We start from the raw sequence: 57671 nt of genomic DNA on the forward strand, positions 1-57671 counted from the left end.
ATGCCCGCGGCCGTGCCCGCGCTGGTGAGGACGTCCCCGTCGTCCACGAACAGCTCGCGCGGGTCGACGTGCACCGACGGGTAGCGCTTGGCCAGCGTCGGCGCGTACATCCAGTGGGTGGTGGCCGGCCGGCCGTCCAGCAGCCCGGCGGCGGCCAGCACGAAGGCGCCGGTGCACAGCCCGACGATACGGGCGCCCTCCTCGTGCGCCCGGCGCAGCGCGTCGAGCGCCTCCTCGGGCGGCGGCGAGGTGATCGAACGCCAGGCCGGGACGACCACGGTGCCCGCCCGTGAGATCGCCTCCAGCCCGTTCGGCGCGGTCAGTTCCAGGCCCCCCGTGGTCCGCAGTGGACCTTCTTCCCCGGCGCTCACCAGCAGCCGGTAGCGCGGCACTCCGGCGTCCTGGCGGTCGATCCCGAACACCGAAAGTGGTATGGAACTCTCGAAGATGGGGCCGCCGCTGAACAGCAGCACCGCAACGATCTCCTTGCGGCGTCGCCCGGAAAGTTTCCGGGCCGCGGCTTCCGGCGCGGCAGCGGAGTCGTGGCTCATACTGCTAAGCCCCCCTCAGTGGTCGCGGCTCCTCGGTTGTGTCGCTCCTGCACGTTTCCCCTTGGTCCTGCACGAGTCCCCCGCCGTAAGACAGTCAAGATCGAATCTACTGCGTCCCGTGCTGCCGGCGTGGCCGGTTCGGCAACCGGCACATTGTCGACTTGGCAACTTGGCGTGAAGCATTCGATCACGAAGCGTTGCACTCGTGGGCCCTACAGGGAAGTGCGCCTCGTCGCAGTGGCCAATCCACGTAGGGTGCGCGCGCCCCACGAGCCCCTTTCAGCGCAGGTCGAACGGGGGGTCCAGGGGTGTTCGAGCAACAGATGCACAGGAACCAGAAGTTGGCTGAAAAGATGCGGGGGCGTGCGCGGAAACCGGTCAGTCGACCGGCGTGTTCCGCCCCGAGTGCCGACCGCCCCTGCGCGCCCCCGAGCCGACCCGGCCGACCCGGGCGCGCCGGCCTCGTCGTGGCGCTCCCTCGCGGACCGGCGTGCGCGCCGCGCCCCGCTCCGACTGGCGCAGCAGGACCCGGCAGACTCCGGTCACGGCCGCCAGTCCCAGGGCCGTGCCGGCCGCCCCGCCGAGCGAGGTGCCGTACGCGACGAGGACCACGGGTACGAGGACACAACTGAAGGCCGCCCAGCGGATGAGGTCGCCCGCCGTGTCGGTGGCGGGGCGCTCGGTGGGGCGCGGGGATCCGGGGGTGGACCGGGAGGCCGTCTGGTGTCCGGGCACTGCGTGCTCCTGTGGGGATGACTTACCCGGGTTCAACGCGTGTTCGACCGCTCGGTCACTGCCGGAACGCGGATCCTTCACCGCCGGGATATGGATCCGGGGCCGGAGTGGCCCGTACTCTGGGTAAACCCTGTGGCGGACGCCTGGGTGAACCCTGTGCGAACCGCCTGTACGGGGCAGCAACCATTGCGTTACGGGCGTCCGCTCGTGCATGCTCCCTGGAACCCCGCGCAGCCGGTGCGGGGCCTGGGATAAGGAGGCGTGCCGCCGTACCCTTGGGGGTATGGGGTTGGGAAGATGATTCCCGGACACAGCTCCGCAGCACACTGTCGTCCCACACCCACGAGGACCCGAACGCCGAGACACCCATGGCCGGTCACGAATTCTTCGAACCCGCGGACCGCAAGAGGCGGCCGGTAGCCGATCCGACGGCCGCCGACCCCCTGGCGGCGGAAGAAGCACGCCCCACCTGCGATCCCGCCTTCAAGCACGGCGTCGTCGTCGGCTTCGACGGCTCGACGTCCAGCGAGCGCGCCCTCGCCTACGCGATCGGCATGGCCCACCGCTCCGGCTCGGGCCTGATCATCGTGCACGTCGCCAACCGGCTGCCCACCACCGTGTGGGCCGGCTGTGAGCCACCGGTCTTCGTCGACGTCCCCGACCACCGCACCGAGGTCCTCGGCCTCGAACTCGCCTGCGCGGAGTACCTGGCCGAGGTCCCCTGGATCCTCGTCGAGCGCGGCGGCGACATCTGCCACGAACTCGAAGAGGTGGGGCGGGAGTACGAGGCGGACGCGATCGTCGTCGGCTCCACCCACGGGATCGTGGGGCGCATCTTCGGCTCGGTCGCGGGCCGGCTCGCGAAGCGTGCGCAGCGGCCGGTCATCGTCATTCCGTAACTCGCTGTCATTCCGTAACTCGCTGTTGCCCCAGGGGAGATGTGCTCGCGGGGCGGTCAACTCTCTTTCGGCTGCAGGTAAATCTACTGGCGCGTAGAGGTGTTTGTGCCCTTGTGAAGGGCATATACCGGTCGCTACTGCTCCAGGCGTGCTGCCGGTCGGGGTGTGACGGCCACCGGCTCGCTGCGCGGGCTGGGGGGTTGGGCGGCTCCCCGGCGACAGGGACGGACCCTCACGTGTGGGTGGCATACGTGGGGGCCCGTCCTGTTTTTGTTGCCTGTGCGGGTGCGTGGGGGCTGGTCGCGCAGTTCCCCGCGCCCCTAAAAGACCTACTCCACCGTCACCGACTTCGCCAGGTTCCTCGGCTTGTCGATGTCGCGGCCCAGGGTCAGGGCCGTGTGGTAGGCGAGGAGTTGGAGCGGGATGCCCATGAGGATCGGGTCGAGTTCGTCCTCGTTCTTCGGGACGACGATCGTCTGGTCGGCCTTCTCCTGGTCCTGGTGGGCCACCGCGAGGATCCGGCCGCTGCGGGCCTTGATCTCCTCCAGGGCCGCGCGGTTCTTCTCCAGCAGGTCGTCGTCGGGGACGATCGCGACCGTCGGCAGGGCGGGCTCGATGAGCGCCAGCGGGCCGTGCTTGAGCTCGGAGGCGGGGTAGGCCTCGGCGTGGATGTACGAGACCTCCTTGAGCTTCAGCGAGGCCTCGCGGGCCACCGGGTAGCCCCGGACGCGGCCGATGAAGAGCATCGAGCGGGCCTCGGCGTACTCCTGGGCCAGCTTCTTGATCTCCTCCTCCTGCTCCAGCATCTCGGAGATCTGGGCGGGCAGCTTGCGCAGGCCCTCGATGATCCGCTTGCCGTCGCGGACCGAGAGGTCGCGGGTGCGGCCGAGGTGCAGGGCCAGCAGCGCGAAGGCCACCGTGGTGTTGGTGAAGCACTTGGTGGACACGACGCAGACCTCGGGGCCCGCGTGGACGTAGATGCCGCCGTCGGCCTCGCGGGCGATCGCGGAGCCGACGACGTTCACCACGCCGAGGACCCGCGCACCCTTGCGCTTCAGCTCCTGGACCGCCGCCAGGACGTCGTAGGTCTCGCCGGACTGGGAGACCGCCACGTACAGCGTGTCGGGGTCGACGACCGCGTTGCGGTAGCGGAACTCGGACGCCGGCTCGGCGTCGGCGGGGATACGGGCCAGCTCCTCGATCATCTGGGCGCCGATCATGCCCGCGTGGTACGAGGTGCCGCAGCCGAGGATCTTCACACGGCGGATCTTGCGGGCCGCGCGGGCGTCCAGGTTCAGGCCGCCCAGGTGCACGGTCGAGAACCGGTCGTCGATGCGGCCGCGCAGCACACGGTCCACGGCGTCGGCCTGCTCGTGGATCTCCTTGTGCATGTACGTGTCGTGGCCGCCCATGTCGTACGACGCGGCCTCCCACTCCACGGTGGTGGGCTCCGCGGTGGTGCGGGTGCCCTCCGTCGTGTACGTGCGGAAGTCGTCGGCCTTCAGCGTGGCCATCTCGCCGTCGTCGAGGGTCACTATCTGCCGCGTGTGGGCGACCAGCGCGGCGATGTCCGAGGCGACGAACATCTCCTTCTCGCCGATGCCGAGAACGACCGGGGAACCGTTGCGGGCCACCACGATCCGGTCCGGGAAGTCGGCGTGCATGACCGCGATGCCGTACGTGCCCTCGATGATCCTGAGCGCCTGGCGGACCTTCTCCTCCAGCTTCTCGGCCTGGGAGCGGGCGATCAGATGGGTGAGGACCTCGGTGTCGGTCTCGGAGAGGAACTCGACGCCGTCGGCCTCCAGCTTGCGGCGCAGGTCGGAGGCGTTGTCGATGATGCCGTTGTGCACGACGGCGACCTTGTTGTCGGCCGACATGTGCGGGTGCGCGTTGGTGTCGGACGGGGCGCCGTGGGTGGCCCAGCGGGTGTGGGCGATACCGGTGGTGCCCTTGAAGCGCGCGGGGACCTTGGCCTCCAGGTCACGGACCCGGCCCTTGGCCTTGACCATCTTCAGGCCCGCCGTCTTCGGCGACGTCACGACGATGCCCGCCGAGTCGTAGCCGCGGTACTCCAGCCGCTGCAGGCCTTCCAGCAGCAGCGGGGCCACATCGCGCCTGCCGATGTATCCGACGATTCCGCACATACAGTTCTCCCCTTTTCTCCCCGTTTGTGGTCGGTCGGCCGATGGTGGCCGGTCGGTCGTCCCGACGACCGGCGACCCGGCGACCTCAGCCGTAGACGATGCGGCGCAGTTGTCTGAGCGTGAGCTCGGGCGGTGCCACCGCGCGGTACTTCAGATCCGCCTCGATCCGTTCGAAGATCGCCGAGTTCACCAGGCCCTGGGCCTGGAGCTCCCGGTGGCGGCGACGGACGTAGTCCTCGATCGTCTCGTCGAAGTACGCCAGCACGTCCTGGATCACGCGCAGCGCCTCGCCCCGGCTGAGGGGCGAGGACCGCGTCAGATGATCAACAAGTTCGTCGTGCACCCGGTAGATCCTGGGGTACCGGCGACCGTTTCGCAAGAATCCTGCCCGATTCCGGGCAAGCGCCTGTTGAAATTCCTTGGGTGAACATTGAATCTCTCATGAGTGCCTGTTCGTGCGGCGTCCATCCCACGTCCCGCGATCCGTTGCCTGAGGGGACGATTTTCAGGCCTCATGGACATTCCTCGCATGGGAGTACCCGAGCGGCTCGCCGAGCGCATGAGCATGGCCGAGCAGCACGAATACCTGCGCGCCAGATTCTCCCGGCGCACGATGATCAGAGGCGGCGCCGTCACGCTGGGCGCCGTCGCGGGTGGCGCGTTCGTGCCGGGTGCCACCGCCCAGGCCGCCGTGCCCACCCAGACCGTGGCGAGCACCGAGACCGTCGACGGTTCGCTCGTCGCCCCCTTCGGCCGCCACCTCGCCTTCGGCAACGACCCGAGCACCGAGATCACCGTCTCGTGGCAGGTCCCCGTCGCGGTGAAGAAGCCCTTCATCCGCGTCGGCGCCCAGCCCTGGGACCTCTCCCGCAAGATCGAAGCCGAGGTCCGCACCCTCTACACGCCGGCCGGTGTCGGCGCGAGCGGCGACCGCACGCAGTACTACCTGCACGCCAAGCTCACCCACCTGCGCCCCGGGAAGACGTACTACTACGGCGTCGGCCACGCCGGCTTCGACCCGGCCGAGCCGCACCTCCTCGGCACCCTCGGCACCTTCACCACCGCCCCCGCCCACAAGACGCCGTTCACCTTCACCGCCTTCGGCGACCAGGGCGTCAGCTACCACGGCCTCGCCAACGACAGCCTGATTCTCGGCCAGAACCCGAGCTTCCACCTGCACGCCGGCGACATCGCGTACGCCGACCCGTCCGGCGCGGGCAAGACCGCCGACACCGGCTTCGACTCCCGCGTGTGGGACCAGTTCCTCGCCCAGACCGAGTCGGTCGCCAAGTCCGTCCCGTGGATGGTCAGTTACGGCAACCACGACATGGAGGCCTGGTACTCGCCCAACGGGTACGGCGGCGAGGAGGCGCGCTTCACCCTCCCCGACAACGGCCCGGACAAGGCGCACCTGCCGGGCGTCTACTCCTTCGTCTACGGCAACACGGCGGTCATCTCACTGGACCCCAACGACGTCTCCTTCGAGATCCCCGCCAACCTCGGCATCTCCGGCGGCACCCAGACCACGTGGTTCGAGGCGCAGCTGAAGAAGTACCGGGCCTCCAAGGACGTCGACTTCATCGTCGTGTTCTTCCACCACTGCGCCTACTGCACCTCCACCGCGCACGCCTCGGAGGGGGGTGTGCGCCAGGAGTGGGTGCCGCTGTTCGAGAAGTACACCGTCGACCTCGTCATCAACGGCCACAACCACCAGTACGAGCGCACGGACGTCATCAAGGGCAACGAGGTCGCCAAGAAGCTGCCGATCGGCGGAACGGCGTACCCCGAGACCGAGGGCGTCGTCTACGTGACCGCGGGCGCGGCGGGCCGCAGCCTGTACGCGTTCACCGCGCCGGACTCCTACGAGGGTCACGAGCACGAGGTGGACTCCGTGGCCTCGTTCATCAACCTCAAGGACGGCAAGCAGAACGAGACGGTCGAATGGTCGCGCGTGCGCTACCTGAACTACTCGTTCCTGCGCGTGGACGTCACCCCCGCGCCGAGGGGCCGCTACACCACCCTGAAGGTCCAGGGCATCGCCGAGACCGGTGACCGGATCGACCACTTCACGGTGGCGCGCAGGGCCAAGTAAGGGCGCCGCGACACCGTTCGCGCGCCCGGAAGGCGGGGCGCGCACCCGGCAACCCCCGGCAGGCGGTCCTCGGGATGTGACACATCCGCCAGATGTGTCACATCCGCTTGAGGACCGCCTGTTTGGCCATCGTGAACTCCTCGTCCGTGAGGACGCCGGAGCTGTGCAGCTCGCCGAGTTCGCGCAGCCGGCGCAGCAGGGCGTCGTGGTCGTCCTCGCGGGCGGCAGGGATCTCCGGCTCGGGGGACGACGCTGTGAGCTGCCTCGGCGGCTCGTCCTCGGGCGGGGCCGACGGGTGCGGGAGCCGCGCCTGCACGGCCGCCGCGACCAGCGCCATCAGCGGGTCCTTCTTGAAGCCCCACAGCTCCACCGAGTTGGGGTCGTACTTGGGCGGGGCCTTGGTGGGCGCGTTGTTCACGGTGAAGCGGAGGAAGCCGTTCTCCAGGCCCACCGCCGGGTGCCACTCCACGGACCGGATGTCGGCCAGCGCGAGCGTGCGGGAGCCCGCCGCGGCCTTCGCGTCCTCCGTCTTCCAGTTCCACTCCAGGCGCACCTGCTCGCCGTCGAAGTTCGCGGTGCCGTCCCCGGCCGACACGGACAGCGGGACCGCCGGGCCGGGCAGCAGATAGTCCTCGACGGCGTTCGTCGGGACCTGGTCCAGGAGCAGGGCGCTGCGGACCTCGTCCACGAAGTACTCCGCGACGCCGTAGCGGTCCGACTCGACGGTGAGCTGGTACGGGTCGTGGGAGTCGGTGAGCCGGCCCCCGGTCGCCTGCAGGAGGGGATCCGAACCGTCGCGCAGCCTCAGGCGCAGCCGTCCGGACTTCTTGCCCTGTTCCAGCGAGATTCCCGCCAACGCGGCCAGTGGGACGGTCAGTTCACCCAGAGTCTTGCGCAGGAGGCTCACGTTCTTGTCGCGCCCGGGTGTCAGCCTCAAGGTGTCGCCGTAGAAGGCCCAGGTGCCGTCGCGCTGGATGATTTCCGCCATGAAATGGATTGTTCCACCGTCCGCGCGGGGAGGTTGGTCCATACCATTTGGGTGACAGGTGGGCTGACGGAAGGGAACTCAGGTGAGACACCACCGCAGGACGACTCGCCTTCTCGGATCGCTTCTGCTCGTGACGGCGACCGGGGTCACCGCCGTCGGGGCGGCACCGGCCGGGCAGACGCCCGCACCGCTCGGTCGCGTGATCCCGGCCCCGGCGTCCGTGACGGCGGGCGGCGAGCCGTACCGGATCACGAACAGCACCCGCATCCACGTGGACGACTCGCGAGAGGCCCGCAGGATCGGCACGTACCTCGCGGACGTCCTGCGGCCCTCGACCGGCTACCGGATACCGGTGACGGACCGTCAAGGGCCGGGCATCCGCCTCAAGCTGGGCTCCAAGGACGCCTCCCTCGGCGACGAGGGCTACCGCCTCGACAGCGGCCGGCACGGGGTCACGATCACCGCCCGCAAGCCCGCCGGGCTCTTCCACGGCGTGCAGACCCTGCGCCAGCTCCTCCCGGCGGCCGTCGAGAAGAACACCGTGCAGTCCGGCCCCTGGCTGGTCGCGGGCGGCACCATCAAGGACACCCCGCGCTACGGCTGGCGCGGCGCGATGCTGGACGTCTCCCGGCACTTCTTCAGCGTGGACCAGGTCAAGCGCTACATCGACCAACTCGCGCTCTACAAGGTCAACAAGCTGCACCTGCACCTCTCCGACGACCAGGGCTGGCGCATCGCGATCGACTCCTGGCCCCGGCTCACCACGTACGGCGGTTCCACCCAGGTCGGCGGCGGCCCCGGCGGCCACTACACGAAGGCCGACTACAAGGAGATCCTCCGGTACGCCTCCTCCCGCTACCTGGAGGTCGTCCCCGAGATCGACATGCCCGGCCACACCAACGCGGCCCTCGCCTCCTACGCCGACCTCAACTGCGACGGCGTCGCGCCCCCGCTCTACACCGGCACCGACGTCGGCTTCAGCTCGCTGTGCGTGAACAAGGACGTCACGTACGACTTCGTGGACGACGTGATCCGCGAGCTGGCCGCGATCACGCCCGGCCGCTACCTCCACATCGGCGGCGACGAGGCGCACTCCACCAGTCACGAGGACTACGTGAAGTTCATGGACCGGGTGCAGCCGGTCGTCGCCAAGTACGGCAAGACGGTGATCGGCTGGCACCAGCTGACCGGCGCGACCCCGGCGAAGGGCGCGCTCGCGCAGTACTGGGGCCTGGACAGCACGAGCGCGGCGGAGAAGGAGCAGGTCGCGGCTGCCGCGCGGAACGGCACCGGGCTGATCCTGTCGCCCGCCGACCGGATCTACCTCGACATGAAGTACACCAAGGACACCCCGCTGGGCCTGGACTGGGCGGGTCTGGTGGAGGTGAAGCGGTCCTACGACTGGGACCCGGCCACCTACCTTCCCGGAGCCCCGAGTTCGGCCGTCAAGGGCGTCGAGGCACCCCTGTGGACCGAGACCATCGTGACCTCGGAGAACATCGACTACATGGCCTTCCCGCGCCTCCCGGGCGCCGCCGAACTCGGCTGGTCGCCGGCGTCCACGCACGACTGGGACGCGTACAAGGTGCGGCTGGCGGCGCAGGCCCCGCGATGGGACGCGCTGGGGATCGGGTACTACCGGTCGCCGCAGGTTCCCTGGCCGGCCGAGTGACTTCGTGACGTCAGCATGATGACGGGCACCTCGGAGGACCGTACTCCGAGGTGCCCGTCTGTCAGGGAGGGGCTGCTGCCGTTGGCGCTACAGCCCCGCGATCGGGTTCTTCAGGTTGCCGACGAGCTGGAGGGCGCCCGCCGGGTCGGCGAGGTCGACCATCTGCTCGTTGTTGCGCAGCTGGAGCCGGTTGAGGCAGGACAGGGCGAACTCGGGGGCGAACATGTCGTACTGCCGGAACTTGTCGGCCAGTTCGGGCGTCGCCGCCTGGTACTCGCGGACGACGTCGGCCACCGTGCGCCAGAAGTCGTCCTCCGTCAGGACGCCCTCGTCCGCCAGGTTCGCGGCGAGGAAGCGGAAGAAGCAGTCGAAGACGTCCGTGAAGATCGACAGGAGCTTCTTGTCCTCCGGGACCTCCACGCGCAGCCGCTCGACCGTCGGCGGCAGCACCGCCTCCGGGTCCATCACCGCGATCTCCTCGGCGATGTCCTTGTAGATCGCGCGCTGCACGACGCCGTCCTTCAGCACGAGGATGACGTTCTCACCGTGCGGCATGAAGACCAGGTCGTACGCGTAGAAGCTGTGCAGCAGCGGCGTGAAGTACGCCCGCAGGTAGTGCCGCAGCCACTGGACCGGGGTGAGGCCCGAGCGCTCGATCAGCGCCGCCGCGAAGCCCCTGCCCTCGTGGTCCACGTGGACGAGTGAGGCCATCGTCGCGAGCGACTCGCCCTCCTGGAGGGAGGACACCGGGCTCTCGCGCCACAGGGCGGCCAGCATCTTGCGGTACGGCGAGTAGCGGTCCGTGGCGGCCTCGTACTCCAGGTGCCGGTAGCCCACGGCCGCGCGCTCACGGATGATCGACAGGCCCGTCGACTTCAGCACCGGGTCGCCCTCGATGAGCTGGGCCAGCCAGTCGTTGATCGCCGGGGTCGCCTCCATGTACGCGGCCGAAAGGCCGCGCATGAAGCCCATGTTGAGGACGGACAGGGCCGTCTTCACGTAGTGCTTCTCGGGCTGCGACCGGTTGAAGAACGTCCGGATCGACTGCTGGGCGAGGTACTCGTCGTCGCCCTCGCCGAGGCAGACCAGGTGCTTCCTCGCGACCTCGGCGGCGAAGGTGACCGTGAGCTTGTTCCACCACTGCCAGGGGTGGACCGGGATGAAGAGGTAGTCGGCCGGGTCGAGGTCCTGGGCGGTGAGGACCTCATGGAAGCGCTCGACTGTCGCCTCGCCCAACTCGTCCCGCAGGAAGGCCTCGTACTCGATGCCCACGCCCGCCGTGAACGCCGCCCGCGAGCGGTGCGCGGCCAGCCAGACCAGCCGTACGGGGCTGGCGGTCTCGGGGGCGTACGAGAGGTACTCGTGGACGCCGAAGCCGAGCCGGCCGTTGTTGGCGACGAAGCAGGGGTGGCCCTCGGTCATGCCGGTCTCGATGGCCTGGAAGCCGGAGCCGACCAGCTCGGCGACGGGGATCTGCGGCTTGGTGAGCTTGTAGCAGGTCCCGGAGAGGGTGGAGGAGATCTCCTCCAGGTAGACGGGCAGGATCTCGTCGCTCAGGCCGAGGGTCTTCTTCAGCTCGATGAAGAAGTCCAGGGCGGCGAGCGGGAGTTCGCGGCCGTCACGGTGGCGGGTGATCGACTCGGCGTCCACCTGCCAGTGGTCGAGGGCGCGGACCCGCGCCGTGAAGGTGTACCGGGTGAGTCCGTCGTCGCTGCGGACGACGTACTGGTCCCCGTCCTTCTCCGGCGTGAGGATCCGCTCGTGGGCGAACTCCGCGAGTGCCTTGCGGACGAGGAGACGGTTGGCCGTCGCCCAGCGGTGGGGGGACAGGTGCGCCACGGCATCGGACAGGGTCATACGGCTACTCCTCGGGCGGCCAGGCTGTGCCTGTTGAAGAAGCGCTCGCGCGTGCAGAAGCTCAGCAGCGCGCGCTTCTCCGGCTTGTCGATCTCACGTACGGGCACGAAGCCGACCGCTTCGTTCAGCGCGTGCACCGCCTTGTTGGTCACGTCCGGCTCCACCACCACCCGCCGGGTGCGCGGGTCGGCGAACAGCTCCTCCATCACCGCGGTGATGACGGCCCGGGTGAAGCCGTGGACCGGCCGGTCGGTGGGGGCGACCAGGAAGTGCATGCCGACGTCACCGGGCTCGGGTTCGTACAGTCCGACCAGCTCGATGTACCGCGGGTCGTACTTCTCCATCAGGAACGCGGGCTCCTCGTCGTGGAACCCCAGGTAGGCGTGGTGGTGCTCGCTGGCCGCGATGCCCATGTACTCGCGCTCGACGTCCTGCAGTCTCGCGTCCTGCATCATCCAGAACGCGGCCTTGGGGTGGGTGACCCAGCCGTGCAGCAGTTCGGCGTCCTGGAGGGGGTCCAGGGGCCGGATCGTGAACGTGCCGACCGTGGAGGTGGTGCTCATACGGCGAACTCCTGGAACGCGATGGTCTTCTCGACGGGGTAGTACTCGGTGCCGAGCAGCTCGCGGATGATGGACGAGTTCCGGTACGCGCCCATGCCCAGGTCCGGGGACGTGATGCTGTGCGTGTGCACGCCCGCGTTCTGCAGGAAGACCCCGCGGCCCGTGGTGTCGATGGCGTAGTTGCGGCCCACGTCGAAGCGGCCGTGGCCGTCGAAGCGGAGGCGGTCGCGGACCGGTTCGAGGAAGGCCGGCGGCCGGTAGTGGTAGCCGGTGGCGAGGACGAGGCCCTCGGTCCGGATCTCGAAGTCCTTGTCCTGCTCGTCCTGGTGGAAGCCGAGGGTGTAGAGCCCGTCCTCGTAACGCGCGGTGTTGAGCGAGGAGTTGGTGAGGAGGCGGGTGGGGACCGGGCGTCCGCCGCCGGTGACGTTCTTCTGGTACAGCAGGTCGAAGATCGAGTCGATCAGCTCCGAGTTGATGCCCTTGAACAGGCCCTTCTGCTGCTTCTCCAGCCGGTAGCGGGTCTCCTCGGGCAGCGCGCGGAAGTAGTCGATGTAGTCCGGGGACGTCATCTCCAGCGTCAGCTTGGTGTATTCGAGAGGGAAGAAGCGCGGGGAGCGCGTCACCCAGTTGAGCTGGTAGTCGTGGACGTCGATCTCGGCGAGGAGCTCGTGGTAGATCTCCGCGGCGCTCTGGCCGCTGCCGACGATGGTGATGGACTCCTTCGCCTGCAGCTCAGCCTTGCGGTGCATGTAGTGCGCGTTGTGGAAGAAGTCGCCGTCCAGGCCGTGGCAGGCCTCGGGAATGTACGGCACGGTGCCGGTGCCGAGGACGAGGTGGCGGGCTCTGTAGGTGTCGCCGGCCTCGGTGCGTACGACGTACAGCTCGGCCTCGTCGTCGTACGTCACCTCGGTGACCGTCGTGGAGAAGCGGACGTTGCTCAGTTTGGTCGCGGCCCAGCGGCAGTAGTCGTCGTACTCGACCCGCAGGGGGTAGAAGTTCTCGCGGATGTAGAACGAGTACAGACGCCCGGACTCCTTGAGGTAGTTGAGGAAGGAGTACGGGGACGTCGGGTCGGCCAGGGTCACCAGGTCCGACATGAACGGGGTCTGGAGGTGGGCGCCGTCGAGGAACATGCCCGAGTGCCACTCGAAGTGAGGCTTCGACTCCAGGAACACGCCGTCGAGTTCGGCGATGGGCTCGGTGAGGCAGGCCAGGCCGAGGTTGAAGGGCCCGAGCCCGACGCCCACGAAGTCATGGGTGGTGTTCGTGGGTTCAGGAAGCGCGGTCAAGGGACTCTCCCAGGTACTGCTCGGCGTGGCCGGCGATCAGGTCGAGGACGGCGGCGATGTCGTCGGCCGTGGTCTCGGGGTTGAGCAGGGTGAACTTCAGGTAGTGGCGCCCGCCGACCTTGGTGCCCGCGACGACCGCGTCACCGGAGGCGAACAGGGCCTTGCGGGCGTACAGGTTGGCCCGGTCGATCTCGGCCGGGTCGGTGACGGCCTCGGGTATGTAGCGGAAGACGAGGGTGGACAGGCTCGGCTCGACCACGACGTCGTAGCGCGGGTCGGCGGCGAGCAGCCTCCAGCCCTCCTCCGCCAGGTCGCAGACCTCGTCGAAGAGCCGGCCGATGCCGTCGGCGCCCATCACGCGCAGCGTCATCCACAGTTTGAGGGCGTCGAAGCGGCGGGTGGTCTGCAGGGACTTGTCGACCTGGTTGGGGATGCGCTCGGTCACCATGCGGCGGGGGTTGAGGTACTCCGCGTGGTAGGTGGCGTGGCGCAGCGTCGCCGCGTCCCGGACCAGCACGGCCGACGAACTCACCGGCTGGAAGAAGGACTTGTGGTAGTCGACGGTGACGGAGTCGGCGCGCTCGATGCCGTCCAGCAGCGCGCGGCGCCTGAGCGAGGCGAGCAGCCCGCAGCCGTACGCCGCGTCGACGTGCATCCACGTCCCGAACTGCGCGCACAGCTCGGCGATCTCGGGCAGCGGGTCGATGGAGCCGAAGTCGGTGGTGCCGGCGGTGGCGACGACGGCCATGGGGATCAGACCGTCCCGCTTGCAGCGCTCCAGCTCGTGCGCGAGGGCGACGGTCTGCATGCGCTTGTCGTGGTCGACGGGGATGGAGACGACGGAATCGGCGCCCAGGCCGAGGAGCTTGGCCGACTTCTTGACGCTGAAGTGGCTGACCTCGGAGGCGAAGACGCGCAGTTTGGCGAACGAGTCGGCCTTGGCCTCCTCACGGGCCAGCAGCAACGCCTGGAGGTTGGACTGGGTGCCCCCGGACGTGAACACACCGTCGGCGGCCGGGCCGAGGCCGATGCGCTCGGTGGTCCAGTCGATGAGCTTGCGCTCGATGAGGGTGCCGCCGGCCGACTGGTCCCAGGTGTCCAGCGAGGAGTTGACGGCGGACAGGACGGCCTCGCCGAGCACGGCCGGGATGACGACCGGGCAGTTGAGGTGGGCGAGGTAGCGCGGGTGGTGGAAGTAGATCGCGTCGCGGAGGTAGACCTCCTCCAGCTCGTCCAGCACCGCTGTGGTGTCGTGCAGCGGCCGGTCGAGGTCGATCTGCTCGATGCGGGGGGCGAGGGCGTCGACGCTGACGCCCGTGAACGGACGGTCGGTGGTGGCGAGTTTGGCCGCCACCCGCTCGATTCCTTCGGTCACGGAGCGGCGGTACCGCTCCGCGGTCGTGTCATTGAGCAGGTGCGAGCGCATGGTGGGCGTTCCTCCGAGCGGGGACAGTCCGTGCGGACGGGGGGTGAGGGGAGAAGGTGGGGAGTGGAGCGAGCGGTGGGGTGCGTGCGCGCCTTAGAGGCTACTTAGGTAAGCCTAACCTAATTAACGCGACCGAAACCCGGCCCCACCCGTGACTGCCGTCACTCTCCTCGCTCGCGCAACTGCTCCTCCGTCAGCCCCTCACGCCAGTAACCGACAAAGGTCACGCACCTCTTGTCGATCCCGCGTTCGCGCACGAGATGACGGCGCAGTTCCTTCACGCGGCCGGACTCGCCCGCGATCCAGGCGTACGGCCGCTCGGCGGACGGGAGTTGGGCGTCGCGGATCGCGTCCAGGGCCGTGGGGGACCCCTCGGAGCGCACGAGCCAGGTGATCTCGGCGTCGGCCTCGGTCCGCAGGTCCTGGATGTCCCCGGCGTGGTGGACCTCCAGCCAGACCCGGGCGCGGGTGCCCGCGGGCAGCGACTCCAGGATCGCGGAGGCGGCGGGGAGAGCCGTCTCGTCGCCCCAGACCACCACCAGGTCGGCGCCCTCGGGCGGACGGAAACGGATCGCCCGGTTGTCGGCGATCGCCGGACCGAGCAGCAGCACCCGGTCACCGGGCTCCGTAAGGGACGCCCACTGAGAGGCGGGCCCCGCGGGCATGGCGGCGCCCGGCTCCACGCCGTGCAGCACGAAGTCGATGTCCACCTCGACGGTGTTCCCGTGGATGTCCCGGCGCAGTGCGCGGAGCGTGTAGGAGCGCATCACCGCCCGTACGTCGTCCGGCAGTTCACGCCAGCCCTGCCACCATCCGTCGCCCAGCTCGATCGGCACGACGGGCTCGGGCTGCCCCGGATGCGGCAGGAACAGCGACAGGGACTGGTCCCTGCCGTCGGAGTGGAACTCCCGCAGATCGTCACCGGCGAACGTGACCCGGACGAGAGAGGTCCCGAGCCGCCGCGTCCGCACGACGTGGAGGGAGAAGAAACGGAAGGGGGCGGCTACAGCGGTGGTCACATGTGCTCCTGATGGAAGGTCAGGGCGCGTATACGTGTAAGGGCGCGCCCGAGCATTTAGGGGCGCGGGGAACTGCGCGACAAGCCACAACGAACCCGCAGCTCCCCACCGGCGGTCAGGAAACCTTCTTCGCCTTCTCGATCGCTTCGGCAAGGTTCTCGAGCAGCGGCACGCACTTGTCATAAGAAAGAATCGGCTCCGGGTCACGCGCGATGACCTGCCCCGCCTTCACCGCCGGCAACTTCTTCCACGTGGCCTCGGTGATGTCCGCGGGCTGGATCGCCGAGGACCGGTTGTCCATCATGATGATGTCGGCGCCGTACTTGTCGACGTTCTCCCAGCTCAGGTTCTCGAACCAGCCGCCGCTCGCCTTCAGGGCCGAGGCGGGGGGCTCGACGAAGTTCACGCCGAGGGCCTTGAAGTACTCAAGGTCGATGGAGAGGTTCGAGCCGGAGACGTAAAAGATGTCCTGGGCGGCCGAACCGGCCAGCACCTTGATGTCGGGCTTGGCCTTGGCGGCGGCGCGCAGCCGGGCGGCGGCGTCCTCGAAGCGCTTCTTGGCGGAGGTGACCTTCTCGGCCTTCACGTCGGCGCCGAGGGACTCGGCGAGCTCCAGCATGCGCTGCAGCGGCTCGGTCAGCTGGCGGTCGTACACGGAGATGGCGACGCTCGGGGCGCCGACGGCGAGGATCTTCTTCCTGGACTCCTCGGGCACGTACCAGAGGGTGCCCGCGTCGTCGAACATCGTGGTGAGGAGCGCGTCGGGTGCGAGGGCCGCGTACTTCTCGATGTTGAACTGGCCCCACTCGTTGCCGAGGATGGTCACCTTGCTGATGTCGAGGTCCCCGGCCTGGACGTCGGCCTTGCCGTCCTTGGTCTTCGTCGGGCCGAAGACGCCCTTGACCTCGATCCCGTAGTCGTGGAGCGCGGCGGCGACACCGATGAACGCGACGATGTTCGTGGGGATCTTGTCCGCCTTCGCCGTGTCGCCGCGGTCGTCCTTGAACGACCAGGGACCGGACTTCGCCGCGGCCGTCTCCTCGCTCGAACCACTGCTCTTGGCGTCCTCGTCTCCGCAGGCGGCGAGCACGGCACCGAGACCGAGGGCACCTCCGGCGGCGAGGATGCCGCGGCGAGTCAGGTGGGTGGCACGGGCGTTGGACATGTGTGGCTGCTTTCGAACAGGGCTGGACCGCCCGTGGACAAGTTCGAAGGTAGGTTAGCCTAACCTGACCACATGTCCAGAGGGTCGTTCCGAGTGCTGGGACACCGGTAACGGCGTGTGCCCGTTTCTGTGAAGCGCCTGTGTATCGAAGGCGTGCACTGATGGGTGGCTACCCATCAGGCGCCCGGACAGTCACTTGTCTTGCGAATATGAAGGCCCGTCCGGCTCGTGGCCGAGGGGGCGGCGAGCCCCAACTCCTCTGCTCTCGACAGATGTTGGAGCAGGCCGCCATGCCTCCTGTCATGACCGGTCCTGGCCATTTCCCGGACGGCGGGGGTCGGTTTTCGGAGGGCGGGCGGGCGATTCCCGGAAAGGCGGGATCAGCCCGCCAGCCCCAGCTCCCTCGCGATCAGCATGCGCTGCACCTCGCTCGTGCCCTCGCCGATCTCCAGGATCTTGGAGTCGCGCCACATGCGGGCGACCGGGTACTCGTTCATGAAGCCGTAGCCGCCGTGGATCTGGGTGGCGTCGCGGGCGTTGTCCACGGCGACCGTCGACGAGTAGAGCTTGGCCAGGGCCGCCTCCTTCTTGAAGGGCTCGCCCGCGACGAGGCGGGAGGCGGCGTCGCGCCAGGCGAGGCGGGCCGTGTGGGCCTTCATCTCCATGTCGGCGATCTTGAACTGGATGGCCTGGTTGGCGCCGATCGGACGGCCGAAGGCGTGCCGTTCCTTCGCGTACTTCACCGACTCGTCCACGCAGCCCTGCGCCAGCCCCGTCGCCAGCGCCGAGATCGCGATGCGGCCCTCGTCGAGGATGCGCAGGAACTGGGCGTAGCCCCGGCCGAGTTCGCCGATCAGGTTCTCCGCCGGGACGCGTACGTCCGCGAAGGACAGCTCGCGGGTGTCCGAGGCGTTCCAGCCGACCTTCGAGTACGGTGCCGCGACCGTGAAGCCCGGTGTGCCCGACGGGACGATGATCGAGGAGATCAGGGGCTTGCCGTCCGGCGTGCGGCCCGTCACCGCCGTCACCGTCACCAGGCCCGTGATGTCCGTGCCCGAGTTGGTGATGAAGCACTTCGTGCCGTTGATCACCCACTCGTTCGTCGACTCGTCCAGGCGGGCTGTCGTGCGAGTGGCGCCCGCGTCGCTGCCGCCGTCCGGTTCCGTGAGGCCGAAGGCGCCCAGGACCTCGCCCGAGCACAGGCGGGGGAGCCACCGCTGTTTCTGATCCTCCGTGCCGAAGAGGTGGATCGGCATGGCGCCCAGGGACACGCCCGCTTCCAGCGTGATCGCCACCGACGAGTCCACCCGCGCCAGTTCCTCCAGCGCGATGCCCAGCGCCAGGTAGTCGCCGCCCATGCCGCCGTACTCCTCAGGGAACGGCAGCCCGAACAGCCCCATGCGGCCCATCTCGCGCACGATCTCGTACGGGAACTCGTGGCGCTCGTAGAAGTCGCCGATCTTGGGGGCCACTACGTCATGCGCGAACTCCTCGACCGTACGGCGGAGTTCTTCCAGTTCGGGTGAGAGTCGGTGGTCCATCGCGGGTCACTGCTCCTTGTGGGAGAGGGCTCGTACGGTGCGGGACGGGCTGGGTCGGCCCAGGTGGCCGGCCATCCACACGCTGGTGGCGGTGAGACGGCCGAGGTCGACCCCGGTGTCGATGCCGAGGCCCCGGAGCATCCACACGAGGTCTTCGGTGGCGAGGTTTCCGGTGGCGGACTTGGCGTACGGGCAGCCGCCCAGGCCGCCCGCCGAGGCGTCGACGGTGGTCACGCCGTGCTGGAGGGCGGCGAGGGTGTTGGCGAGCGCCTGGCCGTACGTGTCGTGGAAGTGAACGCCGAGGGCGGTCACGGGGACGCGGGCTTCGGTGAGAGCGGTGAGCAGCGCCTGGACGTGGCCCGGGGTCGCCACCCCGATCGTGTCGCCCAGGCTCAGTTCGTCGCAGCCCATGTCGACGAGTGCCTTGCACACGCGTACGACCTGGGGGATCGGGACCGGGCCCTCCCACGGATCGCCGAAGCACATCGACAGATAGCCGCGCACATGGACGTCCGCGGCCTTCGCCCGCGCCACCACCGGCTCGAACATGGCCAGCGCCTCGTCCACCGTGCGGTTCAGGTTGGCCTTCGCGAACGACTCCGTGGCGCTGGCGAAGACGGCCACGCGGCGCGCGCCCAGGGCGAGGGCGCGGTCCAGGCCGCGTTCGTTCGGGACGAGGACCGGGAGCGCCACCGGAAGGTCGCTCACCAGCGGGAACAGCTCCTCCGCGTCCGCCAGTTGGGGCACCCACCTGGGGTGGACGAAGCTGGTCGCCTCGATGGTCGTCAGGCCCGCGTCGGCGAGGCGGCGGACGAACTCCGCCTTGATCTCCGTCGGGACCGTGGACTTCTCGTTCTGCAGGCCGTCCCGCGCGCCCACCTCGTGGATGCGGACGCGGGCGGGCAGACCCGCGGCCGGTACGGCCATGGGGAGTTGCTCGGCGATCATTCCGTCACCTCCTCGTGGGGCTCGATCACGGCCAGCACCTGGTCCATGGCGACCGTCGTGCCCGGCGCGACGTCCAGTTCGGTGACCGTGCCGGCGTGTGGGGCGGAGATGACGTGCTCCATCTTCATCGCCTCGACGACCAGCAGGCTCTGCCCCGCGGTCACCGCGTCGCCGACGGCCACCTTCACGACCGTCACCGTGCCGGGCATGGGGGCGGTGAGGGAGTCGACGCCGCTCGCCCCGGCTCCGGTCAGCGAGGCGGCCACCGGGTCGTGGTCCCGTACGTGCCACGCGTCGCCGTCGCGGCCCAGCCATGTGCCTGCCGGCAGCGCGGAGAAAGTGTGGGTGACGCCGCCGAGTGAGAAGGTGAACCGGCCGTCCCGCGCCGTGCCCGTTGGCAGGCCCCCGGGCCCCAGCCGGAGCGGCTCGTCACCATCGAGCAGGAGTTCGGCCCCGCCGTCCCTCGTGCTGCGCACGCGGACGGTCACCGGCTCGTACCCGGGCACCTGCATGTGGTGGACCGTCCAGGCGGATTCGCCGCCGAGTCGCCATCCGCCCGGCACCGAGAACGGATCGACCCACTGGTCGGACCGAGGCCTGAGGGCGGCCTGCCGCAGCAGTGCCGCAGCCGCGTACACCTCGGTCGGCACCTCCGCCGCGACGAGATCCTCGACATCCCGCTCCACCAGACCCGTGTCCAACTCGCCCGCCACGACCGCCGGGTGGGCCAGCAGCCGCCGCAGGAACCCCGCGTTGGTCTGTACGCCCAGCGTCACCGTCTCCGCGAGCGCGGCCCGCAGCTTGCGGATCGCCGTGTCCCGGTCGGGCCCGTACGCGATCACCTTGGACAGCATCGGGTCGTACAGGCTCCCGACCTCGGTGCCCTCGCTGAGTCCGGAGTCGGTGCGCACGCCGGAGCCGGACGGCTCCCGCAGCATCAGCACCGTGCCGCCCGACGGCAGGAACCCGCGGGACGGGTCCTCGGCGCAGACACGGGCCTCGATCGCGTGCCCGGTGAGGGCGATGTTCTCCTGGCCGAAGGCGAGCTTCTCACCGGCCGCCACCCGCAGCTGCCACTCCACCAGGTCCAGGCCGGTCACCAGCTCGGTCACCGGGTGCTCGACCTGGAGGCGCGTGTTCATCTCCATGAAGTAGTACGAGGACGGATCGCCCCCGGGCACGATGAACTCCACCGTGCCCGCGCCCCGGTATCCGCACGAGCGCGCGGCCTGCACGGCGGCCTCGCCCATCGCGGCCCGGGTCTCCTCGTCGAGGAGCACGCTGGGCGCCTCCTCGATGATCTTCTGGTGCCGGCGCTGCAGGGAGCACTCGCGCTCGCCCAGGTGCACCACGTTCCCGTGGCCGTCGGCCAGGACCTGGATCTCGATGTGCCGTGGCCGGTCCACCCACCGCTCGACGAGGAGCGTGTCGTCGCCGAAGGAGGCGCGGGCCTCACGGCGGGCGGCGGCGATCTCGTCCTCCAGCGCGGTCAGGTCCCGTACCAGCCGCATGCCCTTGCCACCACCGCCCGCCGAGGGCTTGAGCAGCACGGGCGCGCCCAGGTCGCGGGCCGCCTCGGCCAGTTCGGGATCACGCCCGCCGGGGACGACCGGGACTCCGGCCGCCCGCACCGTCTCCTTGGCGCGGATCTTGTCGCCCATCAACGCGATGGCGTCCGCCGGGGGCCCGATGAACACCAGGCCCGCCTCGGCGCACGCGCGCGCGAAGCCGGCGTTCTCGGCGAGGAAGCCGTACCCGGGGTGGACCGCCTGGGCGCCCGTGCGGGCCGCGGCCTCCAGGAGCCGCTCGACGGAGAGATAGCTCTTGGCCGCGGGCGCCGGGCCGATCCGTACCGCCGTGTCGGCCTCCCGGACGTGCCGGGCGTCCGCGTCGGCGTCGGAGAAGACGGCCACCGAGCGCACGCCCATCGACCGCAGCGTCCGGATGACGCGGACGGCGATCTCGCCCCGGTTGGCCACAAGCACTGTGTCGAACATCGTCGTCAGGTCCCTCACATCCGGAAGACGCCGAACTGGGGCTCACCCAGCGGGGCGTTGGCGCACGCGGTCAGGGCGAGGCCCAGCACCTGCCGGGTCTCCAGCGGGTCGATCACGCCGTCGTCCCAGAGGCGGGCCGTCGCGTAGTAGGCGTTGCCCTGGCGCTCGTACTGCGCGCGGATCGGGGCCTTGAAGACATCCTCGTCCTCCGCCGGCCAGTCCTCCCCGCGCGCCTCCAACTGGTCCCGCTTGACGGTCGCGAGGACCGAGGCCGCCTGCTCGCCGCCCATCACCGAGATCTTGGCGCCGGGCCACATCCACAGGAAGCGGGGCGAGTACGCCCGGCCGCACATCGAGTAGTTGCCCGCGCCGTACGAGCCGCCGACCACCACCGTGAGCTTCGGCACGCGCGTGCAGGCCACCGCCGTCACCATCTTGGCGCCGTGCTTGGCGATGCCACCCGCCTCGTAGTCCCTGCCGACCATGAAGCCCGAGATGTTCTGCAGGAACACCAGCGGGATGCCGCGCTGGTCGCACAGCTCGATGAAGTGGGCGCCCTTCTGGGCCGACTCGGAGAACAGGATGCCGTTGTTGGCGACGATGCCGACGGGGTGGCCATGGATACGCGCGAAGCCGGTGACCAGGGTCTGCCCGAACTCCGCCTTGAACTCGGCGAACCGCGAGCCGTCCACCACGCGCGCGATGACCTCGCGGACGTCGTACGGGGTGCGGGAGTCGACCGGCACCGCGCCGTACAGCCCGAACGGGTCGACCTTCGGCTCGACGGCCGGCTCGACCTGCCAGGGCAGGGGGCCGCGCGCGGGGAGGGTGGAGACGATGGTGCGCACGATCCGCAGCGCGTGCGCGTCGTCCTCCGCGAGGTGGTCCGTGACACCCGACACGCGTGCGTGGACCTCGCCGCCGCCCAGCTCCTCGGCCGTCACGACCTCGCCGGTCGCGGCCTTCACCAGGGGCGGGCCGCCGAGGAAGATCGTGCCCTGGCCGCGCACGATCACGGCCTCGTCGCTCATCGCGGGCACGTACGCGCCGCCGGCGGTGCAGGACCCGAGGACGGCGGCGATCTGCGGGATCCCGGCGCCCGACATCCGCGCCTGGTTGTAGAAGATGCGCCCGAAGTGCTCGCGGTCGGGGAACACCTCGTCCTGCATGGGGAGGAAGGCGCCGCCGGAGTCGACGAGGTAGACGCAGGGGAGGCGGTTGTCGAGGGCGACCTCTTGCGCCCGCAGGTGCTTCTTCACCGTCATCGGGTAGTACGTGCCGCCCTTGACGGTGGCGTCGTTCGCCACGATCACGCACTCGCGTCCGCTGACGCGCCCGATCCCGGCGATGACGCCTGCGGCCGGGGCCTGCTCGTCGTACATCCCGTCGGCCGCCAGCGGGGCCAGCTCCAGGAAGGGGGAGCCGGGGTCGAGGAGCGTGTCGACGCGGTCGCGGGGCAGCAGCTTGCCGCGCGCGGTGTGGCGCGCCCGTGCCTTCTCGCCTCCGCCGAGGCGGGCGGCGGCCAGCTTGGCCCGCAGCTCCTCGCCCAGTGCGCGATGTGCGGCCTCGTTGGCCCGAAAGGCCTCCGACGCGGGGTCCGCCGCCGTCGTCAGCTCCGGTGCCTGGTCCATCGTGCGGTCCCCTCACCTTGTTAATGAGCGTTAACGCATTTCCTCCAGGTTAACGAGCGCTAACCTCCCTGTCTAGAATTGCTCCCATGGCAACGAGAACCGACGCCCCCACCCGCCGTGAGCAGATCCTCAAGGAGGCGGCCCGGCTCTTCGCGGAGCGCGGGTTCCACGGTGTCGGGGTCGACGAGATAGGGGCGGCCGTCGGGATCAGCGGCCCCGGTCTGTACCGGCACTTCCCGGGCAAGGACGCGATGCTCGCCGAGCTGCTGGTGGGGATCAGCGGGCAGTTGCTGACCGGGGCGAAGCGGAGGGTGGCCGAGGCGGCGGGGAGTTCGGGCGACGGGGGTGCGGAGGCGGTCCTCGACTCGCTCATCGAGGGGCACATCGACTTCGCGCTCGACGACCGTCCCCTCATCACCCTGCACGATCGTGAGCTGGACCGCCTCCGGGACAGTGACCGCAAGCTCGTGCGGCAGCTTCAGCGGCAGTACGTGGAGCTGTGGGTGGAGGTGGTGCGGGAGGTCTATCCGGGGCTGGCCGAGCCCGCCGCGCGCTCCGCGGTGCACTCGGTGTTCGGGCTGCTGAACTCCACACCGCATCTTGGGCGGCCGGGGGCGCTGCCCGGGCGGGAGGTCACGGCGGCGTTGTTGCATCGGATGGCGCGGGGGGCGTTCTTGGCGGCGGGTTCGCCGGCGGCGGGCTGAGCCGGGTGGGGTGGGTTGTCGGGTGCGGGTTGGGTGTGGCTGGTCGCTCCCCCACTCTCGGCTTCGCTCGAGCGGGGGGACCCCCATCGCGGCGGAGCCGCATATCGACACAGCCCCGCGCCCCTGGAAGATGCGGCGGCGGGGGCGGAACAAGGCCGGGTCTGCCCCCACCGTGACGAGCGTTACTGCAGGTGTGCTCTGGACGGGTGTTCGTACTCGCCGGTACCGTTGCTGCCTGAGCAAGCGCTTAGGCAAGTCCAAACGTACGCAGGTGGAGGTGGCGGCGGTGCGCCGTACGGTGTTCAACGAGGACCACGAGGCGTTCCGGGAGACCCTCCGGGCCTTCATCGAGGCCGAGGTCGTCCCGGTCTACGACGAGTGGCTCGCCGCCGGCCAGGCGCCGCGCGACTTCTACTACAAGCTCGCCGACCTCGGCGTCTTCGGTATCCGCGTCGACGAGGAGTACGGCGGCGCAGGCATCGACTCCTACAAGTTCGAGGCCATCCTCTACGAGGAGACCGCCCGCGCGGGCGTCACCTTCGGGGGCTCCGGGGTGCACGTCCTGCTCGGCCTGCCGTACATCAAGCTGCTCGCCACCGACGAGCAGAAGAAGCGCTTCCTGCCGAAGTTCGTCGCCGGTGAGGAGATGTGGGCGATCGCGATGACCGAGCCGGGCACCGGCTCCGACCTCGCGGGCATGAGGACCACCGCCAAGCTCTCCGAGGACGGCACGCACTACGTCCTCAACGGCGCCAAGACCTTCATCACCGGTGGCGTGCACGCCGACCGCATGATCGTCTGCGCCCGCACCTCCGCGCCCACCGCCGAGGACCGCCGTCACGGCATCTCCCTCTTCGTCGTGGACACCAAGGCCGAGGGCTACTCCGTCGGCCGCAAGCTCGACAAGCTCGGCCTGAAGACCTCCGACACCGCCGAGCTGGCGTTCGTCGACGTCAAGGTGCCCGTCGAGGACCTCCTCGGTGAGGAGAACAAGGGCTTCTACTACCTCGGCCACAACCTGGCCTCCGAGCGCTGGGGCATCGCCTACGGCGCCTACGCCCAGGCCAAGGCCGCCGTCCGGTTCGCCAAGCAGTACGTCCAGGACCGTGTCGTCTTCGGCCAGCCCGTCGCCGCCTTCCAGAACACCAAGTTCGAGCTGGCCGCCTGCCAGGCCGAGGTGGACGCCGCCGAGGCCGTCGCCGACCGCGCCACGGAGGCCCTCGACGCCGGTGAGCTGACCCCCGCCGAGGCCGCGAGCGCCAAGCTGTTCTGCACCGAGGTCGCGCACCGCGTGATCGACCGCTGCCTCCAGCTGCACGGCGGCTACGGCTTCATGAACGAGTACCCGATCGCCCGCCTGTACGCGGACAACCGCGTCAACCGCATCTATGGCGGCACCAGCGAGATCATGAAGTCGATCATCGCGAAGGACATGGGTCTCTAGGTCGCCAGGTACGCGGCCGCCACGTCGTGTGATCTTCAACCGATCTCTACTCGTGGGTAACAATCGGCGGCCCCCTGTAACAAGGGGCTGGCAGACTCACGGCATGAGTCAGGCACCACTGCAGTCTCTCCTCGATCTGCTCGACCTCGAGCAGATCGAGGAGAACATCTTCCGCGGCCAGTCCCGGGCCGGAGTCGTCCCCCGCGTCTTCGGCGGACAGGTCGCGGCCCAGGCGCTCGTCGCCGCCGGGCGGACGGTCCCCGAGGACCGCCTCGCCCACTCCCTCCACGCGTACTTCCTGCGCGTCGGGGACGCGGGCGCGCCCATCGTCTACACCGTCGACCCCATGAACGACGGCCGCTCCTTCACCACGCGCCGTGTCGTCGCGGTCCAGCACGGGCAGCCCATCTTCGCCCTGTCGGCATCCTTCCAGCGGTACGAGGAGGGGCTCGACCACCAGGCACCCATGCCGCCCGCGCCCGACCCGGCGACCCTGCCCACCGCCGAGGAGCGGCTGCCCAGCTACGGCCTTGACCCCGACATCGTCGAGAAGTTCCTGGAGGCGAGGGCCGCCGTCGATCTGCGCTACGTCGACGACCCGCCCTACGGCCGCTACGGGCAGCCTCGCGAACCGCACTCCCAGGTGTGGTTCCGCGCCAACGGCAAGCTCGACGACGACCCCCTCCTGCACGTCGTCCTCGCCACGTACGTCTCCGACATGACGCTCCTGGACTCCATCCTGCTCGCGCACGGGCGCGGCGGCTGGGCCGTGGGGGACGTCGTCGGGGCCTCGCTCGACCACGCGATGTGGTTCCACCGCCCGTTCCGGGCCGACGAGTGGCTGCTGTACGACCAGGAGTCGCCGTCCTCGTCCGGTGGACGCGGGCTCGGCCAGGGCCGTATCTACACGCGGGACGGGCAGCTGGCGATCTCGGTGATCCAGGAGGGGGTCGTACGGGTACCGCGGACAACCCCCGGGAGTGTTACTTCGCGGTGAGGCCCGCCTGGTCCAGCAGGTACGCCGTCATCGGGTCGTAGTGGCGCGGGCTCACCACGTGGTCGTCCAGGGGGACCACGACCTGCACGGTGCCCTCGGACTCGGCGAGGAACAGCGCCGGGTCGTTGCAGTCCGCGTAGCCGACGGAGTCGACGCCGTGCTGTCCCGCGTAACCGGCCCAGCCGTGGTCGGCGACCACCAGGTCGGGCAGCGGGCGGCCCTCGCGCTCCAGGCCGGTGAGGATGGCCTTCATCGGCTCACCGGAGTGGGTGTGCCACAGGGTGGCGCCGTGTTCGAGGACGGCCACGTCGGCGAACTGCACGACGTACCCCTCCTCCGTCTGCAGCCCCTCCGGGATCACCACGATCTCGCAGCCCGCGGCGCGCAGCGCGGCGGCCGTCGCGCGGTGCACGTCCAGCAGGCCGCCCGGGTGGCCGGTGGCGAACAGCACCCGCTGCTCGCCTTCCGCGGCCTTGCGCAGCCGCGCCGCCATGCGCTCCAGGGCGGCCACCGTCAGCTCGGGATCGATGGTGTCCTGCCCGTAGCGGTGCTCCGCGTCGTCGTTCACGCCCACGCGCTCCGCCATCACCGCGAGGACGTCCTGCTCGTCGGTCCATCGGTCGCCGAGTTCCAGGCCCAGCCAGTAGTGGCGGTCGGCGTTGGCCAGCTTGCGGTAGTGGGAGAGGTTGTTCTCGCGCGGCGTGGCGACGTCGCCCGCGATACGCGTCCGGACAAGGTGGTCGACGAGCGCGGCGCGGCTGGGAGTCCCGGGTATCGGCATGCCTCCCATTGTGAGGCAGACGACTGACCCGGGCCCCGACGTCCCGAACGCTGGGACGTGGGTCACTCGATGCTCACTCGTTGTTCAGTACGGCGGCGGTCGGCGGCGGTCCGGACAGCCCCGGCCAGGTCACCGCTGCCGTTCGGGCCGGGCACTCGTCCGCACGTCAGCCGTGCTGCGCGCCGCGGCTGTTTTCCTCCGTCGCCACCAGGTGGTGAGGCAGGCGACGAGCCCGATCACCGGGAGCAGAACGGCCGCCCCCCTGACGGTGCCCTCCGCGCCTACGAGCAGCATGTTGAACAGCGCCATGCCGATCGACGGATCTTCCCCCACCTCTCAACCCCCGGGATCCCTCGTACCCACCAGCTCTGCCGTTGCCCGTCCCCCGTGAGCACGGACGTCACGATCACCGTGCGTGGTTCCGCCCGGGAAGGATCAGCAAGAGGTACGGAGCGCGAACCACAACTCCATGCGTACGTCCGGGTCGTCGAGGTCCGTGCCCAGCAACGTCGCGCACCGGGCGATGCGTTGACGGACGGTGTTGCGGTGCACCGACAGAGCCACCGCCGTACGGTCCCAACTGCCGTGCAGGGAGAGCCAGGTTCGCAGGGTGTCCGTGAGCGCGGGAGTGCCCGCGACGGGCGCGAGGAGGACGCGGGCGTGGGAGGCCGCGTCCTCCTGCGGGACCAGTTCGGCCAGGCCGGGGCGTGCGGCGTGACGCGCCAGGGCCGTGCGGGTGGCCCGGGCGCGGGCCAGGGCGCGGGCGGCCTGGAGGTCGGCGGACGCCCACGCGTGCGGATCGGCGGGTGCGCTGACCCCGCAGGTCCAGCCCGGCTGAGGGGGCACTTCGCGGTCAGCCGGCACGAGGACCCGTACGACGTCGCCGCCCGCGTCCACCAGCGCGGAGCCCAGCGCCGCCCCGAGCGCGGACGCGGCCGCGGCGTCCGGCGCGGTGCCGTCTTTGGCGGGGTGGGCGTGGACGACGACCCAGGGCCCTTCACCGACGAGTGGTGCGACGTCCTCGGGGGACGCCCCCAGCAGCAACCGCACCAGCGCGGCCGACCGCGCGGCGCCCGACCCGCTCCGGTGCTCCCCGGTGAGCAGGGAGAGCAGCACGGCGGCGACGGAGGCGATGGTGTGGTCTCCGGGGTCGCGGCGCGGGGTGGCCACGCCCAGGACGAAGCCCTGACCGCCGCCGAGGGCGTAGGCCGCGAGGTGGGTGCCGTGGGCGGTGTCCGTGGCGGAGGAGGGCGTCGGACCGAGGGTGTCACCGGGTCGTACCACTGCCGACAGCTCGGCCAGCCGGTCCACGACGGCACCCTCGGCACCTCGGCCCGCAGCCGTCGGCTCCGTCCCCTCCGGCCCGTACAGCACCGCCCAGCCGCCCACCCGCTGGGCCAGTTGCCGCAGGACCGCCGGTACCGGGTCCGGGCGGGACGCCGCCGCGGCCAGGCTCTGCTGGGCCTCCGTCACCCGGCGCAGCTCCGCGTGGCGGGCCTGGGCCATCAGCTGCCAGACGGCACGGGCGACCGCCGAGAACGTGGTCCGGGGCGGGACTTCGACGAGCGGCAGCTCGTACGCGTCGCAGGCCGCGACCAGGGCGCGCGGCACCGTGTCGTGCACGGGGGCGAGGCCGAAGCCCAGCGCGGCACCGCCCGCCTCCACGATCCGGGACACGTAGTCGTCGAAATAGGTGCCCGAGCCCGCCGCCTCCGGAATGTGCACCCCGGCCGTCAGCAGCAGCTCCCCGCCCAGCAGATACGGGTACGGGTCAGCCATCTCCGAGGTGTGCGCCCAGTGGATCACCGTGTCGGGGGCCACCGGGCCTGCGATCCGGCGCAGAGCGAGGTCCTCGCGGGCCAGGAGCGCCGAGAGAGGGACGGGTGGGGTGGGAGGTACCGGTGGGGCCGGTGTGGCTGACGGGTCCGGCATGGTGGATGTTTCCTCCATTGAACCTGGGCGCGATGGATGAAACGTACACTTCAGCGCTGCTTTCCAGCCACCTAGGGTCAACCCACGGAACCGGCGTTGCGACCGCGAGAAGGCGCGAGCAGGCGCGAGAAGGGTGGACCCCTATGGCCGTCGACTACACAGTGATCGTCGTCTATCTGGCCGGCATGCTGGCGATGGGCTGGTGGGGCATGCGCCGCGCCCGGTCCAAGAGCGAGTTCCTCGTCGCAGGGCGCCGCCTCGGGCCCGCCATGTACTCGGGCACGATGGCCGCCATCGTCCTCGGCGGCGCCTCCACCATCGGCGGGGTCGGGCTCGGCTACCAGTACGGGCTGTCCGGCGCGTGGATGGTGTTCACCATCGGGCTCGGGCTCCTCGCCCTGTCCGTGTTCTTCTCCGCCCGCATCGCCCGCCTCAAGGTCTACACCGTCTCCGAGATGCTCGACCTGCGCTACGGCGGCGGCCGCGCCGGTGTGGTCTCCGGCGTGGTCATGTGGGCGTACACGCTCATGCTCGCGGTCACCTCGACCATCGCGTACGCCACGATCTTCGACGTCCTGTTCGACATGAACCGCACGCTCGCGATCGTCCTGGGCGGCTCGATCGTCGTCGCGTACTCGACGCTCGGCGGCATGTGGTCGATCACCCTCACCGACATGGTGCAGTTCGTCGTGAAGACCATCGGCGTGCTGCTTCTGCTGCTGCCCATCGCGGTCGTCAAGGCGGGCGGGTTCGGTGCGATGAGGGCCGAACTGCCGACGTCGTACTTCGACCCGCTGGGCATCGGCGGCGAGACGATCTTCACCTACGTGCTGATCTACACCTTCGGCATGCTCATCGGTCAGGACATCTGGCAGCGCGTGTTCACCGCCCGCGGTGACAGGACCGCCAGGTGGGGCGGCACGGTCGCGGGCACGTACTGCCTCGCGTACGCCCTCGCCGGAGCCGTCATCGGTACGGCGGCCAAGGTGCTGTACCCGAAACTGGGCAGCGCGGACGACGCCTTCGCGACCATCGTCAAGGACGAACTCCCCGTCGGCGTGCGCGGACTGGTGCTCGCCGCCGCCCTCGCCGCCGTGATGTCGACCTCCTCGGGCGCCCTCATCGCCTGCGCGACCGTCGCCAACAACGACATCTGGTCCCGGCTGCGCGGGCTCACGAAGGCGTCTTCCGCGGGGCGCGACGAGGACGCGCACGACGAGGTCAGGGGCAACCGCGCCTTCATCCTCGTCATGGGGATCGCCGTGATCTGTACGGCCGTCGCGCTGAACAACGTCGTCGAGGCGCTGACCGTGGCCTACAACCTCCTCGTCGGCGGGCTCCTCGTCCCCATCCTCGGCGGCCTGGTGTGGAAGCGCGGCACGGTCCACGGCGCCCTCGCCTCCGTCGCGGTCGGCGGCCTCGCGGTGATCACGCTGATGGCGACGTACGGGATCCTCGCCAACGAGCCCGTCTACTACGGGCTGTTGTTGTCGCTGGCCGCGTACCTGATCGTCTCGGTCGCCACCCCGGCCACCGACGAGGCCGTGCTCGCCGCGTGGCGCGAACGGCTCGCCGGACGGGCGCCCGAACCCGTGTCCGAGCCGGTCCCGGCACACCAGTAAAGTCATATCCAGTAGTACAAGCAGTACAAGCAGTACAAGTAGTGCATACGTGATGAAGCGTATGCAGGAAGGTAGTTCCGCATGAGCAGCACCGAGACGCCCCGGGGCCCCGTCGACTCGTCCCGCGTCCCGCGGTACGCCGGGCCCGCGACCTTCGCCCGGCTGCCCCGGCTCGACGAGGTCGGCGGACGCGCCGACATCGCCGTCGTGGGTGTGCCGTTCGACTCGGGCGTCTCGTACCGGCCGGGCGCCCGCTTCGGCGGCAACGCGATCCGCGAGGCGTCCCGGCTCCTGCGCCCCTACAACCCCGCGCAGGACGCGTCCCCGTTCGCGCTGGCGCAGATCGCGGACGGCGGGGACATCGCCGTCAACCCGTTCGACATCAACGAGGCCGTGGAGACGATCGAGGCGGCGGCCGACGAACTGCTGGGCACGGGCGCGCGCCTCATGACCCTGGGCGGCGACCACACCATCGCGCTGCCGCTGCTGCGCTCGGTCGCCAAGAAGCACGGCCCCGTGGCGCTGCTCCACTTCGACGCCCACCTCGACACCTGGGACACCTACTTCGGCGCCGAGTACACGCACGGAACCCCGTTCCGGCGCGCGGTGGAGGAGGGCATCCTCGACACGGAGGCGCTCTCGCACGTCGGCACGCGCGGGCCGCTGTACGGCAAGCAGGACCTGGACGACGACGCCAAGATGGGCTTCGGCATCGTGACGTCGGCGGACGTGATGCGACGGGGCGTGGACGAGGTCGCCGACCAGCTCCGCCAGCGGATCGGCGACCGCCCGCTCTACATATCCATCGACATCGACTGCCTCGACCCGGCCCACGCGCCCGGCACCGGCACGCCCGAGGCCGGCGGCATGACCTCCCGCGAGCTCCTGGAGATCCTGCGCGGCCTGGCCTCCTGCAACCTGGTCTCCGCCGACGTCGTCGAGGTGGCGCCCGCGTACGATCACGCCGAGATCACGTCGGTGGCCGCGTCCCACACGGCGTACGAACTGACCACGATCATGTCCCGTCAGATTGCCGAGGCTCGCTCGAAGTGACCCACGACCACGACCTGGTGCTCCGCCCCACCGCCGCCCAGACGGAGGCCGCACTGAACCCTCCACCCGGCCGCAATGGCGGAGACCTGGTCGTGGAGACGCTGACCGGGCTCGGCGCGACGACCGTCTTCGGCCTGCCCGGCCAGCACGCGCTGGGCATGTTCGACGCGCTGCGCCGCTCGGACCTCCGGTACATCGGCCTGCGGGTGGAGAACAACGCCGGCTTCGCCGCCGACGCGTACGGCCGGATCACCGGCGAGGCGGCCCCGCTGCTGCTGTCGACGGGCCCGGGCGCGCTGACGTCGCTCGCCGCGCTCCAGGAGGCGGCCTCGGCCTCCGCCCCCGTGCTCGCGATCAGCAGCCAGATCCCGACGGCCGGTCTGGGCGGCGGACGCCACGGCTACCTGCACGAACTCCCCGACCAGTCGGCGTCGTTCCGGGGCGTGGTCAAGTCGGTCCACACCGTCCGCACCCAGTCCCAGATCCCCTCCGCGATCGCGGCGGCCTGGAAGTCGGCGCTCACGGCCCCGCACGGCCCGGTGTGGGTGGAGATCCCGCAGGACGTCCTGCTCGCCGAGACACCGCTCCCGGTGGTGACGGGCGTGGACGCGACCCCGGAGGACCTGCCCCCGCGCCCCGAACTGACGGCGGTGGCGGCGGACCTGCTGTCGCGTGCCGCCCGCCCGGCGATCATCGCGGGCGGGGGAGTCGTACGGTCGGACGCGTCGGGCAAGCTGAGGCAGCTGGCCGAGAAGGTGAACGCCCCCGTGGTCACCACCTTCGGCGGCAAGGGCGCCTTCCCCTGGACGCACCCCCTCTCCCTCCAGTCCTGGCTGGAGGACCGGCACACCACGGACTTCCTGGAGGACGCGGACGTCCTGCTCGTGGTCGGCTCGGGTCTCGGCGAACTGTCCTCCAACTACCACACGTTCAAGCCGCGCGGCCGTGTCGTCCAGATCGAGGCCGACCTGGGCAAGCTGGAGTCCAACCACCCGGCGCTCGGCATCCACGCGGACGCGCGCCTCGCCCTGCAGGCGCTGCTGGAGACGGTGGAGCCGCGCGAGGACACCACGGCGCCGGAACGGGTGCGGGCGGTTCTCGACCGGGTGCGCGCACGCATCGAAGCGCAGCAACTCACCCTGGAACAGGACCTGTTGGCGTCTGTCCGCCGGGCCCTCCCGTCCCGCGCGCCCTCCTTCTGGGACATGACGATCCTGTCGTACTGGGCGTGGTCGGCCTTCGACGCCAAGGGCCCCAACACCCTGCACTCCGCCCAGGGCGCCGGCGGCCTCGGCTACGCCTTCCCGGCGGCCCTCGGCGCGGCGGCGGCCGACCAGACCCACCCCGTCCTCGCGGTGTCCGGCGACGGCGGCGCCCTGTACTCGATCGCCGAACTCGCCACGGCACGGCAGTACGACCTGAACGTCACCTGGCTGATCGTCGACGACGGCGGCTACGGCATCCTGCGTGAGTACATGACGGACGCCTTCGGCGAGGCGACGGGTACGGAACTGGCCCGCCCGGACTTCGTGGCGCTGGCGCAGTCGTTCGGGGTGCAGGGCGTCAGGACGACCCCCGAGAACCTGGAACAGGACCTGGCGAAGGCTCTCGCCACGCCAGGCCCGTCCGTGGTCGTCCTCCCCGCGCTGCTGCGCATGTTCGCGCCGACGCACCTGGAGGGCGGCGCGGCCGGCGTCAGCTGACGTCCGACGGGTCCAGGCGGTAGAGCGACGACTGGTTCGACTGGGACGAGGAGGATGAGGAGGATGAGGAGTCCGCCGTCGTGCTCTCGCCGTACTCGCTCGCCTTCACCGCCGTGCCGTGCTTCTGCACCCAGGCCGTGACCTCGGAGCTGAGGTTGTCGCCGCCGCCGGGGCCGCCGCCCATGCCCCCGCCGAGCTGGATGTAGTGGAGCTCGCCCTTCTTGACGAGTTCCTTGAGCTTGGCGAGGGTCATGGCCTTGTCGGAGCCGGTCCAGCCCCACATGGAGATGACGGGTTGGCCGCTGCTCACGATGAGTTGCGCGGCGCCCTGGGAGTTGGAGACGGCGAGGAGCCACGTGGCGCCGTCGCGGTGCTTCTCGAGGTAGGCGATCAGTTCGGTGCTCGCGCCGCCGCCGGGGCCGCCGAAGCCTCCGCCGCCCATGCCGCCGCGCTGACCGTTCGCCTGGCCACCCGTTTGTCCGTCCGTTTGTCCGTCCGTTGGTCCGCCAGGCTGCTCGCCGGTGCCGTTCGGGGGTGTGCCCGTGCCGCCGTTGCCCTGCTGGCCGCCGGGGAAGGAGCCGTTCGTGCCGCCCTCCGGGGCACCGCTGGGCGCGCCGTTCGGGGGTGTGCCCTGCTGGCCGCCGCCCTGTTGCTGCCCGCCGCCCTGCTGCCCGTTGCCCTGGGCGTTCTGGCCGCTCGGGCCACCCTGGCCGCCGCCCGGGAGGCCGCCGCCCGTGCGACCGCCGCCCCCGCCGCCGGGCCCGCCCATGCCTGAGCCCGTGGACGGCCCGGCCGTCGGGTTCGTACCGCCCATGCCTCCGGCCGAGCCCGAGGGCACCGAGGCCGCGTACGCCGCCGGTCCCGCGACCGACGCGACGACCGCCGCCGTCACCGAGGCCGCCAGCAGTCGCACCCGGCGACCGGAGCGGAAGAGAAGCAGGCCCGCGATCGCCAGTGCCATGACCAGCGCGATCGCCGGCCACAGCCAGGTGTTCCAGCCGGAGGCCCGCCGCAGCAGGACGATCGCCCAGACACCGGTCACCGCGAACGCGACCGGCAGCACCCACACCCACCGCCTGTCCGCGCGGAACGCGCGCAGCAGCATCGCCCCGCCCCCGCCGCACAGCGCCGCGATGCCGGGCGCCAGCGCGGTCGTGTAGTACGGGTGCATCGTGCCCTCGGCGAGGCTGAACGTGAGGTAGTGCAGGGCCGTCCAGCCTCCCCACATCACCAGCGCGGCGCGCGTGATGTCCGTACGCGGGGCGCGGCCGCACAGCACCAGGCCGCCGGTCAGGGCGATCGCCGAGAAGGGCAGCAGCCAGGAGATCTGGCCGCCCAGGATGTCGTTGAACATCCGGCCGATGCCGGCGGTCCCGGAGAAGCCTCCGCCTCCGCCCCCACCGCCTCCGCCGTTGCCCTCACCGCCGAGAACGCGACCCAGGCCGTTGTAGCCCATGATCAGGTTCCAGGCCGTACCGTCCGTCGAGCCGCCGATGTACGGGCGGTCCGAGGCGGGCACGAGGGACACCGCCGCCGCCCACCAGAAGCTGGACACCGCCAGCGCCACGCCCGCGAGCAGCAGGTTCACGATCCGCTTCACCAGGCCCAGGTTCGCCGCGTACAGGTACACGGCGAAGACGGCCGGCAGCGCGATGTAGCCCTGGAGCATCTTCGTGTTGAAGGCGAGTCCGAAGCACACCGCCGAGCCGAGCAGCGGCAGCAGCCGGCCGTCCCGCGTCGCGCGCAGGGCGAGGGCCGCGCCCGCCACCATCAGGAAGACGAGCAGCGTGTCGGGGTTGTTGTCGCGGTTGATGGCGACCGTGATCGGGGTCAGCGCGAGGACGAGGGCGGCGACGGCCGCCGCGCCGTGGCCCCACACCCGCTTCACGGACGAGTGCAGGATCCAGAGGGTCGCGAGCGCGGACGCGATCAGCGGCGCCATCATCTGCCAGGTGCCGTAGCCGAAGACCCGGCAGGACAGACCCATGACCATCAGGACGAAGGGCGGCTTGTCGACGGTGAGGAAGTTGCCCGCGTCCAGTGACCCGAAGAACCACGCCTTCCAGCTCTGCGTGCCGCTCAGCACGGCGGCACTGTAGAAGCTGTTGAGGCCGCCCGAGGAGAGGTTCCAGGAGTACAGCGCCGCCGCCAGGATCATGATCGCGGCCAGGGCGGGGAGCGACCAGCGCGGTGCCGTCGCCGGCGGTGCCGTGGTGGGCGGGTGCGCGGGCGGTTGCGGTGCCGGTGCCGGTGGGCCGGGAGGCATGGACGCGCGGGCGTGTGGGTCAGTGGCAGATGTCACCAGGGCACCATGCGGCGGCGGGTTGGGCGCGCACTGTGGCGGTCCTGGCAGGCGGCTGTGAATTCACACAGGGACGGGTAACGGGCCGTACAACCCTTCCCCAAGGGGTGCGTGCTTTCCCATGGGTGTGGGAGGTGTACGGCCCGTACCGTCACTCTGTTCCGCCGGTCAGCGCAGGCTGGACCCGAACAGCGCGTCCGTGGCGGGCGCGGACAGGTCGTCGGGGCCGAAGGCGATGGCGGACGTCGTGGTCAGACCGGTGGACGTGCCGCGCAGCGACCAGACGGCGCCGTTGTCGCTGTTCTCGGCGGTGGACGCGACGGCGATGTCGCGGTGGCCGTCGCCGTTGACGTCGAGGAGCGCGGTGGTGATGCCGAACTTGTCACCCGTCTCCGCGACTCCGGGCACCCCGGCGGTGTTCTGGTTGAACACCTGGCTGCCGGTGCCGGTGAAGCCGGAGGCGCTGCCGTGCAGCAGGGCGAACGAACCGGCGTCGGTGAGACCGCTGAAGTCCTCACCGGGGATGCCGAGCGCGATGTCGGCGTAGCCGTCGCCGTTCACGTCGTCCACGGAGACCGCCGCGCCGAGGCCGTCGCCCTCCTCCTCCGCGCCGTAGAAGCCCGGCAGGCTCTGGTCGAAGGACTTGGTGTTGGACAGACCGGAGGCCGAGCCGTAGGCCACGCGGACCTTGCCGCTCCAGCTGTCGCCGCCGACCACGACGTCGTCGTAGCCGTCGCCGTTCACGTCACCCACGTCGGTGCCCGGAATCCCGCTGTCCGCGGTGTCGCCGGGGGCCCGCTCGGTGGTGAAGCCGGACGCGCCGCCGTACAGCAGCCGGTTGCCCCAGGTGCCGTCGCCGGTGTAGGTCCACTGGACGATGTCGTCCTTGCCGTCGCCGTTGATGTCGCCGACGTGACCGTTGCGGACGGGCCCGGTGATCGAGTCGCCGTCCTCCTCGCACCCGCTGCCCGTGGCGCAGGAGGCGTCGTCCTCGTCCCAGCCCCACCACTCGGACTTGTCGAGGATGTTGAGCACCGAGGCGGGCGTGCCGCTCCGGGAGATCGGGCCCTTCCACAGGGCGGCCGGGGCGCCGGCGGGCTCGTCGCCGCCGACGGACTGGGCGGAGAACAGCGCGAGGTCGGTCTTGCCGTCCCCGTCGAAGTCACCGGCCTGCGGGGCGGCGCCGTACCCGGCGACGTTCGTGCCGCCGGTGAGCCCGGAGGCGGAGCCCCACATCACGACGGAGCCCGCGGTGCCGCCCGCGATCACGAGGTCGCCGTAGCCGTCGCCGTCGAGGTCACCCTTGGTGAAGGTCAGCCCGAAGCGCTGGTTGGCGGTGGCGGAGCCGGGTATCCCGCTGGTCGACCGGCTCACGATCTTCTTGTTCGACGTGGACAGCCCGCTCGCCGAGCCGTACGTGATGGCCACATAGCCGGCTTTCGCCTTGTCGGACACCGTGGCGTTCGGCGCCCCGATGACGAGGTCGGCGTAGCCGTCGCCGTTGAAGTCGTCCTGGACCTCCACCGACGGGGCGGGGGCGGCCATGGCCGGGGCTCCGGTGAGGGCCCAGGCGCTGAGCCCTCCGGCGACCAGCACCGCGGCGGCCAACGGCGAGCCCAGCCGTGCGGTACGGATCCTGCGTCCTGCTCGGGACATACAACTGCCTTTCGAGTCGGTCGTGTTCACCGCGGCACGCGCCGCGCGCCGCGCCCCCACACAGTTGGACTCGGAAGGTGACTCTCCGGTTGTACTCCTGGATGTCATGGTTCTGTAACCGACCGTACGCCTTGCCGCCGCACTAACGGACAGTCACCGGCCGGGGGGGGGAGGGGGGGAGGGGGGACTCAGTGCCCCGGCGAAGGCCACGCTCCGCCGGGGCGCTGGCGGCCGAAGTCCCGTGAGGCAGACGGGAGTTCGACCCGCTACGCCACGCTCACCAGATCGACTCGACCCACTCCGGGTGGTCGATGAACGGGTTGCGGTTGCCCTGGTACGAGTCGTAGATGACCTCGTTGCGGCGCTCCTCGAAGGAGTCCGGCGGGTCCTCGTCGTTCCACTGCTTCAGCACGGAGAGGCGGCCCATGTAGGGGACGCTGCCGTTGGTGACGGCGTCGTTGGGTTCGAGGTCGGGCCAGCTGTCGTCGCCCTCGTAGCGGACGGCCATGTAGAGGATCATGCGGGCCACGTCGCCCTTGACGGCGTCGCGCGGCTCGAAGGAGTTGGAGTCGGTGAGGCTGCCGCCGCTGTTGGTGAAGCTGCTGCCGCCGTTGTCGAAGTCCTTGTTGCCGCGGATGGAGTTGACCTGGACGTCCTCGGGGCGCAGGTGGTGCAGGTCGGTGCCGGGTCCCGCGGAGGTGCCGAAGTCGCCGTGGGACTGCGCCCACACGTGCTCGCGGTTCCAGTTGCCGGTGTTGCCGCCGTTCAGCGACTTGCTGCGGGAGATGCCCGAGTAGAGCAGCTTCACGTTGTTGCTGTTGTTCGGGTCCTGGTCGGTGACCTTCAGCGCGTTCCAGACGGCCGAGTACGAGATCGTCGTCTGGTCGCTGATGATCGTGTGCAGGGAGTCCTTCAGGGCCGTACCGGTCTTGCCGATCGCGTCCGCGTAGTACGTGTCGTCGTACGCGGTCGTCGTCGCGGCGGCGGGAGAGGCGGTGGCCGTCGGCAGGGCGAGTCCGGCGAGCAGGGCCGAGGCCGTCAGCGCCAGGAATCTCCGTCGGCGTGTGTGCGTGGCGGGCATAGGGGGTGTCCGTTCTACGCGGGTTGAATGAGCGGCCAACGGACAGGAGGGTGACATGGACATGCAGTCAAAGAGGTGAACGGCGTGGGTCGGTTGTGTGTCGGGATCCGGTGGATCGGACGCACGGTGGGAGATCTGAACTTGTCGCCATGTGGGGCGAGTTGGGCGCACGGAGAGGAGTCCTGTGCCGCCTGGGAGTCTCGGTCGGTCATCTCGGTTGGTCATCGCGTGCTTCGGCCGGCGGTTCAGTCCAGGTCGGACATGTCGAGTACGAAGCGGTAGCGGACCTCGTTGCGCCGGAGGCGGTCGAGGGCCTCGTTCACGCGCGCCGAGGGGAGCACCTCGATGTCGGCGGTGATGCCGTGTTCGGCGCAGAAGTCGAGCATGGCGGCGGTCGCGAGCCGGCCGCCGCTGCCCGCGGAGCTGAGTTTCTTGCGTCCAACGAGCAGGTCGGTGGTCTCCACGGTGACGGGTCCGAGGTGGCCGAGGTGGCTGAGCGTTCCGTCCATGGCGACCAGGCGCAGGTAAGGGCCGAGGTCGTGCGGGGCGGAGATGGTGTCGATGACGACGTCGAACCGGTCGCGGGCGTCAGTCATCTGGTCCGGGTCCGTGGAGACGACGAGTCCGTGGGCGCCGAGACGACGGGCGTCGTCGGCCTTGCCCGGTGAGCGGCTGACGACCGAGGTGTCGGCGCCGAGTGCCACGGCGATCTTGACCGCGAGATGGCCCAGGCCGCCCAGCCCCGCCACGGCGACGCGGGTCCCCGGCCCCACACCGAGGGCGTGCAGCGGTTCCCAGACGGTGATCCCCGCACAGAGCAGCGGCGCGGCGGCGGCCGGATCCAGACCGGCGGGAAGAGGGTGGGCGAAGCGGTCACGGACGACGTACTCGCGGGAGTAACCCCCCAGGGTGGTCGATCCGTCGTGCCGGTCGACGCCGTCGTAGGTGAGGGTCGGGAACGCGTGGCAGAAGTTCTCCTGGCCGGCCCGGCACATGGCGCACTCGTCGCACGAATCGACGATGTTGCCCACCGCGACCGGGTCGCCGGCGGCGAAACGGGTGACCGCGGATCCGGCCTCGGTCACCACGCCCGTGAACTCGTGCCCCGGCACCAGGGGCTTGCCTCCTTCGCCGTTCCCGCCGTTCCCGCCGTTCCCGCCGTTCCCGCCGTTCCCGGCACTGGCGGCGCTGAGGGAGCTGACGGCGTGGACATCGGAGTGGCAGACGCCGCAGTAGTCGACCCGGACCGCGAGGTCGTCGGGGCGCAGGTCTCGCCGTTCCAGCGGCGTCCGCCGCAGCGTCGACGACGAGCCGTCCACCTGCCAGCCAACGGTGCTCCTCATGACTCCTCCTCACAGACAGACTGTTCGGTCTATTTGACCGTAGCGTATCCGGCGGACCAGGCAAACCAACTGTTCTGTCTGGTAGCGTCGAAGCATGGCTGATCAGCCCCTGACCCCGCGTGGAGCCGCGACGTACCAGCGCATCCTCGATGTGGCGACCCAGGAGTTCGCCGAGCACGGGATCGCCGGTGCGCGCGTCGAGCGGATCGTGGGGGCGGCACGCACGAACAAGGCGCAGCTCTACGCCTACTTCGGCAGCAAGGAAGGGCTCTTCGACGCCATCTTCTTCGGCTCGCTGGAGCGGATCGTGAACGTCGTCCCGATCGACGCCACCGACCTCGCGGACTGGGCCGTACGCCTCTACGACGAGTATCTCCGCCGCCCCGACCTCATCCGGCTGGCCACCTGGGCGCGTCTGGAGCGGCGCCCGGCCGGCCACCTGGTCGACGACCCCGACCGCCTCGACGACCGCAAGCTGCGCGCCATCGCCGAGGCCCAGGCCGCCGGTCTGGTGCGCCAAGGGGACCCGTTCGATGTGATGGCCATGGTGATCGCCATGTCCATGGCGTGGTCACCGGTCAGCAACGTCTACGCGGCGACCGCGCAGGAGCCTCCCGAACTGCACGAGCAGCGGCGAGACTTGCTCCGCGAGAGCGTCCGCCGCGCCGTGACCGCGTCTGGGCGTACCCAGTAACGCCGAACCGGCCTCCGGCTGGTGCCGGAGGCCGGTTCGCTATGGGATCGCCGGAGGGGGTGCCGGGTGCTGGGTGCTGGGTGCGGATCGGCTCAGCTGATGGTGTTCAGCATCGCTGCTGTGACGTGGTCGGCGGCGTTGCGGTGGCCGAGGGCGTTGGGGTGCACGAAGGCCGGCTGGTCAGGGAAGCGGGTGTAGATGCCTTCCACCCACTTTCCGGCGTCGCAGACGCTGTGGTTCTGGGAGGAGTCGTAGAGGTCGACGAAGCCGGCGGCTTCCTGTGTGCCGGTCGACTTCTCGATCGTCTTGTTGAGGGGTTCCAGGACGTCCTGGCGCAGCCAGTCGAGGTCGCCCTGGGTGATCGAGCCGAACTGCGTCAGGTCGTTGTAGCGGCACTTGGACGTGTCCTTGGGGATGACCGTGGGGTAGCCGACGGTCAGGATCTTCGCGTGCGGGGCGCGCTCGTGGAGCACGGTGAGCATCTCGTCGTAGTCGCGGCTGACCTTGTTCAGCCGGGCCGGGATGCCGGCGGCCAGGTCGTCCTTGCACGGGGTGCCCACTCCGCCGCTGCCCGCGCCCAGTTGCAGGCACTGGAAGAGGATGTCGGCGAAGCCGAGGGTGTTGCCGCCCGCGCCGACGGTGATCACGTCGGTGCCGGGGCCCACTGCCGCGGACTGAGGCGGCACCGCGGGGAAGGGGTAGTCCGGGTCCTCGGAGAGGGGCGGCAGGTGACGGCCGATCGGCTCCTGCGCTCTGAAAGTGACGTCTTCGATGGTGGCGGCGCCGCAGCTGACGTTGGTCAGGTCGAAGAGCGAGCCGAGGTCGCGGTCGATGACCTGGGGGTAGGACCGGTCGGTGCGCTCGCAGCCGTCGCGGGGGACTTCGAAGACGTCGCCCGCGGCCGGGATGACCCCGGCGGTGTAGGAGTCACCGAGGGCAACCCACTGGTAGTCCGCGGCGGCGGCGGGTTGAGCCCCGGTGAACTGCGCGGGGACGGCGGCGGCGGTGAGAGCTGCGGCCCAGCCGAGCAGGGCCAGACGAGTGCGGAAGCGTGCCACGAATCCTCCAGGGATACGGTGTTGGCGTCGCTTTGACCATAAATTGACCTTCACTAAACGCACTAGATCCATTACGGACAGTCACTTCAGCCTGCTGGGGTGCGTCTCTGTGGGTGACGGGGGTTCAGTGTGTCGACCACTCGCCCCCTATTCGCGACCGCTTCGGTGCGGTACTTGCGCGGTGCAGGGACGGTTCTTGATCGACTGCAGGATCCCGGCCGAACACACGTCCTCTCGGTGGCTGTCTTGTTCTCGATCGCTGGCAAGCTCAACCAGGCGCCGTCCGGGGCAGGGGCAGGGGCGGGAGCGGGGCGACCGGGCCGTCTGGGATAGCGTCCCTCTCACTTCGGACAAGTGAGTTCGGCCAAGTGAGTTCGGCCAAATGAGAGGGACGTCGTGCGGGTTCAGGTGCGTGGGCGGGGTGCCGGCCGGTGGATCACGTTCGGGGCGATCGCGTTCGGGTCGCTGTTCCTGGTCGTCGGGCTGATCCTCGCGGGGGTGTCGGTCTCGTTCCTGACGGACGCTCAACGTGCCCGGGGCACGGTGGTGACCCTGGAGTGGCGCAACGACCACAGCGGCGTATCGCGCAAGAAGCGGACGGACGACAAGCCCGCGGCGTACCCGGTGGTCGAGTTCACGTCGGCGGACGGCACGCAGAGGAAGTTCCGGGACTCCACGGGTTCCAACCCACCCTCGTACGAGGTGGGCGAACGGGTCGAGGTGCTCTACCGCGCGGATTCCCCCGACGACGCGCGGATCAACGGGTTCGCCTCGCTGTGGCTGCTGCCGCTGATCTTCGGCGGGATCGGGCTGCTGAGCGCGGGGATCGGGACGGTCGTCGCGTTGGTGACGCGGGGACGTTCCCAGGCCGCCCGTTGAAGGCGGGTGACCTCCACATCCGCCGTCCCGCGAGGGTGACTACGACGTCTTAATCGTCTTTCGTGCCCTGCCGAGCGGGAGTTAGTGTTCGCGAAGCGAGTGACTCACGAGGAGCGAAGACATGGTCGGTCGTCACAGCACGCGTTGACGTTCGAGGCCGTGAGCGGCCAGTCATCGCGTGCTGCCCTTGATGCGCGGCACAGCGAGCCTTCCTTCCCGCTGCCTGAAACGGGCGGCGCACCTGTCGTGCGCCGGTTGGCGGGTCTCGTCTTCGGTCATCCGAGGGGTCTCTGTGCCGTCCTCTTCCTCCTCTTCCTCCGCCGCATCCGAGGGTTTCGATTCCGGCCGACCTGTTTTGTCATCAAGCCTGTGGCGGGACCGCGACTTCCGCAGGCTCTGGGTGGGCCAGACGGCCTCCCAACTGGGCGAACACGCGAGTCTGGTGGTCCTGCCGCTCTTCGCCGTCCTGACGCTCAACGCCGATGCCGGCCAGTTGGGCGCCCTGCGCGCGGTGGGGCAGGCGCCGATCCTGCTGCTGTCGCTCCTCGCCGGCGCGTGGGTGGACAGGTGGCGGACCCGTACGGTGATGGTGCTCACGGACGCCGGCCGGGCCCTGGCACTGGGCGCCGCCGCCGTGGCAGGCCTCTTTGGCGCTCTCGGCCTGCCGGCGCTGCTCGCGGTCGCCTTCGCCGTCGGGGCTCTGTCCGTGTTCTTCGACCTGGCCTACCAGACGTCTTTGGTACGGCTGGTGACGCGCGATCAGTTGGTGCGGGGCAACAGCGCACTTGAGGGCAGTCGGTCCGCCGCGCAGATCGGCGGTCCCGCCCTCGGCGGCGCGCTGGTGTCCGTGCTGTCGGCGCCGATCGCCGCCGCGTCCAGCGCGGCGTTCTTCGCGCTGTCGTTCCTGTCGATCCGAGGGATCGGTCGCCGCGAATCCGTCCCGGACCGCTCGGACCGCTCGGACCGCTCGGACCGGTTGGACTGCACCGACTGCTCGGACTGCTCGGAACCTCCTCCTCGGACTCGGATCTGGCGGCGGGTCCACGAGGGCCTCCGCTTTGTCGCCGGTGATGCCTCGCTGCGGACCGTGTGCCTCGCGTCAGCCGCCTTCCAGTTCTTCTTCTCGGCTGTGATGACCGTCTATCTGCTGTTCCTGCCAAGGGACCTGCACCTGTCGGGCACCGCCGTCGGGCTGGCACTCGCGGCGACGGGGCCGGGCGCGCTCCTGGGCTCGCTGCTGGCCGCCCGGCTGCCGAGCCGCTTCGGACACGGCGCTGTGTTCGTGTCCGCGGCGGCGCTCGGCGACGGCGTGTTCCTGTTGGTGCCCGCACTGCACGGTTCCTCCGCGGTGACGGTTCCCGCGCTCCTCACGGTCAACTTCGTCTTCGGGACCTTCAGCCAGCTGGTGAACGTCACGGTCATGGCCATCCGGCAGACCGTCACTCCGGACGGGATGCAGGGCCGCGCCGCCGCGACGATCAACTTCGTCGGCATGGGAATGACCCCGCTCGGCTCGCTGCTCGGCGGCTTCCTCGCGGAAGTGTGGGGGATGCGCACCAGCCTCCTGGTGACAGCCGCGGGCATGCTGCTGTCGCCGGCTCTGATGGCCCTGTCCCCCCTCGCCCGCCTGGGACGGACGCTTCCCGCCCCACCGGAGAGTCCGGTTCGGTCCGCGTGAGGGCGCGCGGTAGCCCTTGAGGACGGCCCGGCCTGCTCAGCGCGCCAGCAGATCGATGGCGACCTTCAGCCGTTCGAGAAAGAACTCCCGTGACGGAGCCTGATGCTTGAGGCCGATTGATGCGCTGATCATCGTCTGGGCGACGGCAAGCGCCGCCTCCCGTCCTGTCTCCGATGCGATCGCAGCGGTGATCAGTTCCTCAAAACGCCGTGGCGCGGTCTCGGCTGTCTCACCTAGTAGATCGGGGTTGGCTTCGATGACCTCCGTGACATCGCGTGTCAATGGGCCGATGTAGCGGCCCGCCCACTGGTCGAACGCTTCGACGAGACGCTCTGGCAGGGGGCGTCCGGTGTCAGCCAGGACGTGTTCGACCGCTGTGATGTCGCGTTCCAGGACCTGGGTGACCGCGGCACGGAACAGGACTTCTTTCGAGGAGAAGAGGAAGTAGAGCCCTGGCCGGGAGATGTGCGCCGCCTGCGCCACCGCCTCCATCGAGGTCTTCCGGTAACCGAATCGCGCGAACGTGGTCAGGGCGACGTCCAGAACTGCGGTCCGCCGGCTGGTGTCGGCGACTGTCGAGGACGGGGGGCCGGCATCAGGGCTGCTCATGGACCGAGCATACGAGTAGTATCCGAACTATACAAATCAAGTCTAATCTGTATAGTCCTGGTCATGGCCGAGTCCGAACTCATCTCCACACCCTTCACCGCCGCCGGCACCGCAGACGACGTGCTGCGAGGCCATGACCTGACCGGCGTCCGCGCCATCGTGACGGGAGCTTCGTCCGGTATCGGGATCGAGACCGCTCGCGCGTTGACCGCTGCCGGGGCAAAGGTCACCCTCGCCGTCCGGAACACGACCGCGGGCGACACCGTCTCTGAGGCCGTCGCAAAGTCCACCGGAAGAACCCGGCCCCAAGTCGCTCGGCTCGACCTCGCCGACAGGACGACCGTCGCACGATTCGTCAACGCGTGGCGTGGCCCTCTGCACCTTCTGATCAACAACGCAGGCGTGGTCACCGGTGGCCTCGAACGAACCCGTGAGGGCTGGGAGTTGCAATTCGCGACAAACCATCTCGGCCATTTCGCCCTCGCCACCGGCCTGCACGGCGCCCTGGCCCTGGGAGCGTCCGACCGTGACGGAGCTCGGATCGTCTCGGTGAGTTCAACCGCGCACATGCGTTCGGGCATTGACTTCGACGACCTTCACTTCGAGCGCCGCAGCTACGACCCGCAGATCGCCTACGCTCAGTCGAAGACGGCGAACTCCCTGTTCGCCGTCGAGGCCACTCGTCTGTGGGCACCGGATGGGATCGTCGCCAATACCGTGAACCCTGGCGGCGTCGCCACGGGCCTGCAACGGAACTTCACACCACAACAGAGGCAGTCGCTCGACGCAGCCGAGGCCGCCGGTGTCTTCACGTACAAGACGGTTGAGCAGGGGGCCGCGACCAGCATCGTCGCGGCCGTCTTTCCAGCCTTCGCTCACTCCGGCGGCCATTACCTCGATGACACGCAAGAGGCATACACCGTGCCGAACGACGCCGACCTCGCGCAGCATCCCCACGGTGTCAAGGAATGGGCGCTCGATCCCGCGATCGCCGAGCGCCTCTGGGCAGTCTCGGCCAATCTCCTGCGGGCCTAGGTGTGCTGTTCGGACAGGTTGGTGACGCGGCTGGCCGGTGTGATCACGGCGTCCGAGCCGTCTTGGAAAGCTCGCCGTCACGACAGCTTGGGTTGATAACCTGTGGCGATGGACGAGGTGTTGGACGACGGGCCGTTCTTTCACGGCACAAAGGCCGAGCTACGGGTCGGAGATCATCTCACCGCCGGTTTCCGTTCCAACTACCGGCCCGAAATCGTGATGAACCACATCTACTTCACCGCGTTGCGCGACGGCGCGGGACTCGCGGCGGAACTCGCCGTCGGCGACGGGGCCCCGCGAGTGTATGTCGTCGAACCGACCGGGGAGTTCGAGAACGATCCAAACGTCACCGACAGGAAGTTCCCTGGCAATCCCACTCGCTCCTATCGCAGCAGGGAACCGCTCCGGATCGTTGGCGAGGTCACCGACTGGACGCGACAGACACCCGAAGCTCTCCAGGTGTGGCGAGACCGGCTGGCCGCAATCCGTCTGGATGACCGCGCCGAAATCATCAACTAGCGGGTATTGCGCCCTGCATGACAGCGGGTCGACGCTGCCCATCGGCATCCGGAGAGGTAACTGAATGCACGACACGGCCGACTTCATCGCCGAGACCTACGCACTCGGTGCCGGGCCCTGGACAATGACCCCGGTCACCCGTGGCGCATTGGGCCAGATCTGGAAGCTCTCCGGAAACGGCTCCGCATGGGCGATAAAGGAACTCCTCTTCGGCTGCGACGTGGAACAGGTGCGCCGGGAGGCCGCGTTACGGCACGCCGCGGAGCAGCTGGGAATCGCGTCACCGCGACTCATCCCCAACCGCCACGGCACACACGTCTCACAGCTGACCCCTTCTTCCCGCGGGTCCTACGTGAAGCTGTACGACTGGATCGACGGCACCAAGGCGGACGCATCCGACCCGGGCATCCTGGACTGGTTCGGCCGGACCATGGCACTCCTGCACAGGGCGGGAGAAGGCGCGAACGACACACCGGTCTCCTGGTACGAACAGTGCCCTCAGGACGCCGACTGGAAGGACCTGCACAGCAAGGTTCATCAGGCCGGCCTGCCGTGGGCGGACGCGCTGGGCAGGTTCGTCGACACGTCCGCGGCTGAGCTGGCGCACTGGGTGACCCCGACCGCCTCCGGCGATCTCGTGACGTCCCACTGTGACCTGCAACCCCAGAATGTCCTGGTCCGCCCGGACGGGCCGGTCCTCCTCGACTGGGACAACGCCGGGCCCATTTCCGCGGAACGAGAACTCGCCCGCGCCGTCTACGTATGGTCGGGCCGCAACCAGGTGAACCACCATTCCGCCCGGCGCCTGATGCGGGCCTATCGAAGCGCCGGAGGCACGGCGACCATCAAGGGGGCGCAGTCCTTCTCCATGCTTTTCGCGACGGACCTGAACTACATCCAGGTACAGGCGGAGTGCTCCGTCGACCCGGCCGTGACCTCCACGCAACGCGAGTTCGCAAGCAACCAGGTCGTCGATTCCTTGCGCAGGCTGCCAAGTCTGGCGGCCGTCGCCGAGTTGACCGACGCGCTCGGGACGGTGTGACAACCAGACGTTGTGGACATTCTGAGCGATGAGTTTTCCGCCCGGCTTCGGTCTACTCCCTGGCGTTGTCCGCAGAACACAGGAAGGGTCGCGGCCATGAAGTTCACCACGAAGATGCTCCAGACCGGCAACAACACCGGCGTACCGGTTCCGGCGGAGGTGGTCGAAGCCCTCGGGGGCGGCAAGCGCCCGGCCGTCAACGTCACGGTCAACGGCTACGCATACCGCTCCACGATCGCCTCCATGGGCGGCCAGTTCCTGATCCCGTTCAGCGCCGACAAGCGGCGGGAGTCGGGGATCTCCGGTGGCGACAGCATCGACGTCGAGCTGGAACTGGACACCGCCCCGCGCACGGTGGAGCCGCCCGCGGACCTCGCTGCGGCCCTGGCCGCGGTGCCGGGGGCCGAGGAGGCGTTCGGCACGCTCTCGCCCAGCCGTCAGAAGGCACACGTCACGTCGGTCAACGACGCGAAGACCGACGCGACGCGGCAGCGACGCGTCGCCAAGGTGGTTGAGGAACTCACGCCTCGTTAGTCGCGCTGTTTCACTTGAGCGGTGTTCGGTTCAGCCGGTCAGATCGCCGTGCTTGACGGCCGCGACGAACGAGGACCAGCCGGTCGCCGAGAAGAGCAGGGCGGGTCCGTGGGGGGCCTTGGTGCGGCGGCTGGCCCGGCGGCGTACCCTGCGGCTCGCCGTGCACGGCATCGACATCGGCCCGCGGGTCATCCACGGTGTCGAGGTGACCGCGTGACCGGCGGCCAGACCGGAACCGTGAGACTGCTCCCCTGGTCCGGTCAGGGAAGAAAGCCCTGCTATCTCGTCGGCGACGGGACCGGATACCTCTCCCGCGTGGCCGACAACATCGAGTGCGTGCAACTGGGTATGTCCGCTCAACTCCTCGACCACGCCGCCGACATGCTCGCCGACCACAAGGCCACCACTGCACAGCTCCGTTTTCTGGTGGCGCGCATGACCGAGGCGCTGCGCGACGTTCACCGCATCGCGGAGAGCAGGGGCGCCAGACTTCCCGCACCCCCAAGCGGTGATGCCGACGACATTGACGACCCATCGGGAACCTGCCCCGCCTAGCGGTCGCCAGTTTGGATCGAGAGTCCCAGCGACACACCGCACGCACAGCGTGTCGCTGGGACTGGGAAGCCAATTGATCCCGGTCCCCCCTCGGTGAGCCCGCCCTTGCTGATCCCTTCCGTGGGGAACTGGCGTACAACTTTCGGTCATCCGTGTGAGTCAAAGGGGCGAGTGCGCCGTAAGCGTGCTCAAGTCGCTTCAACGGGGATGGGAAAGCCTTCATGACTCACCGGACATCCAGGCGTGCGCGGGTGCTCGCCGGGGCCCTCGGGGCCGGACTGCTCATACCGTGCGTGGCCGCCGCGACACCGGCCGCCGCCGCGCCGGCCGCGCCGCAGGTCACCTGCACTTCCAACCAGGCGGGCCTGGCAACGAAGTTGCAGAGGGACATCACGGCGGCCCTCAGAAACCGCACGGGGACCATAGCCGTCGGCCTCTACGACCGGTCCACGAACACCACCTGCACCCTGCGCGGCAGCACGGCCTTCGACTCGGCCAGCGTCGTGAAGGTGACCGTGCTCGCCACCCTCCTGTGGGACGCGAAGAAGCACAACCGCTACCTCACCCAGCGCGAGTCCGACCTCTCCAAGGCCATGATCACCAAGTCGGACAACAACGCCACCAGCACACTGTGGCGGCAGCTCGGGCTGACGAAGATCAAGGGCTTCCTGGCCGCCGCCGGGATGACCCAGACCAAGCCGGGCGCGGACGGCTACTGGGGGCTGACCCAGATCACCGTCCGGGACGAGCAGAAGCTGCTCAAGCTCATCACCGCCAAGAACACCGTGCTGAGCGACAACTCCCGCGCCTACATCCTCAAGCTCATGGGCCAGGTCATCTCCTCCCAGCGCTGGGGCACGCCGGCCGGGGCGCCCTCCACCGTCTCCGTGCACGTCAAGAACGGCTGGCTGCCCCGCGCCACGCACGGCTGGCGCGTGCACAGCATCGGCACCTTCAAGGGCGCCGGACACGACTACATGATCTCCGTGCTCACCCACGGCAACCCCGACATGACCTACGGCGTGAACACCATCCAGGGCGTCGCGAAGGCCATCCACAAGGACCTCGTGCCGGTCACCAGCACCGCGAGCGCCCAGCGGTACGTCCCCACGAGCGAGCCCAAGGAGGCGTTCGTACCGGTGCCGACGAGGGGCTGAACTCCTCTACGTTCACGGGGAGTCCACCTCACAGGCGCCCTGTTCGTCCTACCGTGACGGCATGCGCCTCAGAAGCCTGAGAACTCTTCTCGCGACCGTCACCGCCGGTCTGGCGGCGGCCACCACGCTCGCCGCCGCCGGACCGGCCAACGCCAACCTGTCGAAGGGCAACCTGCCGAAGGGCAACGCCTGTTCGCCCGCCGTCTCCATCGACGGCTTCTCCGACGCGCTCGACAAGACGACGTACGAGGGCACCTTCGTCGGCAACTTCTCCGCCCTCGCCCCGAACGGCGACGGCTCCCTCCTCGCGCTCTCGGACCGGTCCGCCCTCTTCTCGCTGGACCGTCGCACCCTCGCGCCGAAGGGCGTCGTCCCGCTGGCCGACGAGAAGGGCGCGGCCCTCGACTCCGAGGGCCTGGCCGTCGACAGCGACGGCACGCGGCTGATCACCTCGGAGACCGAGCCGTCCGTACGCCGGTACGACCGCGACGGCCACCTCCTGGGCGGCGGCCTGCCCGTGCCGGACGCGCTCAAGGTCGCTCCGGCCGGACGCGCCACCGTCAACCAGACCTTCGAGGGGCTCACCCTCTACCCCGGTGGCCGCACCCTCCTCGCCTCGATGGAGGGGGCGCTCTCCGGTGACGCGGCCGGGATCGTCCGCTTCCAGACCTGGGACCGGCGTCATGGCCAGGAGTTCCGGCTGTCGGCCCAGTACGGGTACCGGACCGACTCCGGCCTCGGCGTCCCCGAGGTCCAGGCGACCCCCGACGGCCGCCTGCTCGTCCTGGAGCGCGGCTTCACCGCCGGTGTCGGCAACACCGTCCGCCTCTACCTGGCCGACCCGCGCCGGGCCACGGACACGAGTGGCGTCGAGAACCTCACGGGACAGGGCGACGTACGCCTCATCCGGAAAACCCTCCTGGCCGACCTCGTGACCTGCCCCACCCTGGGTGCCACCGCCAGGCAGCCCCAGCCGAACCCCCTGCTGGACAACATCGAGGGCATGGCGATCACCGGGTGGGCGAAGGGGCGCCTGAAGGTGCTGCTGGTGAGCGACGACAACCAGAACGCCGTACAGACGACACGGTTCTACTCGTTGCGAGTGTCGTTGCGAGTGCGGGTCTGAGACGACGCCGAGTTGCCCCGCCGACCACCTCGGTCCAGGTCTGTGAGGTGGTCGGTGGTGCCTCCGTGCCACTCGATGAGGAAGAGGGTGGCGTCGTCGCTCGTGCGTCCGCCCCGTGCGTCCTTCAGCGTGTGGGACAGCCGGCGCACGGTCGCCCGTACCCCTTCACCGGCCTTCCCGACGCGGTTGACACAGTCGATGAGCTGTTGCTCCCCGAACTGCTCCCCGCCGGTCTCGTGCTCCTCGATCACGCCGTCGGTGTAGCACAGCAGCCGGTCCCCGGGATGGAGCTGGATCTCGCTCGTGCGGGGCTGTTCGCCGCCGAAGCCCACCGGGAGGGTGGTCGGGCCGTGCAGGGCTTCCGCGCCCCCCTGGTCGCGGATCAGCAGGGGGGCGGGGTGCCCGGCGTTGACCCACTCCAGGTGGCCGGTGGAGATGTTCAGGTGCAGCATCTGCGCGGTGACGAAGTGGTCGGGCCCGAACTGCCGGGCGATGGCCTGGTCCATGAACGTGTACTTCTCGGCCAGGCTGATGTCGCCGCGCCGGGCGTGGCGGTAGGCGCCGATGGCGACGGTGGCCATGGTGGCGGCGTCCAGGTCGTGGCCCATCGCGTCGATGACGGCCACGTGCAGGATGCTGTCGTTGAGGGCGTAGTCGAAGCTGTCGCCGGCGACGTTGTAGGCGGGCTCCAGGATCCCGGCCACCTCGACCTGCGGCACGGACATCGCCAGCGGCGGCAGCAGGGTCCACTGCATCTCCGCGGCCACGCTCATCGGCTCCCTGCGCCGGGCCAGGAAGAACAGGTCGGTGTAGGCGTGCTTGGTGACCATCATGTCGGCGACCAGGCTGGCGAGCCTGCGCAGCAGACGCCGGTCGTGGTCGTCCACCTCGTCCAGGGTCAGGGCCAGCACGCCGATCTGGTCGCTGCCGTCAAGCAACGGCAGATACATCCGTACGGCGCCGTTCTGCGCGACTTCGACGGTGTCGGCGTGCAGGAAGGACTGCCCGGCCGGAGAGTCACCGATCGCCTCGGGCTCGCCGACCACCAGTCTCCTGCCCGGCAGCGGCACCAGCAGTTCCTGTGCGTAGTCCTGCAGCAACACCGAGACGTCACGCCCGCCGATCCTGGCCACCCGCTCCGCGATCAGCGGAGCGATCATGTGCGGCGGCACCAGGTGGGCCCGGTCCAGCAGCGCCCCCAGAAGCCGCTCACCGAAACCCTCGGACCGGTCCACCACACTGTCCGTCACGGCCCGCTCCTTCACTTCTGCCCGCCCGGCCCCCGAGCGGCGCGGGTGCCGCACATCGCCCAGCACCGGGAATCCTCAGGGGTTCTCAGGGATTCTGCTGTCCGGCCGCCCCCCACGGGCCCCAGCACACCCGTCGCGGACCGCTGAGCACTCCAACAGCGCAACCGCTTCCGCCGCGCGCCGCGCGCCGACGCCGACCCCGACCCCGATTGTTGCGGAGGGATGAAATCCGGTCCCATCCGCGTTGGTGCCTTCCGGTACATCAGGACAGACGGGAGGCACCGGGGTGGCAGCGGAGCAGGGGGAGAAACAGGGCTGGGCACGGAGGCTCGCCGGATACGCCTGGCGGTACCCCAAGGACGTCGTCCTCGCCCTCGGCTCCTCCCTGGCCGGCATGGCCCTCATGGCCGTGGTCCCCCTGATCACCAAGGTGATCATCGACGACGTCGTCACCGACCACACCCGGAGCATGGCCCCCTGGGCCGGCGCGCTGATCGGCGCCGCCGTCCTCGTCTACGTGCTCACGTACATCCGCCGCTACTACGGCGGCCGCCTCGCCCTCGACGTCCAGCACGACCTGCGCACCGACATGTACGGGACGATCACCCGGCTCGACGGGCGCCGTCAGGACGAGCTGTCCACCGGGCAGGTCGTCGGGCGGGCCACCAGCGACCTCCAGCTGATCCAGGGCCTGCTCTTCATGCTGCCGATGACCATCGGCAACATCATGCTCTTCCTGATCTCCCTCGTGATCATGGCGTGGCTGTCGCTGCCCCTCACGCTGGTCGCGATCGCCGTCGCCCCCGCCCTGTGGTGGATCGCCAAGCACAGCCGCACCCGCCTGCACCCGTCCACCTGGTACGCGCAGGCCCAGGCCGCCGCCGTCGCGGGCGTCGTCGACGGCGCCGTCAGCGGCGTCCGCGTGGTCAAGGGGTTCGGGCAGGAGGAGCAGGAGACGGGCAAGGTCCGGGAGGTCGGCCGCAAACTGTTCGCCGGGCGGCTGCGCACCATCCGGTTCAACTCGAAGTACACCCCGGCACTCCAGGCCGTTCCCGCCCTCGGCCAGGTCGCCATGCTGGCCCTCGGCGGCTGGCTCGCGGTGCGCGGGCACATCACGCTCGGTACGTTCGTCGCGTTCTCCAGCTACCTCGCCCAGCTCGTCGGCCCCGTCCGCATGCTCGCCATGGTGCTGACCGTCGGCCAGCAGGCACGGGCGGGCACCGAGCGCGTGCTGGAGCTGATCGACACCGAGCCGACCCTCAAGGGCGGCACGAAGACGCTTCCCGCCGACGCCCCCGCGACGGTCGAGTTCGACGACGTGTCCTTCGCCTACGAGGACGCCTCCGGAAAGAAGGCCCCCGTCCTCGACGGCCTCAGCTTCGAGATCCGGCCCGGCGAGACCCTCGCCGTCGTCGGTTCCTCCGGCTCCGGCAAGTCCACGGTCTCCCTGCTCCTGCCGCGTTTCTACGACGTCACGCACGGTGCCGTCCTCGTCGGCGGCCACGACGTCCGCGAGCTCACGCTGGACTCCCTGCGCTCCGCCATCGGGCTGGTCCCGGAGGACTCCTTCCTCTTCTCGGAGACCGTCCGCGACAACATCGCCTACGGCCGCCCCGACGCCACCCAGGAGCAGATCGAGACCGCCGCCCGCGCCGCCCAGGCGCACGGGTTCGTCACCGACCTGCCCGAGGGGTACGACACCAAGGTCGGCGAGCACGGCCTGACCCTCTCCGGCGGCCAGCGCCAGCGCATCGCGCTCGCCCGCGCGATCCTCACCGACCCGCGCCTCCTCGTCCTCGACGACGCGACCTCCGCCGTGGACGCCCGCGTCGAGCACGAGATCCACGAGGCGCTCGGGCAGGTCATGGAGGGCCGGACGACCCTCCTCATCGCCCACCGCCGCTCCACCCTCAACCTCGCCGACCGCATCGCGGTCCTCGACCACGGCCGTCTCGCCGACCTCGGCACCCACGAGGAGCTCCAGGAGCGGTCCGCCCTCTACCGCAGGCTGCTCACCGACCCCGACGAGCTGGGCGGGGTCTCGCCCGGACACGTCAAGCCGACGCCTCCGCAGGAGGACACCTCGCTACGGGACGAACTCGACGCCGAGTTCGACGCCGAGCGAGGCATCACCCCCAGGCTGTGGACCGGCGACCGGGAGCCCCGCGACCTCGCCCTCGACGGCACCCCCGCCACTCCCGAACTCCTCGCCCAGGTCGACGCGCTGCCCCCGGCCACCGACATCCCGGACATCGACGAGGCACGCGCGGTCACGCCGGAGGCGTCGTACGGCCTGAGGCGGCTGCTCCGCGGCTTCGGCCGCCCCCTGCTCCTCAGCCTCGCCCTCGTCGCCACCGACGCCGGCATGGGACTCCTCCTGCCCGTCCTGGTCCGCCACGGCATCGACAACGGCGTGACCCAGCTGGCCCTCGGCGGGGTGTGGGCCGCGTCCGTGCTGGCGCTGCTCGCCGTACTGGCCCAGTGGGCCGCGCAGATCGGCGAGACGCGGATGACCGGACGGACCGGTGAGCGCGTCCTGTACTCGCTCCGGCTGAAGATCTTCGCCCAGCTCCAGCGGCTCGGACTCGACTACTACGAGCGGGAGCTGACCGGCCGGATCATGACGAGGATGACGACGGACGTCGACGCCCTCTCCACCTTCCTCCAGACGGGCCTGGTCACGGCCTTCGTCTCGGTCGTCACCTTCTTCGGCATCATGGTCGCGCTGCTCGTGATCGACGTACAGCTGGCGCTGGTCGTCTTCGCGACGCTGCCGCCGCTGATCATCGGCACGTTCTTCTTCCGCCGGGCGAGCGTGAAGGCGTACGAACTCGCCCGTGAACGCGTGGCGCTGGTCAACGCCGACCTCCAGGAGTCGGTGTCCGGGCTGCGGATCGTGCAGGCGTTCCGGCGCGAGCGGGACGGGGGCGAGCGGTTCGCGGCGGGCAGCGACAGCTACCGCAGGGCGCGGGTCCGCGGGCAGTGGCTGATCTCCGTGTACTTCCCGTTCGTGCAGCTGCTGTCGTCCGTGGCGGCGGCCGCCGTGCTGGTCGTGGGCGCTCACCGGGTGGACGCCGGGACGCTGACGACGGGCGCGCTGGTCGCGTACCTGCTCTACATCGACCTGTTCTTCGCGCCCGTGCAGCAGCTCTCCCAGGTCTTCGACGGCTACCAGCAGGCCACCGTGTCGCTGGGCCGCATCCAGGAGCTGCTGCGGGAGCCCACCTCGACGAAGGCGGCCGAGGAGCCGCTGGAGGTGCTGTCCCTGCGCGGCGACATCACCTTCGAGGACGTGCACTTCGCGTACGGCGCCGCCGATGAGACCGACGCGGCCCTCGGAGGGGTCGCGCTGACGATCCCCGCCGGGCAGACGGTCGCCTTCGTCGGTGAGACGGGCGCGGGCAAGTCGACCCTGGTGAAGCTGGTCGCGCGCTTCTACGACCCGACGGGCGGGCGCGTGCTCGTGGACGGCACCGATCTCCGTCACCTGGACATCACGTCGTACCGGCACCGGCTGGGCGTCGTCCCGCAGGAGGCGTACCTGTTCCAGGGCACCGTCCGCGACGCCATCGCCTACGGACGCCCCGACGCCACCGACGCCGAGGTGGAGGCCGCGGCCCGGGCCGTCGGCGCGCACGACATGATCGCCACGCTGGACGGCGGCTACCTGCACGAGGTCGCCGAGCGCGGCCGCAACCTCTCCGCCGGGCAGCGCCAGCTGATCGCGCTGGCCCGTGCCGAGCTCGTCGCCCCCGATGTCCTGCTCCTCGACGAGGCCACGGCCGCGCTCGACCTCGCCACGGAGGCCCAGGTCAACCAGGCGACGGACCGTCTCGCCGGCCGCCGCACCACGCTGGTCGTCGCCCACCGCCTGACGACGGCCGCCCGTGCCGACCGCGTCGTCCTCATGGACCACGGCCGGGTCGTCGAGGACGGTACGCACGAGGAGTTGCTGGCGCTGGGCGGGCGCTACGCGGAGTTGTGGCGGACGTTCGTGGGGGAGCCGGTCAGCGCGGCGGGCTGACGGTGGTGGGGGTGCCTGGGGTGGGTTTGTCGGGTGTGGGTGGGTGGGGGACTGGTCGCGCGGTTCCCCGCGCCCCTTGAAAACCGTGCAGATCCCCGCGGCCCTGAAACTGCTGCCCCGCCCGCGCGAATGCAGCCCCTCCGGCGTTTGAGGAGCGGAATCCGGGGCGGAGCCCCGGGCGGGCATGCAACCATCGGGCACACGTCGTGCGTCCGTACATCAGTACGTCTTCTGCCCGGGGAGAGGTGAACTGGTGAGCGGTGGAGTGACGGGGACGCATGGTGGGGTACGGCGGCCGATGGCGCTCGTACTGGCTCTGCTGACGGCGGCCGGGCTGCTCGTGGTGGCCGGACCGGGCCGCGCCGAGGCGGCCTCCTGCGGGGCGCGCAAGGTCCGTACGCTGTCGTTCTCCACGGGCTACGTGCACGTCTACAAACGCGGGGGATACGTCTGCGCCGTGACCGTCGCCAAGAAGCGGGACGGCACCCTCAGGTGGATGTCCGCCAGCGTCCAGGCGCGGGGGAACCGCCCGATGATGCGCGAGGGGAAGCGCAAGTACCGCATCAGCACCGACGCCGTGCACGCCGGACGGCGGTGCGTCCGGGTGAAGGGCGCCGTCGGCGGCGGCAACGTGACCTCGGGGTGGATCCTCTGCTGAGCCGGCCCCGCAGGGCCGACCGCGCACAGGGTTTTCCCTAATCTCCGCTGGTGCGTGGCCAGTTGACGCCCTCCTCCCCTGGTGCGCCCACCACTGACTCCACTAGGTTCCGGCGCACAGATGAGTCACAGGGGAGATTCCATGCGCAAGGCGCTCAGATGGCTGCTGGCGCTCGTGGTGCTCATAGGCACCGTGAGCACGGCCGGAGCGGCCACCGCCGCTCAGCCGCGGGCCACCGGCACCGACATCAAGGACCAGCTGCTCTCGATCCCGGGCATGAGCCTGATCGAGGAGAAGCCGTACACCGGCTACCGCTTCTTCGTCCTCAACTACACCCAGCCGATCGACCACCGGCACCCGTCCAAGGGCACGTTCCAGCAGCGCATCACCGTGCTGCACAAGGACACCAGCCGCCCGACGGTCTTCTACACCGGCGGCTACAACGTCTCCACGAACCCCGGCCGCCGCGAACCCACGCAGATCGTGGACGGCAACCAGGTCTCCATGGAGTACCGCTTCTTCACGCCGTCCCGCCCCGCCCCGGCCGACTGGTCCAAGCTCGACATCTGGCAGGCGGCCAGCGACCAGCACCGCATCTTCAAGGCGCTGAAGAAGATCTACTCGAAGAAGTGGATCTCCACCGGCGGCTCCAAGGGCGGCATGACCGCCACCTACTACGAGCGCTTCTACCCGCGCGACATGGACGGCGTCGTCGCCTACGTCGCCCCCAACGACGTGGTGAACAAGGAGGACTCGGCCTACGACCGGTTCTTCGCAGGCGTCGGCACCAAGGAGTGCCGCGACCGCCTGAACGCGGTGCAGCGCGAGGCCCTGGTGCGCCGTGAGCCGCTGGAGAAGAAGTACGCGGACTACGCCGCCGCCGAGGGCCTCACCTTCACCACGATCGGCAGCCTGGACAAGGCGTACGAGGCGACCGTGCTCGACTACGTGTGGGGTTTCTGGCAGTACAGCCTGCTCTCGGACTGCGACAGCGACACCATCCCGAAGGACGCCAAGGCCGCCACGGACGACGAGATCTGGACATCCATCGACACGATCTCCGGCTTCTCCGCCTACGCCGACCAGGGCCTGGAGCAGTACACGCCGTACTACTACCAGGCGGGCACCCAGCTCGGCGCGCCGACGATCGAGTTCCCGCACATCGAGAAGAAGTACATCCGCTACGGCTACCAGCCGCCGCGGAACTTCGTGCCGCGCGACATCCCGATGAAGTTCCAGCCGTTCGCCATGCGCGACGTGGACACCTGGGTCCGCCACAACGCGAACCACATGCTCTTCGTCTACGGCCAGAACGACCCGTGGGGTGCCGAGCCGTTCCACCTCGGCAAGGGCGCCCGTGACAGTTACGTCTTCACGGCGCCGGGCCTCAACCACGGTGCGAACGTGGCCGGTCTGGTGGCCGACGAGAAGGCCCTGGCCACGGCCCGCATCCTGGAGTGGGCGGGCGTGGCCTCCGCCGCGGTCCAGGCGAACCCGGACGTGGCGAAGCCGCTGGCCAAGTACGACGCCAGGCTCGACAAGCGCGACATCGAGCGCGAGATGACGCTCAGGCCGTAACCCGACCTGCACGAAGACGGGTTGAGGCCGAGCCCCGGTACCGCCGTCACGCGGTGCCGGGGCTCACTTCTGCCCGGAGTTCCCGGAGTTCCCGGCGTTCCCGGAGCCTCCGGTGTCCTCCGTGTCGAGACTCACCC

48 protein-coding genes and 1 pseudogene (1 of these 49 running past the window's edge) are annotated in these 57671 nt (G+C 69.9%); 22 read left to right on the plus strand and 27 right to left on the minus strand.

The window, feature by feature from the left end; translation table 11 throughout:
- The coding region (locus AB0959_RS34115) for an AraC family transcriptional regulator (protein ID WP_366830586.1) at positions 1-551 on the minus strand (551 nt) is incomplete at its 3' end.
- Between the two features lie 378 nt (positions 552-929).
- Positions 930-1199, minus strand: a complete 270-nt coding sequence (locus tag AB0959_RS34120; protein WP_366830676.1) for a hypothetical protein — start codon at positions 1197-1199, stop codon at positions 930-932.
- Positions 1200-1654: 455 nt separating this feature from the next.
- Between AB0959_RS34120 and AB0959_RS34125 the strand changes: the two genes are divergently transcribed.
- Positions 1655-2185 (plus strand): universal stress protein, encoded by a 531-nt coding sequence (locus tag AB0959_RS34125; RefSeq protein WP_152774430.1) that lies wholly within the window; start codon positions 1655-1657, stop codon positions 2183-2185.
- Positions 2186-2514: 329 nt separating this feature from the next.
- On the opposite strand, the gene glmS is transcribed toward AB0959_RS34125, so the two are convergent.
- Together glmS and AB0959_RS34135 are read right to left on the minus strand one after the other, a co-directional pair.
- Positions 2515-4332, minus strand: coding sequence for a glutamine--fructose-6-phosphate transaminase (isomerizing) (gene glmS, locus AB0959_RS34130; RefSeq protein WP_366830587.1), 1818 nt, complete (start codon positions 4330-4332; stop codon positions 2515-2517).
- Positions 4333-4417: 85 nt separating this feature from the next.
- Positions 4418-4675, minus strand: a complete 258-nt coding sequence (locus AB0959_RS34135) for a hypothetical protein (RefSeq protein WP_366830588.1) — start codon at positions 4673-4675, stop codon at positions 4418-4420.
- Positions 4676-4861: 186 nt separating this feature from the next.
- Here AB0959_RS34135 and AB0959_RS34140 point away from each other — a divergent pair, with 186 nt between their 5' ends.
- Positions 4862-6424 carry a metallophosphoesterase family protein gene (locus tag AB0959_RS34140; RefSeq protein WP_366830589.1) on the plus strand — a complete coding sequence of 521 codons (1563 nt, stop codon included), beginning with the start codon at positions 4862-4864 and terminating at the stop codon, positions 6422-6424.
- A 97-nt stretch (positions 6425-6521) separates the two neighbouring features.
- Here AB0959_RS34140 and AB0959_RS34145 read toward each other — a convergent pair whose 3' ends face one another.
- Complete coding sequence (locus AB0959_RS34145; RefSeq protein WP_366830590.1) at positions 6522-7412, minus strand: DUF4429 domain-containing protein; 891 nt, start codon at positions 7410-7412, stop codon at positions 6522-6524.
- Positions 7413-7494: 82 nt separating this feature from the next.
- On the opposite strand from AB0959_RS34145, the gene AB0959_RS34150 reads away from it, so the two are divergent.
- Complete coding sequence (locus AB0959_RS34150; RefSeq protein ID WP_366830591.1) at positions 7495-9084, plus strand: beta-N-acetylhexosaminidase; 1590 nt, start codon at positions 7495-7497, stop codon at positions 9082-9084.
- 87 nt (positions 9085-9171) lie between these two features.
- Here the strand turns inward: AB0959_RS34150 and AB0959_RS34155 are convergent, their stop codons facing one another.
- From AB0959_RS34155 to AB0959_RS34200, 10 genes are all read right to left on the minus strand, one after another.
- Entirely contained in the window at positions 9172-10941 is a 1770-nt protein-coding gene (locus AB0959_RS34155) for an IucA/IucC family siderophore biosynthesis protein (RefSeq protein WP_366830592.1), read from the minus strand.
- On the minus strand, positions 10938-11504 hold the full coding sequence (locus AB0959_RS34160) for a GNAT family N-acetyltransferase (protein ID WP_366830593.1): 567 nt from the start codon (positions 11502-11504) through the stop codon (positions 10938-10940). Before AB0959_RS34160 ends, AB0959_RS34155 begins: the two co-directional genes overlap by 4 nt.
- Positions 11501-12793 (minus strand): lysine N(6)-hydroxylase/L-ornithine N(5)-oxygenase family protein, encoded by a 1293-nt coding sequence (locus AB0959_RS34165; RefSeq protein WP_366830594.1) that lies wholly within the window; start codon positions 12791-12793, stop codon positions 11501-11503. The genes AB0959_RS34160 and AB0959_RS34165 overlap by 4 nt, the downstream gene beginning before the upstream one ends.
- The gene (desA, locus tag AB0959_RS34170; protein WP_366830595.1) at positions 12777-14219 is read right to left on the minus strand and encodes a lysine decarboxylase DesA; all 1443 of its coding nucleotides are present in this window, start codon (positions 14217-14219) and stop codon (positions 12777-12779) included. The genes AB0959_RS34165 and desA overlap by 17 nt, the downstream gene beginning before the upstream one ends.
- Positions 14220-14380: 161 nt before the next feature.
- A complete protein-coding gene (locus AB0959_RS34175) occupies positions 14381-15238 on the minus strand; it encodes a siderophore-interacting protein (protein ID WP_366830596.1) in 858 nt (285 codons plus the stop codon).
- Between the two features lie 115 nt (positions 15239-15353).
- The gene (locus tag AB0959_RS34180; RefSeq protein ID WP_366830597.1) at positions 15354-16403 is read right to left on the minus strand and encodes an ABC transporter substrate-binding protein; all 1050 of its coding nucleotides are present in this window, start codon (positions 16401-16403) and stop codon (positions 15354-15356) included.
- 380 nt (positions 16404-16783) lie between these two features.
- On the minus strand, positions 16784-17944 hold the full coding sequence (locus AB0959_RS34185) for an acyl-CoA dehydrogenase family protein (RefSeq protein ID WP_366830598.1): 1161 nt from the start codon (positions 17942-17944) through the stop codon (positions 16784-16786).
- Positions 17945-17950: 6 nt separating this feature from the next.
- Positions 17951-18892, minus strand: coding sequence for a hydroxymethylglutaryl-CoA lyase (locus AB0959_RS34190; RefSeq protein ID WP_366830599.1), 942 nt, complete (start codon positions 18890-18892; stop codon positions 17951-17953).
- Positions 18889-20889, minus strand: coding sequence for an acetyl/propionyl/methylcrotonyl-CoA carboxylase subunit alpha (locus AB0959_RS34195; RefSeq protein WP_366830600.1), 2001 nt, complete (start codon positions 20887-20889; stop codon positions 18889-18891). The genes AB0959_RS34190 and AB0959_RS34195 overlap by 4 nt, the downstream gene beginning before the upstream one ends.
- Positions 20890-20903: 14 nt before the next feature.
- On the minus strand, positions 20904-22520 hold the full coding sequence (locus AB0959_RS34200) for a carboxyl transferase domain-containing protein (protein ID WP_366830601.1): 1617 nt from the start codon (positions 22518-22520) through the stop codon (positions 20904-20906).
- Positions 22521-22606: 86 nt separating this feature from the next.
- On the opposite strand from AB0959_RS34200, the gene AB0959_RS34205 reads away from it, so the two are divergent.
- The 3 genes from AB0959_RS34205 (at position 22607) to AB0959_RS34215 (ending at position 25665) form a co-directional block, all read left to right on the plus strand.
- Positions 22607-23224 (plus strand): TetR/AcrR family transcriptional regulator, encoded by a 618-nt coding sequence (locus AB0959_RS34205; RefSeq protein ID WP_366830602.1) that lies wholly within the window; start codon positions 22607-22609, stop codon positions 23222-23224.
- 286 nt (positions 23225-23510) lie between these two features.
- A complete protein-coding gene (locus AB0959_RS34210; protein WP_366830603.1) occupies positions 23511-24668 on the plus strand; it encodes an acyl-CoA dehydrogenase family protein in 1158 nt (385 codons plus the stop codon).
- 103 nt (positions 24669-24771) lie between these two features.
- On the plus strand, positions 24772-25665 hold the full coding sequence (locus AB0959_RS34215) for an acyl-CoA thioesterase II (RefSeq protein WP_366830604.1): 894 nt from the start codon (positions 24772-24774) through the stop codon (positions 25663-25665).
- On the opposite strand, the gene AB0959_RS34220 is transcribed toward AB0959_RS34215, so the two are convergent.
- From AB0959_RS34220 to AB0959_RS34230, 3 genes are all read right to left on the minus strand, one after another.
- The gene (locus AB0959_RS34220; protein ID WP_366830605.1) at positions 25652-26446 is read right to left on the minus strand and encodes a phosphatase; all 795 of its coding nucleotides are present in this window, start codon (positions 26444-26446) and stop codon (positions 25652-25654) included. The two genes, AB0959_RS34215 and AB0959_RS34220, sit on opposite strands and share 14 nt — an antisense overlap.
- A 129-nt stretch (positions 26447-26575) precedes the next feature.
- Positions 26576-26779: a hypothetical protein gene (locus AB0959_RS34225; protein WP_366830606.1), complete on the minus strand. Its 204-nt coding sequence runs from the start codon at positions 26777-26779 to the stop codon at positions 26576-26578.
- Positions 26780-26881: 102 nt separating this feature from the next.
- Complete coding sequence (locus tag AB0959_RS34230) at positions 26882-28396, minus strand: PucR family transcriptional regulator (RefSeq protein ID WP_366830607.1); 1515 nt, start codon at positions 28394-28396, stop codon at positions 26882-26884.
- Between the two features lie 125 nt (positions 28397-28521).
- On the opposite strand from AB0959_RS34230, the gene AB0959_RS34235 reads away from it, so the two are divergent.
- The 3 genes from AB0959_RS34235 (at position 28522) to AB0959_RS34245 (ending at position 32756) form a co-directional block, all read left to right on the plus strand.
- Positions 28522-30000, plus strand: a complete 1479-nt coding sequence (locus tag AB0959_RS34235; protein WP_366830608.1) for a sodium:solute symporter — start codon at positions 28522-28524, stop codon at positions 29998-30000.
- 81 nt (positions 30001-30081) lie between these two features.
- Positions 30082-31053, plus strand: coding sequence for an agmatinase (gene speB, locus AB0959_RS34240; RefSeq protein ID WP_366830609.1), 972 nt, complete (start codon positions 30082-30084; stop codon positions 31051-31053).
- Positions 31050-32756: a thiamine pyrophosphate-binding protein gene (locus tag AB0959_RS34245; RefSeq protein ID WP_366830610.1), complete on the plus strand. Its 1707-nt coding sequence runs from the start codon at positions 31050-31052 to the stop codon at positions 32754-32756. Before speB ends, AB0959_RS34245 begins: the two co-directional genes overlap by 4 nt.
- On the opposite strand, the gene AB0959_RS34250 is transcribed toward AB0959_RS34245, so the two are convergent.
- From AB0959_RS34250 to AB0959_RS34265, 4 genes are all read right to left on the minus strand, one after another.
- Positions 32749-35022 (minus strand): glycosyltransferase family 39 protein, encoded by a 2274-nt coding sequence (locus AB0959_RS34250; protein ID WP_366830677.1) that lies wholly within the window; start codon positions 35020-35022, stop codon positions 32749-32751. The genes AB0959_RS34245 and AB0959_RS34250 overlap by 8 nt on opposite strands.
- Before the next feature lie 204 nt (positions 35023-35226).
- Complete coding sequence (locus AB0959_RS34255; RefSeq protein ID WP_366830611.1) at positions 35227-36714, minus strand: FG-GAP-like repeat-containing protein; 1488 nt, start codon at positions 36712-36714, stop codon at positions 35227-35229.
- A gap of 277 nt (positions 36715-36991) precedes the next feature.
- Positions 36992-37795 carry an endonuclease gene (locus tag AB0959_RS34260; protein WP_366830612.1) on the minus strand — a complete coding sequence of 268 codons (804 nt, stop codon included), beginning with the start codon at positions 37793-37795 and terminating at the stop codon, positions 36992-36994.
- 245 nt (positions 37796-38040) lie between these two features.
- Positions 38041-39138, minus strand: coding sequence for an NAD(P)-dependent alcohol dehydrogenase (locus AB0959_RS34265; RefSeq protein WP_366830613.1), 1098 nt, complete (start codon positions 39136-39138; stop codon positions 38041-38043).
- A gap of 94 nt (positions 39139-39232) precedes the next feature.
- Between AB0959_RS34265 and AB0959_RS34270 the strand changes: the two genes are divergently transcribed.
- On the plus strand, positions 39233-39832 hold the full coding sequence (locus AB0959_RS34270; RefSeq protein WP_366830614.1) for a TetR family transcriptional regulator: 600 nt from the start codon (positions 39233-39235) through the stop codon (positions 39830-39832).
- Between the two features lie 92 nt (positions 39833-39924).
- On the opposite strand, the gene AB0959_RS34275 is transcribed toward AB0959_RS34270, so the two are convergent.
- Positions 39925-40890 carry an SGNH/GDSL hydrolase family protein gene (locus AB0959_RS34275; RefSeq protein ID WP_366830615.1) on the minus strand — a complete coding sequence of 322 codons (966 nt, stop codon included), beginning with the start codon at positions 40888-40890 and terminating at the stop codon, positions 39925-39927.
- 396 nt (positions 40891-41286) lie between these two features.
- On the opposite strand from AB0959_RS34275, the gene AB0959_RS34280 reads away from it, so the two are divergent.
- A complete protein-coding gene (locus AB0959_RS34280; protein WP_366830616.1) occupies positions 41287-41769 on the plus strand; it encodes a DUF3592 domain-containing protein in 483 nt (160 codons plus the stop codon).
- A 367-nt stretch (positions 41770-42136) separates the two neighbouring features.
- Positions 42137-43447 (plus strand): MFS transporter, encoded by a 1311-nt coding sequence (locus AB0959_RS34285; RefSeq protein ID WP_366830678.1) that lies wholly within the window; start codon positions 42137-42139, stop codon positions 43445-43447.
- 36 nt (positions 43448-43483) lie between these two features.
- On the opposite strand, the gene AB0959_RS34290 is transcribed toward AB0959_RS34285, so the two are convergent.
- Positions 43484-44056: a TetR/AcrR family transcriptional regulator gene (locus AB0959_RS34290; protein ID WP_366830617.1), complete on the minus strand. Its 573-nt coding sequence runs from the start codon at positions 44054-44056 to the stop codon at positions 43484-43486.
- A 63-nt stretch (positions 44057-44119) separates the two neighbouring features.
- Here AB0959_RS34290 and AB0959_RS34295 point away from each other — a divergent pair, with 63 nt between their 5' ends.
- The 4 genes from AB0959_RS34295 to AB0959_RS34310 all read left to right on the plus strand — a co-directional run bounded on the left by AB0959_RS34295 (position 44120) and on the right by AB0959_RS34310 (position 47186).
- Positions 44120-45091, plus strand: coding sequence for an SDR family NAD(P)-dependent oxidoreductase (locus tag AB0959_RS34295; RefSeq protein ID WP_366830618.1), 972 nt, complete (start codon positions 44120-44122; stop codon positions 45089-45091).
- A gap of 108 nt (positions 45092-45199) precedes the next feature.
- Positions 45200-45610 carry an NAD(+)--rifampin ADP-ribosyltransferase gene (arr, locus tag AB0959_RS34300; protein WP_366830619.1) on the plus strand — a complete coding sequence of 137 codons (411 nt, stop codon included), beginning with the start codon at positions 45200-45202 and terminating at the stop codon, positions 45608-45610.
- A 64-nt stretch (positions 45611-45674) separates the two neighbouring features.
- Positions 45675-46652, plus strand: coding sequence for an aminoglycoside phosphotransferase family protein (locus AB0959_RS34305; protein ID WP_366830620.1), 978 nt, complete (start codon positions 45675-45677; stop codon positions 46650-46652).
- Between the two features lie 96 nt (positions 46653-46748).
- Positions 46749-47186 carry a YdeI/OmpD-associated family protein gene (locus AB0959_RS34310; protein ID WP_366830621.1) on the plus strand — a complete coding sequence of 146 codons (438 nt, stop codon included), beginning with the start codon at positions 46749-46751 and terminating at the stop codon, positions 47184-47186.
- Positions 47187-47216: 30 nt separating this feature from the next.
- On the opposite strand, the pseudogene AB0959_RS34315 reads toward AB0959_RS34310, so the two are convergent.
- Positions 47217-47315 (minus strand): annotated as a pseudogene (locus tag AB0959_RS34315) (DUF397 domain-containing protein); the annotation flags it as partial.
- Positions 47316-47399: 84 nt separating this feature from the next.
- Between AB0959_RS34315 and AB0959_RS34320 the strand changes: the two are divergent.
- The 3 genes from AB0959_RS34320 to AB0959_RS34330 all read left to right on the plus strand — a co-directional run bounded on the left by AB0959_RS34320 (position 47400) and on the right by AB0959_RS34330 (position 50024).
- Complete coding sequence (locus AB0959_RS34320; protein WP_366830622.1) at positions 47400-47741, plus strand: hypothetical protein; 342 nt, start codon at positions 47400-47402, stop codon at positions 47739-47741.
- A gap of 221 nt (positions 47742-47962) precedes the next feature.
- On the plus strand, positions 47963-48898 hold the full coding sequence (locus tag AB0959_RS34325) for a serine hydrolase (protein ID WP_366830623.1): 936 nt from the start codon (positions 47963-47965) through the stop codon (positions 48896-48898).
- Positions 48899-48959: 61 nt separating this feature from the next.
- The gene (locus tag AB0959_RS34330) at positions 48960-50024 is read left to right on the plus strand and encodes an esterase-like activity of phytase family protein (protein WP_366830624.1); all 1065 of its coding nucleotides are present in this window, start codon (positions 48960-48962) and stop codon (positions 50022-50024) included.
- Here the strand turns inward: AB0959_RS34330 and AB0959_RS34335 are convergent.
- Positions 49988-51274: a PP2C family protein-serine/threonine phosphatase gene (locus AB0959_RS34335; RefSeq protein WP_366830625.1), complete on the minus strand. Its 1287-nt coding sequence runs from the start codon at positions 51272-51274 to the stop codon at positions 49988-49990. The genes AB0959_RS34330 and AB0959_RS34335 overlap by 37 nt on opposite strands.
- Positions 51275-51560: 286 nt before the next feature.
- On the opposite strand from AB0959_RS34335, the gene AB0959_RS34340 reads away from it, so the two are divergent.
- The 3 genes from AB0959_RS34340 (at position 51561) to AB0959_RS34350 (ending at position 57534) form a co-directional block, all read left to right on the plus strand.
- Positions 51561-55298 carry an ABC transporter ATP-binding protein gene (locus AB0959_RS34340; protein ID WP_366830626.1) on the plus strand — a complete coding sequence of 1246 codons (3738 nt, stop codon included), beginning with the start codon at positions 51561-51563 and terminating at the stop codon, positions 55296-55298.
- A gap of 298 nt (positions 55299-55596) precedes the next feature.
- The gene (locus AB0959_RS34345; RefSeq protein ID WP_366830679.1) at positions 55597-55956 is read left to right on the plus strand and encodes a hypothetical protein; all 360 of its coding nucleotides are present in this window, start codon (positions 55597-55599) and stop codon (positions 55954-55956) included.
- Positions 55957-56097: 141 nt separating this feature from the next.
- Positions 56098-57534, plus strand: coding sequence for a S28 family serine protease (locus tag AB0959_RS34350; protein WP_366830627.1), 1437 nt, complete (start codon positions 56098-56100; stop codon positions 57532-57534).
- Between the two features lie 63 nt (positions 57535-57597).
- Here AB0959_RS34350 and AB0959_RS34355 read toward each other — a convergent pair whose 3' ends face one another.
- On the minus strand, positions 57598-57671 hold the 3' portion of the coding sequence (locus AB0959_RS34355) for a serine/threonine-protein kinase (RefSeq protein WP_366830628.1). It continues 2245 nt past the right edge of the window; only the last 74 of its 2319 coding nucleotides appear in the window; its start codon lies off the right edge, out of view — the gene reads right to left on this strand; the stop codon is at positions 57598-57600.

The organism is Streptomyces sp. NPDC046862 (genome assembly GCF_040704615.1).
Taxonomy (GTDB): domain Bacteria; phylum Actinomycetota; class Actinomycetes; order Streptomycetales; family Streptomycetaceae; genus Streptomyces.

Excerpts from the sequence above, each read along its gene's own strand:
- AB0959_RS34125 (WP_152774430.1), top strand. The coding sequence starts at position 1,655 with ATGGCCGGTCACGAATTCTTCGAACCCGCGGACCGCAAGAGGCGGCCG.
- glmS (WP_366830587.1), bottom strand. The coding sequence starts at position 4,332 with ATGTGCGGAATCGTCGGATACATCGGCAGGCGCGATGTGGCCCCGCTG.
- AB0959_RS34140 (WP_366830589.1), top strand. The coding sequence starts at position 4,862 with ATGGGAGTACCCGAGCGGCTCGCCGAGCGCATGAGCATGGCCGAGCAG.
- AB0959_RS34145 (WP_366830590.1), bottom strand. The coding sequence starts at position 7,412 with ATGGCGGAAATCATCCAGCGCGACGGCACCTGGGCCTTCTACGGCGAC.
- AB0959_RS34155 (WP_366830592.1), bottom strand. The coding sequence starts at position 10,941 with ATGACCCTGTCCGATGCCGTGGCGCACCTGTCCCCCCACCGCTGGGCG.
- AB0959_RS34160 (WP_366830593.1), bottom strand. The coding sequence starts at position 11,504 with ATGAGCACCACCTCCACGGTCGGCACGTTCACGATCCGGCCCCTGGAC.
- desA (WP_366830595.1), bottom strand. The coding sequence starts at position 14,219 with ATGCGCTCGCACCTGCTCAATGACACGACCGCGGAGCGGTACCGCCGC.
- AB0959_RS34180 (WP_366830597.1), bottom strand. The coding sequence starts at position 16,403 with ATGTCCAACGCCCGTGCCACCCACCTGACTCGCCGCGGCATCCTCGCC.
- AB0959_RS34185 (WP_366830598.1), bottom strand. The coding sequence starts at position 17,944 with ATGGACCACCGACTCTCACCCGAACTGGAAGAACTCCGCCGTACGGTC.
- AB0959_RS34190 (WP_366830599.1), bottom strand. The coding sequence starts at position 18,892 with ATGATCGCCGAGCAACTCCCCATGGCCGTACCGGCCGCGGGTCTGCCC.
- AB0959_RS34195 (WP_366830600.1), bottom strand. The coding sequence starts at position 20,889 with ATGTTCGACACAGTGCTTGTGGCCAACCGGGGCGAGATCGCCGTCCGC.
- AB0959_RS34200 (WP_366830601.1), bottom strand. The coding sequence starts at position 22,520 with ATGGACCAGGCACCGGAGCTGACGACGGCGGCGGACCCCGCGTCGGAG.
- AB0959_RS34205 (WP_366830602.1), top strand. The coding sequence starts at position 22,607 with ATGGCAACGAGAACCGACGCCCCCACCCGCCGTGAGCAGATCCTCAAG.
- AB0959_RS34215 (WP_366830604.1), top strand. The coding sequence starts at position 24,772 with ATGAGTCAGGCACCACTGCAGTCTCTCCTCGATCTGCTCGACCTCGAG.
- AB0959_RS34220 (WP_366830605.1), bottom strand. The coding sequence starts at position 26,446 with ATGCCGATACCCGGGACTCCCAGCCGCGCCGCGCTCGTCGACCACCTT.
- AB0959_RS34230 (WP_366830607.1), bottom strand. The coding sequence starts at position 28,396 with ATGGAGGAAACATCCACCATGCCGGACCCGTCAGCCACACCGGCCCCA.
- AB0959_RS34235 (WP_366830608.1), top strand. The coding sequence starts at position 28,522 with ATGGCCGTCGACTACACAGTGATCGTCGTCTATCTGGCCGGCATGCTG.
- speB (WP_366830609.1), top strand. The coding sequence starts at position 30,082 with ATGAGCAGCACCGAGACGCCCCGGGGCCCCGTCGACTCGTCCCGCGTC.
- AB0959_RS34250 (WP_366830677.1), bottom strand. The coding sequence starts at position 35,022 with ATGCCTCCCGGCCCACCGGCACCGGCACCGCAACCGCCCGCGCACCCG.
- AB0959_RS34255 (WP_366830611.1), bottom strand. The coding sequence starts at position 36,714 with ATGTCCCGAGCAGGACGCAGGATCCGTACCGCACGGCTGGGCTCGCCG.
- AB0959_RS34260 (WP_366830612.1), bottom strand. The coding sequence starts at position 37,795 with ATGCCCGCCACGCACACACGCCGACGGAGATTCCTGGCGCTGACGGCC.
- AB0959_RS34265 (WP_366830613.1), bottom strand. The coding sequence starts at position 39,138 with ATGAGGAGCACCGTTGGCTGGCAGGTGGACGGCTCGTCGTCGACGCTG.
- AB0959_RS34270 (WP_366830614.1), top strand. The coding sequence starts at position 39,233 with ATGGCTGATCAGCCCCTGACCCCGCGTGGAGCCGCGACGTACCAGCGC.
- AB0959_RS34290 (WP_366830617.1), bottom strand. The coding sequence starts at position 44,056 with ATGAGCAGCCCTGATGCCGGCCCCCCGTCCTCGACAGTCGCCGACACC.
- AB0959_RS34295 (WP_366830618.1), top strand. The coding sequence starts at position 44,120 with ATGGCCGAGTCCGAACTCATCTCCACACCCTTCACCGCCGCCGGCACC.
- arr (WP_366830619.1), top strand. The coding sequence starts at position 45,200 with ATGGACGAGGTGTTGGACGACGGGCCGTTCTTTCACGGCACAAAGGCC.
- AB0959_RS34305 (WP_366830620.1), top strand. The coding sequence starts at position 45,675 with ATGCACGACACGGCCGACTTCATCGCCGAGACCTACGCACTCGGTGCC.
- AB0959_RS34310 (WP_366830621.1), top strand. The coding sequence starts at position 46,749 with ATGAAGTTCACCACGAAGATGCTCCAGACCGGCAACAACACCGGCGTA.
- AB0959_RS34325 (WP_366830623.1), top strand. The coding sequence starts at position 47,963 with ATGACTCACCGGACATCCAGGCGTGCGCGGGTGCTCGCCGGGGCCCTC.
- AB0959_RS34330 (WP_366830624.1), top strand. The coding sequence starts at position 48,960 with ATGCGCCTCAGAAGCCTGAGAACTCTTCTCGCGACCGTCACCGCCGGT.
- AB0959_RS34345 (WP_366830679.1), top strand. The coding sequence starts at position 55,597 with ATGGCGCTCGTACTGGCTCTGCTGACGGCGGCCGGGCTGCTCGTGGTG.
- AB0959_RS34350 (WP_366830627.1), top strand. The coding sequence starts at position 56,098 with ATGCGCAAGGCGCTCAGATGGCTGCTGGCGCTCGTGGTGCTCATAGGC.